Annotated in this window: 49 protein-coding genes and 2 pseudogenes (2 of these 51 running past the window's edge); 25 read left to right on the forward strand and 26 right to left on the reverse strand. The window is 61.8% G+C overall.

Going from position 1 to position 57,671, the window contains the following annotated elements; all coding sequences use genetic code 11:
* On the reverse strand, positions 1–1,353 hold the 5' portion of the coding sequence (locus I6F20_RS30735) for a DNA polymerase/3'-5' exonuclease PolX (protein WP_109143093.1). Its footprint begins 327 nt before the window's first position; only the first 1,353 of its 1,680 coding nucleotides appear in the window; its start codon is at positions 1,351–1,353; its stop codon lies off the left edge, out of view.
* 638 nt (positions 1,354–1,991) lie between these two features.
* Here I6F20_RS30735 and I6F20_RS30740 point away from each other — a divergent pair.
* Both I6F20_RS30740 and I6F20_RS30745 read left to right on the forward strand, forming a co-directional pair.
* Positions 1,992–2,213: a hypothetical protein gene (locus I6F20_RS30740; RefSeq protein ID WP_109143095.1), complete on the forward strand. Its 222-nt coding sequence runs from the start codon at positions 1,992–1,994 to the stop codon at positions 2,211–2,213.
* A 6-nt stretch (positions 2,214–2,219) separates the two neighbouring features.
* The gene (locus I6F20_RS30745; protein ID WP_518513081.1) at positions 2,220–2,678 is read left to right on the forward strand and encodes a hypothetical protein; all 459 of its coding nucleotides are present in this window, start codon (positions 2,220–2,222) and stop codon (positions 2,676–2,678) included.
* A gap of 1,563 nt (positions 2,679–4,241) precedes the next feature.
* Here I6F20_RS30745 and I6F20_RS30750 read toward each other — a convergent pair.
* Positions 4,242–4,538, reverse strand: coding sequence for a low affinity iron permease family protein (locus tag I6F20_RS30750; RefSeq protein WP_225129301.1), 297 nt, complete (start codon positions 4,536–4,538; stop codon positions 4,242–4,244).
* 181 nt (positions 4,539–4,719) lie between these two features.
* Here I6F20_RS30750 and I6F20_RS30755 point away from each other — a divergent pair, with 181 nt between their 5' ends.
* The gene (locus I6F20_RS30755; RefSeq protein ID WP_225129303.1) at positions 4,720–4,926 is read left to right on the forward strand and encodes a response regulator; all 207 of its coding nucleotides are present in this window, start codon (positions 4,720–4,722) and stop codon (positions 4,924–4,926) included.
* Between the two features lie 240 nt (positions 4,927–5,166).
* Here the strand turns inward: I6F20_RS30755 and I6F20_RS30760 are convergent, their stop codons facing one another.
* Positions 5,167–6,084: a PhnA-like protein gene (locus I6F20_RS30760; protein WP_109145710.1), complete on the reverse strand. Its 918-nt coding sequence runs from the start codon at positions 6,082–6,084 to the stop codon at positions 5,167–5,169.
* Positions 6,085–6,630: 546 nt separating this feature from the next.
* Positions 6,631–7,086 (reverse strand): carboxymuconolactone decarboxylase family protein, encoded by a 456-nt coding sequence (locus I6F20_RS30765; RefSeq protein ID WP_225129305.1) that lies wholly within the window; start codon positions 7,084–7,086, stop codon positions 6,631–6,633.
* 210 nt (positions 7,087–7,296) lie between these two features.
* Here I6F20_RS30765 and sigJ point away from each other — a divergent pair, with 210 nt between their 5' ends.
* Entirely contained in the window at positions 7,297–8,199 is a 903-nt protein-coding gene (sigJ, locus tag I6F20_RS30770; protein WP_225129442.1) for an RNA polymerase sigma factor SigJ, read from the forward strand.
* A gap of 254 nt (positions 8,200–8,453) precedes the next feature.
* On the opposite strand, the gene I6F20_RS30775 is transcribed toward sigJ, so the two are convergent.
* The 3 genes from I6F20_RS30775 to I6F20_RS30785 all read right to left on the reverse strand — a co-directional run bounded on the left by I6F20_RS30775 (position 8,454) and on the right by I6F20_RS30785 (position 11,390).
* A complete protein-coding gene (locus I6F20_RS30775) occupies positions 8,454–9,017 on the reverse strand; it encodes a methyltransferase (protein WP_249787957.1) in 564 nt (187 codons plus the stop codon).
* Positions 9,014–9,460 carry a methyltransferase family protein gene (locus I6F20_RS30780; RefSeq protein WP_225129309.1) on the reverse strand — a complete coding sequence of 149 codons (447 nt, stop codon included), beginning with the start codon at positions 9,458–9,460 and terminating at the stop codon, positions 9,014–9,016. The genes I6F20_RS30775 and I6F20_RS30780 overlap by 4 nt, the downstream gene beginning before the upstream one ends.
* A 358-nt stretch (positions 9,461–9,818) precedes the next feature.
* The gene (locus tag I6F20_RS30785) at positions 9,819–11,390 is read right to left on the reverse strand and encodes a hypothetical protein (protein ID WP_225129311.1); all 1,572 of its coding nucleotides are present in this window, start codon (positions 11,388–11,390) and stop codon (positions 9,819–9,821) included.
* 335 nt (positions 11,391–11,725) lie between these two features.
* Here I6F20_RS30785 and I6F20_RS30790 point away from each other — a divergent pair, with 335 nt between their 5' ends.
* The gene (locus I6F20_RS30790; protein ID WP_225129313.1) at positions 11,726–12,580 is read left to right on the forward strand and encodes an SDR family NAD(P)-dependent oxidoreductase; all 855 of its coding nucleotides are present in this window, start codon (positions 11,726–11,728) and stop codon (positions 12,578–12,580) included.
* A 1,074-nt stretch (positions 12,581–13,654) separates the two neighbouring features.
* On the opposite strand, the gene I6F20_RS30795 is transcribed toward I6F20_RS30790, so the two are convergent.
* Positions 13,655–13,876, reverse strand: coding sequence for a hypothetical protein (locus tag I6F20_RS30795; RefSeq protein ID WP_225129315.1), 222 nt, complete (start codon positions 13,874–13,876; stop codon positions 13,655–13,657).
* Between the two features lie 487 nt (positions 13,877–14,363).
* Between I6F20_RS30795 and I6F20_RS30800 the strand changes: the two genes are divergently transcribed.
* Both I6F20_RS30800 and I6F20_RS30805 read left to right on the forward strand, forming a co-directional pair.
* On the forward strand, positions 14,364–15,152 hold the full coding sequence (locus tag I6F20_RS30800) for a hypothetical protein (protein ID WP_146207708.1): 789 nt from the start codon (positions 14,364–14,366) through the stop codon (positions 15,150–15,152).
* A 228-nt stretch (positions 15,153–15,380) separates the two neighbouring features.
* Positions 15,381–15,650, forward strand: a complete 270-nt coding sequence (locus I6F20_RS30805) for a DUF1488 family protein (RefSeq protein WP_109143103.1) — start codon at positions 15,381–15,383, stop codon at positions 15,648–15,650.
* Positions 15,651–19,643: 3,993 nt separating this feature from the next.
* Here I6F20_RS30805 and I6F20_RS30810 read toward each other — a convergent pair.
* Positions 19,644–19,835 (reverse strand): hypothetical protein, encoded by a 192-nt coding sequence (locus I6F20_RS30810; RefSeq protein WP_109143106.1) that lies wholly within the window; start codon positions 19,833–19,835, stop codon positions 19,644–19,646.
* A gap of 2,117 nt (positions 19,836–21,952) precedes the next feature.
* The gene (locus I6F20_RS30820) at positions 21,953–22,729 is read right to left on the reverse strand and encodes an outer membrane protein (RefSeq protein WP_225129317.1); all 777 of its coding nucleotides are present in this window, start codon (positions 22,727–22,729) and stop codon (positions 21,953–21,955) included.
* A gap of 1,198 nt (positions 22,730–23,927) precedes the next feature.
* Here I6F20_RS30820 and I6F20_RS38030 point away from each other — a divergent pair.
* A complete protein-coding gene (locus I6F20_RS38030) occupies positions 23,928–24,059 on the forward strand; it encodes a hypothetical protein (RefSeq protein WP_275945413.1) in 132 nt (43 codons plus the stop codon).
* A gap of 319 nt (positions 24,060–24,378) precedes the next feature.
* Positions 24,379–24,540 (forward strand): hypothetical protein, encoded by a 162-nt coding sequence (locus tag I6F20_RS30825; RefSeq protein ID WP_158284381.1) that lies wholly within the window; start codon positions 24,379–24,381, stop codon positions 24,538–24,540.
* Here the strand turns inward: I6F20_RS30825 and I6F20_RS30830 are convergent.
* From I6F20_RS30830 to I6F20_RS30855, 6 genes and pseudogenes are all read right to left on the reverse strand, one after another.
* Positions 24,536–24,715 (reverse strand): annotated as a pseudogene (locus I6F20_RS30830) (heme-binding protein); the annotation flags it as partial. The gene I6F20_RS30825 and the pseudogene I6F20_RS30830 sit on opposite strands and share 5 nt — an antisense overlap.
* A pseudogene (locus tag I6F20_RS30835) lies at positions 24,705–24,937 on the reverse strand (hypothetical protein); the annotation flags it as partial. The pseudogenes I6F20_RS30830 and I6F20_RS30835, both read right to left, overlap by 11 nt.
* A 595-nt stretch (positions 24,938–25,532) precedes the next feature.
* On the reverse strand, positions 25,533–27,002 hold the full coding sequence (gene terL / locus I6F20_RS38235; protein WP_225129318.1) for a phage terminase large subunit: 1,470 nt from the start codon (positions 27,000–27,002) through the stop codon (positions 25,533–25,535).
* Positions 27,003–27,005: 3 nt separating this feature from the next.
* On the reverse strand, positions 27,006–27,380 hold the full coding sequence (locus I6F20_RS30845; protein WP_146207709.1) for a DUF5681 domain-containing protein: 375 nt from the start codon (positions 27,378–27,380) through the stop codon (positions 27,006–27,008).
* Positions 27,373–28,740 (reverse strand): site-specific DNA-methyltransferase, encoded by a 1,368-nt coding sequence (locus tag I6F20_RS30850; RefSeq protein WP_109143112.1) that lies wholly within the window; start codon positions 28,738–28,740, stop codon positions 27,373–27,375. Before I6F20_RS30850 ends, I6F20_RS30845 begins: the two co-directional genes overlap by 8 nt.
* A 623-nt stretch (positions 28,741–29,363) precedes the next feature.
* On the reverse strand, positions 29,364–30,587 hold the full coding sequence (locus I6F20_RS30855) for a phenylacetate--CoA ligase family protein (RefSeq protein WP_225129320.1): 1,224 nt from the start codon (positions 30,585–30,587) through the stop codon (positions 29,364–29,366).
* An 86-nt stretch (positions 30,588–30,673) separates the two neighbouring features.
* Here I6F20_RS30855 and I6F20_RS30860 point away from each other — a divergent pair, with 86 nt between their 5' ends.
* Positions 30,674–31,825 (forward strand): AGE family epimerase/isomerase, encoded by a 1,152-nt coding sequence (locus tag I6F20_RS30860; RefSeq protein ID WP_225129322.1) that lies wholly within the window; start codon positions 30,674–30,676, stop codon positions 31,823–31,825.
* A 12-nt stretch (positions 31,826–31,837) separates the two neighbouring features.
* On the opposite strand, the gene I6F20_RS30865 is transcribed toward I6F20_RS30860, so the two are convergent.
* The 6 genes from I6F20_RS30865 to I6F20_RS30890 form a co-directional block, all read right to left on the reverse strand.
* The gene (locus I6F20_RS30865) at positions 31,838–32,677 is read right to left on the reverse strand and encodes an ABC transporter ATP-binding protein (RefSeq protein WP_225111905.1); all 840 of its coding nucleotides are present in this window, start codon (positions 32,675–32,677) and stop codon (positions 31,838–31,840) included.
* A 160-nt stretch (positions 32,678–32,837) separates the two neighbouring features.
* Positions 32,838–34,121, reverse strand: a complete 1,284-nt coding sequence (locus tag I6F20_RS30870; protein WP_225129324.1) for an ABC transporter substrate-binding protein — start codon at positions 34,119–34,121, stop codon at positions 32,838–32,840.
* 42 nt (positions 34,122–34,163) lie between these two features.
* Positions 34,164–35,237 (reverse strand): branched-chain amino acid ABC transporter permease, encoded by a 1,074-nt coding sequence (locus I6F20_RS30875; RefSeq protein WP_036015700.1) that lies wholly within the window; start codon positions 35,235–35,237, stop codon positions 34,164–34,166.
* A gap of 3 nt (positions 35,238–35,240) precedes the next feature.
* A complete protein-coding gene (locus tag I6F20_RS30880; RefSeq protein ID WP_018643253.1) occupies positions 35,241–36,134 on the reverse strand; it encodes a branched-chain amino acid ABC transporter permease in 894 nt (297 codons plus the stop codon).
* A 118-nt stretch (positions 36,135–36,252) separates the two neighbouring features.
* Complete coding sequence (locus tag I6F20_RS30885; RefSeq protein WP_225129326.1) at positions 36,253–38,184, reverse strand: long-chain fatty acid--CoA ligase; 1,932 nt, start codon at positions 38,182–38,184, stop codon at positions 36,253–36,255.
* On the reverse strand, positions 38,181–39,002 hold the full coding sequence (locus tag I6F20_RS30890) for an ABC transporter ATP-binding protein (RefSeq protein WP_225129328.1): 822 nt from the start codon (positions 39,000–39,002) through the stop codon (positions 38,181–38,183). Before I6F20_RS30890 ends, I6F20_RS30885 begins: the two co-directional genes overlap by 4 nt.
* 333 nt (positions 39,003–39,335) lie before the next feature.
* Between I6F20_RS30890 and I6F20_RS30895 the strand changes: the two genes are divergently transcribed.
* The 4 genes from I6F20_RS30895 to I6F20_RS30910 all read left to right on the forward strand — a co-directional run bounded on the left by I6F20_RS30895 (position 39,336) and on the right by I6F20_RS30910 (position 41,437).
* Entirely contained in the window at positions 39,336–40,016 is a 681-nt protein-coding gene (locus tag I6F20_RS30895; protein WP_036015705.1) for a Crp/Fnr family transcriptional regulator, read from the forward strand.
* A gap of 115 nt (positions 40,017–40,131) precedes the next feature.
* Entirely contained in the window at positions 40,132–40,746 is a 615-nt protein-coding gene (locus I6F20_RS30900; protein WP_158644890.1) for a helix-turn-helix transcriptional regulator, read from the forward strand.
* Positions 40,747–40,807: 61 nt separating this feature from the next.
* Positions 40,808–41,026 carry a DUF4287 domain-containing protein gene (locus tag I6F20_RS30905; RefSeq protein ID WP_036015710.1) on the forward strand — a complete coding sequence of 73 codons (219 nt, stop codon included), beginning with the start codon at positions 40,808–40,810 and terminating at the stop codon, positions 41,024–41,026.
* Between the two features lie 3 nt (positions 41,027–41,029).
* Positions 41,030–41,437 carry a DoxX family protein gene (locus I6F20_RS30910; protein ID WP_036029880.1) on the forward strand — a complete coding sequence of 136 codons (408 nt, stop codon included), beginning with the start codon at positions 41,030–41,032 and terminating at the stop codon, positions 41,435–41,437.
* Positions 41,438–41,456: 19 nt separating this feature from the next.
* On the opposite strand, the gene I6F20_RS30915 is transcribed toward I6F20_RS30910, so the two are convergent.
* Together I6F20_RS30915 and I6F20_RS30920 are read right to left on the reverse strand one after the other, a co-directional pair.
* Positions 41,457–42,719, reverse strand: a complete 1,263-nt coding sequence (locus I6F20_RS30915) for an MFS transporter (protein ID WP_225129330.1) — start codon at positions 42,717–42,719, stop codon at positions 41,457–41,459.
* Positions 42,720–42,843: 124 nt separating this feature from the next.
* Entirely contained in the window at positions 42,844–43,686 is an 843-nt protein-coding gene (locus I6F20_RS30920) for a uroporphyrinogen-III synthase (protein WP_225129332.1), read from the reverse strand.
* A gap of 141 nt (positions 43,687–43,827) precedes the next feature.
* Here I6F20_RS30920 and purU point away from each other — a divergent pair, with 141 nt between their 5' ends.
* A complete protein-coding gene (gene purU / locus I6F20_RS30925) occupies positions 43,828–44,691 on the forward strand; it encodes a formyltetrahydrofolate deformylase (protein ID WP_036015720.1) in 864 nt (287 codons plus the stop codon).
* Positions 44,692–44,763: 72 nt separating this feature from the next.
* Here the strand turns inward: purU and I6F20_RS30930 are convergent, their stop codons facing one another.
* Positions 44,764–45,045: a hypothetical protein gene (locus I6F20_RS30930; protein ID WP_036015722.1), complete on the reverse strand. Its 282-nt coding sequence runs from the start codon at positions 45,043–45,045 to the stop codon at positions 44,764–44,766.
* A gap of 576 nt (positions 45,046–45,621) precedes the next feature.
* On the opposite strand from I6F20_RS30930, the gene I6F20_RS30935 reads away from it, so the two are divergent.
* The 6 genes from I6F20_RS30935 to I6F20_RS30960 all read left to right on the forward strand — a co-directional run bounded on the left by I6F20_RS30935 (position 45,622) and on the right by I6F20_RS30960 (position 51,508).
* On the forward strand, positions 45,622–46,800 hold the full coding sequence (locus tag I6F20_RS30935; RefSeq protein WP_036015725.1) for an ABC transporter substrate-binding protein: 1,179 nt from the start codon (positions 45,622–45,624) through the stop codon (positions 46,798–46,800).
* A gap of 202 nt (positions 46,801–47,002) precedes the next feature.
* Positions 47,003–47,872, forward strand: a complete 870-nt coding sequence (locus tag I6F20_RS30940; RefSeq protein ID WP_036015727.1) for a branched-chain amino acid ABC transporter permease — start codon at positions 47,003–47,005, stop codon at positions 47,870–47,872.
* An 8-nt stretch (positions 47,873–47,880) separates the two neighbouring features.
* The gene (locus I6F20_RS30945) at positions 47,881–48,909 is read left to right on the forward strand and encodes a branched-chain amino acid ABC transporter permease (protein ID WP_225129333.1); all 1,029 of its coding nucleotides are present in this window, start codon (positions 47,881–47,883) and stop codon (positions 48,907–48,909) included.
* Entirely contained in the window at positions 48,906–49,661 is a 756-nt protein-coding gene (locus I6F20_RS30950; RefSeq protein WP_225129335.1) for an ABC transporter ATP-binding protein, read from the forward strand. The genes I6F20_RS30945 and I6F20_RS30950 overlap by 4 nt, the downstream gene beginning before the upstream one ends.
* Complete coding sequence (locus tag I6F20_RS30955) at positions 49,654–50,370, forward strand: ABC transporter ATP-binding protein (protein WP_036029900.1); 717 nt, start codon at positions 49,654–49,656, stop codon at positions 50,368–50,370. The genes I6F20_RS30950 and I6F20_RS30955 overlap by 8 nt, the downstream gene beginning before the upstream one ends.
* Positions 50,371–50,389: 19 nt before the next feature.
* A complete protein-coding gene (locus tag I6F20_RS30960; protein ID WP_036015736.1) occupies positions 50,390–51,508 on the forward strand; it encodes a cobalamin-independent methionine synthase II family protein in 1,119 nt (372 codons plus the stop codon).
* A gap of 160 nt (positions 51,509–51,668) precedes the next feature.
* Here I6F20_RS30960 and I6F20_RS30965 read toward each other — a convergent pair whose 3' ends face one another.
* Positions 51,669–51,815 (reverse strand): hypothetical protein, encoded by a 147-nt coding sequence (locus I6F20_RS30965; RefSeq protein ID WP_157784118.1) that lies wholly within the window; start codon positions 51,813–51,815, stop codon positions 51,669–51,671.
* A 318-nt stretch (positions 51,816–52,133) separates the two neighbouring features.
* Between I6F20_RS30965 and I6F20_RS30970 the strand changes: the two genes are divergently transcribed.
* The 4 genes from I6F20_RS30970 to I6F20_RS30985 form a co-directional block, all read left to right on the forward strand.
* Complete coding sequence (locus I6F20_RS30970) at positions 52,134–53,489, forward strand: hypothetical protein (protein ID WP_225112032.1); 1,356 nt, start codon at positions 52,134–52,136, stop codon at positions 53,487–53,489.
* A gap of 60 nt (positions 53,490–53,549) precedes the next feature.
* Complete coding sequence (gene metK / locus I6F20_RS30975) at positions 53,550–54,746, forward strand: methionine adenosyltransferase (RefSeq protein WP_036015759.1); 1,197 nt, start codon at positions 53,550–53,552, stop codon at positions 54,744–54,746.
* Between the two features lie 119 nt (positions 54,747–54,865).
* Positions 54,866–56,287: an adenosylhomocysteinase gene (gene ahcY / locus I6F20_RS30980; protein WP_036015760.1), complete on the forward strand. Its 1,422-nt coding sequence runs from the start codon at positions 54,866–54,868 to the stop codon at positions 56,285–56,287.
* Between the two features lie 159 nt (positions 56,288–56,446).
* A protein-coding gene (locus tag I6F20_RS30985; RefSeq protein ID WP_225129337.1) for a flavin-containing monooxygenase crosses the window boundary here: on the forward strand, positions 56,447–57,671 show its 5' portion. The gene runs 236 nt beyond the window's last position; the window shows 1,225 of its 1,461 coding nt (coding positions 1–1,225); its start codon is at positions 56,447–56,449; its stop codon lies off the right edge, out of view.

Consider the following 57,671-nt stretch of genomic DNA (forward strand, 5'->3'; position numbering starts at 1 on the left):
TCGCCCTGTCATGTGGCCGATAATGGTCGTGTGGGGATCGGAAATGGCCCGAAGCAGGCGCTGCGTTTGTGCCTTGCGGTCCAGCTTGAAGCGGCCGTGGATGCTGGCGACTACGAAATCGAAGCGCTCCAGAACATCGTCGTCATAGTCGAGCGATCCGTCTGCCAGGACGTCGGACTCGATGCCCTTGAGGATCCGGAAATCCTTGCCGAAGCGCTTGTTCAGCCGGTCGGCTTCCAGGTGCTGCTGCGCGATCTCCTCATCCGAGAGCCCTCCGGCATAGTGTGCGGACTTGGAATGGTCGGCAACCCCGAAATACTCGAAGCCGCGCTGGCGCGTGGCCTTGGCCATCGTCTCCAGGGTCTCGGTGCCGTCTGAGGCATCGGTGTGGCAGTGAAGAATGCCGCGCAGGTCCTGGTCGGTGACAAGCTTCGGGAGCTTGCCTTTTAGAGCCGCCTCGATCTCCCCGCGACCGTCCCGGAGCTCAGGGTCGATGAAGGGCAGGCCGAGGGCGCGGTAGATCTCGGCCTCCTCGCCGGCGATCAGCGTGCGGCCCTTGTGCAAGCCGTCGGGCTCCAATTGCATCCCCCTCTCCGCCGCCAAAGCCTGGAGTTGTTCGATATGAGAGGCGGAGCCTGTCGCGAAGAGGAGAGCAGCGCCGAAGTGCTTGCGGTCGGATACTCGGATTTGCAGCCCGTCGGCCGACGGCGTCGATGTATTGTCCGGCTTGGCAGCCTCCGCAACGATGGCAAGATCACCGACCAGTTCGCAGCCGCGGCGAAAATCGCCGGCGATCGTCACACGCTTCAGTTCGGGGCGAGACTTGCGGATCGAGTCCTTCGCCTGCGCGAGCAGCGCGGCGGCGCGGTGCAGGTGGAGCCGGCCTTCTCCAATTTTGGCGATCGCAAGGTTCTGCAGGATCTTGGTCTGCAGCGCGGCGCCCAGTCCTTTCGCCTTCTTGATGCGGTCGTCCTGGGCGGCGGCCTCCAACTCCGAGAGCGAGCCTATGCCTAGGTTCTTGTACAGGCGCAGCACCTTCTCCGGACGAAGGCCAGGTACAGCGAGCATCTCGAGCACCCCCGCGGGAATTTCTTTCCGCAGCTTTTCGAGGCTGGGATGACTGCCCGTCTTGTGGAGCTTGGTGACGATGTCGGCGATCGCATCGCCGACGCCCGGGATCTCAGTAAGTCGATCTTCGGCGACGAGCACGTCCAGAGGAACGGCTAGGGCCGCCAGGCTGTCGGCGGCCCGAGAGTAGGCCTTCGCTCGGTAAGGATTGCCGCCTCGCAAGGCGGTGCGCTGGGCATACTCTCGCAGAAGGCTTGCCACACCGCGCGCGTCGAGCGAAGGCATTCAGCCAGCCTCCCTATGCGAGCTTTGCGGCGCCGCCGGAGCAGGGCGACCATCGGATCGGTCACTTGGCCGGCGATCGAGAGAGGCCTCCAGCTTCTGAGCTGCGCGAAAGTCCTCAAGGTGCTGGATGTTGGGGCCGTAGGCGGCCTCCTTCTTGAGGAGATTGTAGATCCGGCCCGCCGCCAGCTGCAGATGCTTCATCCTGCCCCTCGGCATGGATCTCGCTTTGCAGAGAGCTCGGACTGCGTAAGCACGGAAATAGTCGAACGCGTCTGACATGGTCGGTAAACGCCTGTTCTCGCCGATCGTTCGGCGGCAAACGACGTCCTAGTGCCGTTCAAGGTCCCCCCGTGTTCCCTCGAAAAGCGGGTACCGCACCTCCCTCGGCCGGCTTGCCATCGACTCGAACTCGGCGAGCAGCTTCGTTGTTCTGCTCATGCGGCTCCATTGGCGTCGCATTAAAGTGAAGGCTTGCTCGGTTGCTTACGTCGGCGGGCCGAAGGGCGTCGGACAGAGCCACTGCATCGTCTTGTGCTCATGATGCAGAGCGGTAGAAGGATTTCAGTGGCGATTAGGTGAGTTAGGAACGAGCGCTCGCATTCCACATTGCTTGTGAGATGTAATCGGGAGTTTGAGGCATGGCAGTGCAAATCGTTATGGATCACAGCGGCGACAGCCGGCACTTCTTCGACAACTCCAATGCAGAAGCATTGGTAGAGGCGGAGCGGCTTTTTCTGCAGTTTACGAGCAAAGGATACACCGCGGCCGTTCGGAAGGAGCCCGGTGAGGTAACCAGGATCACTGCGTTCGATCCTACCGCCGAGGAGACATTGTTCTTCCCGCGGCTTGTGGGCGGGTGAGCACCAGTGAGGAGAAGGTTCGGTCGCATCGGCCCTTGGACGCCTCGGAGCCTGGCTATCGGTACGCTTTATCGAGCAGCAAAGGAGGAGAAAACGGTTCAGGCTCGGGCGCTGCGACTGTTGTGTTCTTGGCTTTCGCCCCAGCAAAGGGTCGAGTTCACGAGAAAAGGGTACTTCGACGTCGTGGGATGCGATACCGGAAAGCGGTACCGCATCCGGCGGGGAACGTCGGGCAACGTCAACGAGATCGACGAATACGGCCGGCTCAGCACCGGGTGGTGCTTCGTCCCGGTGGGTGGCTTGGTCGAGGGCGATGTCATGCTAGCTCAAAAAATAGCTCTTGAGACCGAGGAGGAATGCGCCTTGAGCATCGCCAACAGCTTCCCCGGCCCGATCCGGTGGCGTCGACTCGGTAGCCGTCCGTCAGAGGGGAGAACTGCGCAGGTGCCCGGTCAACTCAGCTAGACCCGGCGGCGAGCGGCACGGCGACAGCCTGTAGCACGCTGGCGAAGCTCACCTTTGGGCTATTCGTGCTTCAACCGCACTCTGTATTGTTTGCCTGATCGTGCATTCGCGAATTTGGACATCGGCCACGTTTTCAGCCTCGCAGATCCTGCGAAGCGTGACTGCATCCGAATTTCCGGTCTTCCATACGCCGGATGTGATATAGCCGAGGACTAGAAGCACGAAAAGACCGGCACCAAACATTGGGAAATTGCCCATCTCCTCACCTCCTCAATGGCGGGGCGTGCGTTTCCCGCTGCTTTACAACGCTCGTGTCTCTGCCAAGTTTTCCCAGCTAAAAAATTTACCTCCCAGCGGCGTGGCACCTGCATTCGTCACAGGTAACGGGCGATTGCAGCTGACAAGTAGAGCGGGAAGGAGCGGCTATTCCGGCAAGGCTTAAAAGCGACCGTGTCCGCGGGCATTTCGGCGCGCGCTATCGCGTTCGCGGTGGCAGGACTTGGACGAGATCTGCGGCCCAAGGGCGAAGCGCCGCTAGATAAGTTCAAGCTCGTATGGTCGTTGCTTCTTTTTCCCTTGCCGGAACGCGGAGTCAGCTTGCGCTTTCGGTCAGCGCCGCAATAATCGGTGCCCCCTCCACGCAGGAAAAACCCGGTCAGGAGTGCTGGCCGGGTTAGTCAAGGAGGGACAATGTGTCATCGATGTCCGGCAACGAGGCGCACTCTGAACCGTTCCTGCGGAATCGATCCTTTCCATCCGTTCTTTAGGCCTTTCTGATGCAGGTTAAACTCGCAGAGGGCGAGGAACGGCCACTACGCCAGCGGCTTGGTTCTAGGAAGGCGCCCGGAGAACACCGCCAATTGGCTGAACGTGACGACTTAGGACGTTGAGCAAACGATCTGCTGGCCACCGTTGAGCAAAGAACGTCTCAAGTGGTCAACAAATGATCCTATGCTGCCGGGAGACAGGCAGATGATAGACGCTTTAATGCACTACCTTGAAAGAGCAATTGCGTTCGAGCGGCTCGCGGCCGATGAGATCGACCCGGGCTTGAAAGCCGATCTTGAACGCCAGGCAAGAGCTTACCGCAGGCTTGCTGCTATACAAGCGGAAGGCATGGGTCTACCCGCACCTAGCCAGCCTTCGCAACCGCCGCATCCCTGAGGGGCCAACCATCAATATATCAAAAGTGGCTCGTTCGTCCGCCTCGTATGACACGGAAGCGAGGAGCCGTCAGCTTGTCGGGTGGAACGCGAATGGGCGTGAACTTTGTGTCACTCCGCTGGGCGCGCTTGCAGTTGTGGCAGACGAAAAGGTAAGCGAGGTATCCTTGTAGTCTCGCAGCAGCTCTGAGCGGTTCATCCTAAAGTCCGGGAGCTTCGAGGTGTCCCAGCGCCTTGTTTTGCCGATCCATGCCCCCCTATGTTCAGCAACCAGCATCAAAGTAGCCTGGAGCACAGTGCATCACATGATATAATGCCGGCTGAACCTTTTCTGCGGTCACTGCTTCGGCGTGCGTATTTCCCGGAGGGCCTTTTCGACGTAATCCAGTGGCTCACTAGTTCACGACCTCCGGACCCGGTCTCGCTCCCGCTCGACTTCCTCGGCGTCCTTGTCGTCGATGGTCATTAGCGAGTTCTTCGCATCGCCATGAACTTTCAGCAGTTCGTCGAGCTTGGCATGGATGGCTTGAGTGTCGCGGTGTTCAGCGCGCTGGATCACGAGGGTCATTCCCCAGGTCGCGAGAGTGGCAAGCGAATGCCACTCCAGGCCATTGCCGAGGACGATCCAAAGCGCGGCATAGGCAAGAAACACGACGAACGCGGCTGGCCGCGCGGTCAGCACGCCGATATTGGTCAACCAGCTCCGGATTTCCTTAACGACCATTGGCAGTCAATGTGGCGCCGCTTTTGTTTGTTCCGCGAACTTCTACAGCTCGCGATCCATCGCTGGATGGCTTCGGTTCTTAAGCTCGAGAGCCAACCGGTTTAAGGGTTCACATCACCGCGCCTGTGGAGTCTTGAACCCCCGGGGACACATTGTGCACGACGCTCCTCGAATCCTGGTTGTCGAAGATGAGTACCTCATCGCATTGGAGCTCGACGGCCACTTGAGGGCTGCCGGATACCGCGTGATCGGCCCCGTCCCAGACATTGATGGCGCTTTGAAGCTGTTGAAGGCTGACCGGCCCGACGCCGCCATTCTCGACGTCAACCTCGCTGGAGAATGGGTCACCCCGTCGCGCTAGCGCTCCAGGCGATGTCCGTACCGTTCATTCTCGCCAGCGGCTACGTTGCCGCCGACCTCCAAGGCGCTCCAGTATTGCGCGACGCCGTCAATGTCGGAAAATCGTGGAGGTCCGATTATCTCCTCCACGCCCTGCGGAGCGCCTTGGAGCGAAAGTAGGGACCTTGTCCCGAAGCGACGACTTTCGGTGACCTGACGAACTTGGTTGTTCAAGAGAAGTCAATTTCTCGGGTTGCTGTTGTCAACGACGGGAGATTTGCGCCGACACTGTTGGATTCACCGCACCGGCTTGGCCTGCAAAGAACGCCGCCAAAGCGCCCAGTAACAATGCCACTGCCGCGAACAATGCACCTTGTGAGACGCGCTTAGCAGCTGTATCCGCCGCCTGCTTTGCCTGCTCCTTCGTCTTGGCTACCGCATCCTTATATTGCTGTTGGTACTGACTGATCTGCGCCTTCGCTTCGTCTTGTGATATATTCTGAGCCTTGGCTAGAGCCTCGGCGGCCTTGTCGTTAGCCGCTGCCTGCTGAGAAGCGTCACCCGTTAGCGCCGCGCGGACGGCTGTGGCCGCGGCATCACGAAGCGCGGCGGGATCTTGCCCAGAGGCACCTCTAACTTTGCTTTCGATGGCAGCCATCGGGTCGCTAACATTGTTCAGCGTGGGCGCTGCCGTTTGAACCGCCGTTTGGATCGACCCTCCGAGCGCTTTACCCGCTCCGCCCAAAGCGGAGGATGCTGTGCTGAGAGCACCGCCAGCCAAGCCGGAAGCGGCGGAAGAAAGTAGATATATTACTGCCAGCGTCGAGACGGCCCATGACATCAATCCATGATAAGCCGTCGTTGAAGCCGATGCCTTGCCAGAAAGCCGACCGGCTATGTAGCCTCCGAGCGCTGCAGCCACAATTCCGGAAAGTACGAACCAGATACCAGCACCAACCGACATCGAGGTCGCGCTCGGCGTATTACCCTCCCCAACGTCGACCGTCGATAAGCCCACGCCCAGACCGATCATGTTTAGGATCATCTGCATGACAAGCGCGATGGCTGCACCCGCGAAAACGGCGCCCCACGCCACCTGGTTCAACATGATTGTGCGAATTTCGTCAGCGGGAACGACCTCGCTCGTCTGAGGGGGCGTGCGGTGGCTTGAACGAACCATTTCGGGAGAGTTGGCCATGACGTTGATCCTTGAAGGGGGTTTGATGCCGCAACCTGCTTTTGCGTCCGACGTTCCTAAAATCGTGGACATCAACTGCAAGCCCGTTGGAGCCCGGCCACTCAAATGCCCTCTAGCGTGCACTTCCCGCCTCCGCCGAGTTCGAGCAGAGCGGCGGCTTCCGCGGCGGGTGAAGTGAAGGCACAAGACCGCCCCGTTCATTCACCTCCCGATGAGCGAAGCCGACCGTAGCACGCGGGCGCAAATGTCCGCTGTGGGTCAAAAGCTGACGATTGGCGGACGTCGCGGCAGGTCCAGCCACGAGCCACAACCGGACAAATCGACGGACATCGCGGAAGATCGGCTATGGGCCACAACGCGATCTGAACCCTATCGAATGATGCGGGCTTCTCCGATAACGCCAGCGGAGCGCGTGTGGACTGAAGGATTAGCACAATGTCTCGCAGCCCGACGCTCGCACCTATGCGTTGGATTTTGATGGTGGCGGAACGGCCCTGGGGCCATTCCGTGACGATGCGAAGAAGCGGATCAGGCCTTGGCCTTGACCGGGAGCCGAAAGGGCGCCCCCAGCCGGTTGAACGCGTTCATGGCCGCAATCGTGATCGTGAGGTCTACGAGATCCTTTGGCGCGAAAGCCGCGCTTGCGGCCGCATAGGCCTCGTCGGAGGCGTGCGTCTCGCTGACGAGCGTGACTTCCTCCGCCCACGCGAGGGCAGCGCGGTAATTGTCGGGAAACAGGTGGGGCACCTCGGCCCAGACTGGAACGAGGGCGACTTTTTCAAATGACATGGTGGCCAAGAGGTCCCGGGTGTGCAGGTCGATGCAGTGCGCACAGCCGTTGATCTGCGAAACCCGCAGGAAGACGAGGTGGATCAGTTCGTGGGGCAGGTCGGTACCCGTGGTGATGTAGTGGTGGATGCTGAAGAGCGCCTTTGCACCGTGGGGTGCCACTTCGTTCCAGACCAGCCGCTTGTTCTCGCTCATGACGTGCCTCGTTGTTCGGAACGCCGGAGATTCGACGCTCGGAGCCATGACGGGCCAAGCGGTCAGGGTGTGACATGGCACTCGGCGGTTCCATTCAAAGCGGCCGATGTCACATCCAGGCAGGTTCGATCGTCTTATTCTCGGGTTCGGGATGCGCGAGCGACGGTGACAGCGGATATGATCTGCGAGGAAACTGGGCGGATGGAGGCGATGGACGATCAGCGGACCACCGAGTTCGAAGCGGAGCGCAGGCGCCTGACACGCCTGGCCTACCGGATGATGGGCTCGCTCACCGAGGCGGAGGACGTCGTTCAGGACGCATGGCTACGGTGGGTCGGGGTGGAGGGTGGCGTCGATTCGCCTCCCGGCTATCTGACCCGCATTGTCACACGCCTGTGCCTCGACCGACGCCGCTCCGCGCGGGCGCGCCGGGAAACCTACGTCGGCCCCTGGCTGCCAGATCCTCTCGTGGGTTCCGTGGAGCCGAACGAGACGGTCGCCGACGACGTCACGGTCACGTTGATGCTGGCCCTTGAGCGCCTGTCGCCTCTCGAGCGGGCCGCTTTCCTTCTCCACGACGTCTTTGACGTGCCGCTGACCGAAGTGGCCATCACCATCGGCCGCGAGCCGGCAGCTGTTCGTCAGCTCGCGGCGCGCGCCCGCAAGCACGTGCAGGCCGCACGTCCCCGCTTTGACGTCGAACCCGCGGATGCGGATCGGATCACCCGAGCTTTCTTCGCCGCAGCACGCGACGGGGACGTGGCGGCGCTTTCGGCGCTGCTGGCAAGGAACGTCGAGATCCATACCGATGGCGGCGGCAAGGTCCTCGCTTTCCGCAATGTCATTCGGGGGGTCGAGCGGGCCCTGCGCCTTTTTGCGAGGCAGCGGCGCAAATACGTCGTAACGCCGAAGCTGCTTCGTGTCGTCACCATCGACGGCCTGCCAGGCTACGTTAGCCTCGATGGAAGCGGCGTACTGCAGACGACTGCGCTCGACATCCGCGAGGACGGGATCACCGCGATCTACATCGTCAAAAACCCGGACAAGCTGTCGCACTTAGCGACAGAAATGGACTTTCCAGCTCGCATCTCGCCGATACCGCCAGCTTCATGAACTGCCCGAGTGACTGCGGCAACGTGGAGAATCGTTCGATGGGCTGCATATGAGGCTCGCCCACGGTCGACGTCCGCTCCGGGTCAAGCGGGACGGTTTTGCTCGGTTGAGTTAGGTCCGGTCTACCTCTGACAGCCGACGCATCCCCGGCCGTGGGACGCGGCAGCGATGGGCCCATAACCAGACCTCAGGTTGTGAAAGCGTATCGGATGCAGACCCTGCGGCCGTGAAGAGAGGCCCCGCCCTGGCTCAGTCTAAGTTGGAACTGCCTCGATGACCTGGAAATGCAAGCCTGCGCGAGCTATGCCGCGCATCTCAAATCCGGCCGTTCGACATAGAGCGGAATACTCGTCGTAGCTCCGTTCAAGCGCTCCAAGCATCACTAGCATATTGAGGTCACTGAACTTCGAGATCGGCCCCTCGTTCGGCGGCTCTACCACACGTTCAATGAGGAGTAATCTGGCATCAGCGGTCATAGCGCGGCGGCAGGTCTTCAGGATGGAAATCGCTTCCTTATCGTCCCAATCGTGGATAATCGCCCGCATCACATAGGCGTCAGCCCCCTCCGGGATGGATTCAAAGAAGCTGCCTCCGACGATTTCGCATCTGTCGACGACACCATGTTGGTCCAGAACTTCGGTCGCCTTGCCAACCACGTGCGGCTGATCGAACAGCGTTCCGCGCAGGCCCTTATTTGCTCCGAGAATTCCCGCCAGCAATTGGCCTTCACCACCCCCGATATCCGCGACGTGACGAAAGCTGCTGAAATCGTAGGCGGCGATAATAGCTTCGATCGCGCCGCGTGAATTGGCCGTCATGGCTCGGTTGAAGATCGCGTTCTCATCGGACGGGTGCCGCGATACTCCCATACGCTCTGACCATTGAGATGCCGAAAGGCACTCTCGCCGGTGCGGACGCTGTGTTCAAGATGCCCCCAGGCCTGCCAGGCATAAGGTCGGCCGACATATGCGGCCCAGCCGTCGAGTGGAGTCGGCGAGTCGGAACGAAGACACTCGCTCATCGGGGTGAGCGAGAACGTCTTGTTCTCGGCCTCATGGAAAACACCGACTGAAGCCAGCGCCCGCAAGAGCCGATAAAGTGTCCTCGGATGCGATCCGCTGAGCTGAGCAAGTTCGTTGCTGCCTAGGGGCCCGCGACCAAGGTGGTCGGCTATGCCAAGCCGGGCCGCCACGTGAATGGCCTGCGAAATCTGATAACCGTTAATCAGTCGCGTAAGGTCCGACAAAGCATTGGCGGCCATGGTGTCACCTCCTGCTGCTCCGCACACAGTAAAGATGCATCGAGTACCAGACTCCCGCAAACGGATGATATCTCAGATATTGCGGTGCGCACCATCTAACACAAGTCGATTTGAGGACCGCTTAGGGTCAAAGGCCGCCGATTTGCCCTGCGGTCGGGCGCTTCCGGTTTACCCCGTTTCCGGACAACTCGTCGCTACGCCCCAATGGAAGCGATGGGCCACAAGCAGACCTCCGCTCCGACCACAACGAGATTCGCTAAGTGCTTCAAGCGGAAGCGACATTCGTTTGCGCACCGAGCATTTGCGCACAAGGCCGACGTCGGACGGAATATGAGAAGACCGTGCGAGCGAGACGCGCTTAAGGCTTGCGGCGGATCTGATAGAGAACGAAGCGCCCGGACCTGTCTGATTCCTTCAACATCTCCGGCAGCGGATTGGCCGTGCCAGTGCCGAGCAGATAAAGGTAGTCGTAATCTCGATACCAGGTGCGGACGAGGGCACGGTCATCAAGCGCCGTCTTCTGGCCTGTGGCGATTGCGCTCAGTACGCGTATCGGCACGGGCGCGCCATTGGGAATCGAGAGACGGCGGACCCCGGCACGTGTCTGAATCGGCTGCTTGCCGGTCTCGGTGAATACGTGCGGCACGAAGGCATTCGCGTAATGCACCGCAAGCGTCGGCGCATAATACATTGGATACTGGGTAAGGTCCTCGAATGGTGGATCCTCGGTCTCTCCGGTAATCCCAATCAGTACCTTCGAACCAGGATTGATCTTTTGAAACGACGCGATCATGGCCGAATATTCCGAACGGTAGGACAGCCAGACCTCCAGCACGATGGCCAGATTGGCCAGCGTGATGCCTCCGACAATGGCGAGCGCAGTCATCCTCCATCGTCGGTTCGGCAGTGACAGCGAGCAGAACGCGGGCAGGATCAAAGCTGCCGCGGGAAGAATACGAATGTCTGCGAACGCCGTGCCAAATAGCCTTGGCGGAATCGCAAGATAAAGGAGTCCGAAGCCACTTGCGATCCAGATCCCGGCCGGCTGCAGCTTTAGCATGCCGCAGCTGATGGCGAGATATAACGCCGTCATGAGCACGATCGCGCTGGCGCCAGAGACGGCCATGTTGTAGCCGTTCATGATGAAAAATAGCCAGGGCAGCTTGTGGTCAAAGTTCCAAAAGGTGCCCTCGCTTCCGACAGAGCCCGCGGTCAGTCGCATGACCACCAACAGCGCGGCAGCAGGGAGTGCAAGCGTCGCGAGCCGGAGCGCGACGTCGTTGTAAGGCACCTTCCGATCGAAGGCGCGCCACAATTCATAGAGTCCAAGCGTCGCACCATAGATTCCCAATGCAAAGAAATGCGCGGTGAACAGCACCACCACGAAAACCGTGTTGACAGCGCAACGTACCGAGGCTGGCCGCTCGGCGGCCAACAGATAGGCGGCGATGCCCCAGAGCGCGATGGCCAGCGCAGATTCGAAGTTGACGAACCCCCACGTGAACGGCAGGCAATAGAGAAACAAGAGCGCCGCGAAACCGGCGAGGTGAACGCGCCGCTTCACAGCCCATTCGAGCGCAAGCGCGCCGCCAACGATCAGCATCTGGGTGAAAAGAAGAAACAGCCGGGTTGCGTTCTCGGCGCCGATCAGCCGCGCCATAGAGGGGACCACCAAGTCCATTGCCAAGTTGGGATAGAAGGCCCAGGCCGCCTCATAATATGGATTGGCGTTGGGGGTGCCCATCTGACTCAGAAGTTGCATGCGGACGACGTGGTTGACGTAGTCGCCCATCGCCGGAATAGGAGTCAGAAGGGTGGGAAGAAGCGAGGCGACGGCCAGCAGAGCGAACGCAGCGGTCGCAACCGATCGATCGGAGCGAGCGCTGCGATCAATGAGATTTTCTACGATCAGGAGAGCTGGTACATTCACGCGCTAATTCCGGGTATTTGAACCCGGACTGGTTGTTATTTTGATATACACTCAGCTATGGTAGAATCTCTTAACAATCGGTTAAATGGTTGAGTGATGGGTTTATTGCTACTATCCAAAGAGCTTGAGTTCCGCTTTGGGTCAAAGGCTGCCCTCGGGAGCCCGCATGCCCTTGGTCGGATCATCTCTTGGGAGCGGATGTCGCCGCGGCCTGGGCTGAGGTCAGTCACGTTCCAAAACGGACATCCCGCATACTTCCGAATCGTTTGAAAGTGCGGTGAGCGTCAGGTAAAACTTGGCGTTGTGGAACTGTCGTGTCCGCTCGCACGGGGAGAATGCGCGTGAAGGAACTGGCAGGAAAGACGGCATTCGTGACCGGTGCGGCGTCCGGCATTGGATTGGGGATAGCGACCGCTTTCGCCCAGGCTGGCGCGAAAGTGATGCTTTGCGATATTGAAGAGGCCGCGCTGTCCGCAGCGCTCGAGCAACTGCGGCTCACCAACGTCGATGTCGACGGCGTGAAGGCAGACGTCTCGCTTAAAGCCGAACTCGCGGCGGCCGCAGAAGCCACCACCGTCCGCTACGGCAAGGTCCATATTCTCGTCAACAACGCGGGCGTCGGCGGTGGTGGGCCCTACGGCAGCTGGACCGATGCGGCGTGGAATTGGACGTTGGGCGTCAACCTGATGGCGACCATTTGGGGGATCGAGATCTTCGGGCCGTTGATCGAGCAGCATGGCGAGGGTGGACATATCGTCTCCACAGCCTCGATCGCAGGCGTCATTTCAGGAGCGAGCACTGCATACAACGTTTCAAAGTATGGCGTTGTCGCGCTGTCCGAGGGATTGCGGCAAGAGCTCGCGCCCCGCGGAATTGGCGTATCGGTATTGTGTCCCGGGTACATCCGCACTCAAATCATGAACTCGAGCCGCAACCTCCCCAAGCGCTTCGAGGGGGCAGTCCGAGCCCCGCCGACTTCGGGCCCGATTGCCGAACGCATTAATCAGATCCGGGAACGCGTCACTCAAGGTATCGACCCCCTCTATGTCGGCGAACTCGTCCGCGAAGGCGTCGAAAACGACTGGCCCTATATCTTCACCGACCTCGAATTTGAGCCGATAGTCGAAGCGCGCTTCGCCGGAATCAAGCAAGGCTTTGACCATATCCGCGGGCGCTCCCCGAAGCGTTGAGTGCGCAAACTTTCTCCTACCTGATCGGTGTGTTCATGGGGTGATGGCGCTGAGACGATTCTGTGAGTCATCACGCCATGTCCGCTCCGGGTCAAAAGCTGCCCAGGCCGGGGGGCGCCGAAGGTCCGCTATTGAGGCAGAACCAGTCCCATCCACTTTCTCAGGGAGGCGCTAGCGGACTGCGGCTGCAGGATGGTCACCACTCGGAACGACCCAGTCGATCGCCAGGAGGCAGGCTTCGACTATGACAAACGAGAGTAGGCCCCCAATCCATCCGAAAAAGACGACCGCGAAAGTTGCAATCAAAATCGCGCAGAATACATCGGCCAGCACCTTAGCTGCGCGTTCGCCTTTGTCCTGTTTGGATGTGAAATAGGGGCATGGTCTCCTCCGGGCGCTTCACTGGTCCGGACTTAGCCACACCTGCGAGCGGCCGTCCACTCCCTCAGGGGTACCGCATTACCGAGCGTCCTATCTCCCGCTATGGGTCGCAAGCGGCGGCAGCCGTACGCCCGGTTAAAGGCAATAGCCGACAAGCATCGGAATTGCCGTTCTACGGCGAGGGCGGGCCGCAGGCAGGAAGCCCACCCGTAAATTTCCCCAGTGTCGGATTTTCGCTCGCTGGTTAACTGGTGCGGATCGAGCGCCGCATTATGAAAACACCGAAGCCGAAACAATGGGCCGAGCAGGAGGTCCGACGATTGATCGCGCTGGCTCGGCAGGGAGTCGGCGCAGCGAGGATAGCCGCCGAACTCGGCCGCCACACCGGATCGGTGAGGCGCATGGCGCGAACGTTGGGACTGCTGTTGAAGAAGTAGCCCCCGAGCAATCTTGAGCGCAGCGCGGCAGACCTGCAGACCAAAGCCCCCGACCTCCCGCTGCGAGCGGGCCTGCAATTCGCGCAGAGCTGGAACTTAGATTGCAACAATATCATTCCGACGACGGTCACAAAGACTCGCCCGTTCACTCCATTCAGGGGCGTGCAACAGCTGAGGTCCGCTGTCAGAACGGAGTCGGACGAGCTTGCGCACCTGGAAGGTTAGGCCAGAGGCGGACAGGCCTTGCCGAGCACTGTCAGTTGAAGCCCTCGATGTAGGCGCGAACTCCGGACGCGTCGTCCGCCGCAGCGGCGCAGATGCCTATTGCGTGGATTTCGGGAGGTACGCCAAAGTTCGCGCTAATCCGCATATCCACCATCATCGAGGCAACCGCCTCACGTGCCCGACCAACGTTCAGCAGCGAGAGCGCATGTTCCTTGCTTTGCTCTACGTATTCTTTTCGAGTCATTGCCAACACACTAGTCTTCAGGCCGAAAGTTCGTTCAATTGGGCGTCAGCATCGCATGCTTTCCTTGGAATGACTACCTCGCGTAGGTTGCCGGCCCATTCCATCTCGGCCCGTCAGAGGCGAGTTGCAACAAATCGCCCCCTCAAGGGGAGCGCCCGCCCTCTTCAAGGAAGATTCGAAAAGGCAGACTGAACGTCCGCTGAGGGTCAGAAGCGTCGGTCTGTCGTTCCACTGCAAACGTCCGCTCTGCACTGTAAAGTGACATCTAGCGGTAGCGCCTCAAGGGAAGCCGCGGCTTACAGTTGCCGCCAAACCCCCACTTCCGTTGGCAAGACGCTCCCGCCCGTTGATCGGGTTTACCAGAGTGATCGAGGGCGCGCGGCGGTCGCAATCAGTCCAATTCCGAGCGAATCTCGGTCATCAACCCGAAGTAGCTTTGACCGTTGAAGCGATCCTCACATCTTCACGTCCTCTCCGCCTTGAAATTGGAGTTGCCATGTGCCGTTTGCCCAACGACACGATCACGCTGACACTCCCGCAAGTTAGCTTCGAAGCCTTATTCGGCGACCCTGAGTTCCCGGCCAATGCGCATGGCGGCAACGACACCATTACGATCAACATCGAGGCCATGACGTTCGTCAACCTGGTGGGCGATACTGCGACCTTGCTGGATCATTCCCAAGGCGGCAACGACACACTCAGGGTGAACATCGACGGCTCGCTCAACACCGTCATCATCGACGGCGATGCACAATCCATGTCAGGCCATGCCAGGGGCGGCAACGACACGGTGATCGGCGACAGCACGGGCTCGGTTCGCAGCGGCTTCACACTCTATGGGGACGCCGAGGGTGCCATGTCTGACCACGTGCAGGGCGGCAACGACATCGTCATCGGCGCGTTCGGCGGCCGATCATTGAACACTCTGGTGGGCGATGGCACAACCATGTCCGGGCACGTCCATGGCGGCAACGACACGCTGATCGCTCTCCAGACCGGCCAGACCGGCTCGGCAATTCTGTACGGCGATGCCTTCGGCATGGCCGATCACGCGCACGGTGGCAATGATAACCTCACCTTCACGATCGGGGACGAAGCCCAGCCCGGAGGCGGGAGATTATACGGCGATGGGGGTGGGCTCTCGGGTGATGCACGTGGCGGGAACGATACCCTCACCGTGGTCGATCTCCATGGCAATCTTCACTTCTATTCCTTCCTGCTGATTGGCGATGTCGATTCCATGTTCGGCAATGCGCAGGGGCGTAAGGGATTGTACAAGAAATAGCTCATCTGCCTGCGGGCCTCCGTTTGCGGACGCACAACCGCGCCGGCGTCGGCACCTTCAGCACCCCCGCGGCGATCAGAGCAATTTACGTGATCTGGATGCGCTCGTTTCCAGTAACGCCGTCTGCCGCATGCGCACCAATTTGGCCTGCCGTAGGCCACCGTTCCACCCCTTGTGAGGAACGACAGAACCCACCAAAATCGAGGGATTGCCTATTGGAGATTTCAAATGCCCCTTACTACCGATCCGTCTCGCGATATCGAGTTCCGACTTTTCGAAGGTATCGCGTTTGCGATGTTGGACAGCGAACAGCGCGTCCTTTGCTTCGTCACTTGGGCTGCCTTGCTCGATCGCGCCGCAAAGGATGGGACCCGTCAAACGGACCTCAGAGGCACGTTTGAGCAGTACCGTTGGAAAATCGAAGCGATCGCGAGCGGGAATTACGACCAGGGGGAAACCAGGCCCGTGGTCCGTACCGAGCAGCTCACCCCGCCCTAACGGCTCCTGCGGATTTATGGCCCGCAGCTCCGACGCTGGCGGCGAGCCGCGCTGCGGCTTCCGGGGTCGGCCCAAAGGGCGAGCTTCAACGTGCTTCACGCTGCGGCCTTAAGGCCTCATTCCTTGATTCAGGAATAAATCATGACACGTGGTGCGAGCGGGAGGGAGCAAAATCGCGCCTTTTCACAGCCGGTAGATAATTCGTGGTCGGCTCTTTGACCCGCCGCGACTCAGGCGTGCCCCCCAATCGAAAGCTACTACGCTGGTATGGCAAGATAGCCCTCGCAACGCGGGCGAAGGAAAAGGGGCGCCTACGCAAAACCTCGAAGGTGAATGTCGGCCGGGCGATCTACCTTTCGGGTGACAGCCATCTCCCACGGGTGATGGGATCAATCCATGTCCCGGTTATCTCAAACTTCGGATTTGTTGGGCGAGGGGCGCGAAGTCCCATTGCGCTGCGCGTTCGACAGTTTGCTAGCCATCGACGAGCGTGCAGTTGGCATTCCGGAGAATCCTGGAAGTCGCGGTTGGTCAGAGCTAGCTTGCTCCATTGCCCGCTCAGGGACAGACCATAGTGCGCGCCCTCCGAGGTGCAACGAGAGGGCCAAAGTTGAGATCGTAAGATCTGAGGGGCAACCCTCTCGACTAATTCCCTGGTGAAGATTTCACCGGATTCCTCCGAGGCGTAATAGTGAGCGCGATAGCCGGACGGTCCATTGAATATCCAATCGTAAAGTGAGGCCGAACAAGGGAAGGCTATCCGCACCCGAATATAACCAGGCTTCTCATCGGCAGCCTCCGGCCAAAGCTCTCCTTTGTTGATGCGCGAGCGCGCCTCGACAGCGATTAGATCAAGCAATCTCTCGCCGTCCGGTGAAGCATCCAGATGCGAACGGCGATCTTGCGGAAGATCGTACATCCAATCTGTTGCTGGAATCCGAACTCTCATGACTTGCCGGAAGAGCATCGATGGACAGATGCTCCCGGAACCGGAGAGCGGGCGCAAGAGAAAGCTGCTGGGGATTACCGACAGCTTTCGTCTTAGTCGAGATATTTGGCGATCTGCTCCAGCGAAGCGTTATAGCGCTCGCCGAGCACACAGAAATTCTGACCGGAATCGACGAGCATGTATTCGCCGAAATCGTCCGCGTGAACCGATCGGCTCCGGGATTTTCAGATAGTGTACCCCGCCCGGTGAGATCGAGCTCGCAGAGCGCTTTCGTTTCATTGACGGCATGTGAGCGCTCCGGCTTGGTTGAAAAGGAGGCCGGTTGAAACCCCAATCACGCTCGCTTCAACATGGCCCTAGGGCCATACCTTTCCGCGCCACAAGACCGACCTGGTTGGGATTGGCACGCCGGATCAGTTCGCGAATCATATCGCGGTCGAATGCGCCGGCAATGCGCGCGGATTTCCCCAATCGGCCAAGCGTTCAGCGGCCAGACCTGAGACCAGCCTGCGCCTACTAGTGCAACACGCGGCCGGCCTCCGCGAGCCGGCCCCTTTCTCTCAGCTCCTCGAGCTCCTCGATCGCCTCCAGCAAACGCACCAGCTCACGGGCAGTATGTGTCAAACGGGGCTTCGGTTGCTTTGAAATCCGGACTCGCTGTCCCATCGGTGCACGCCTCTGCGCTGGGGACGTGCAATTCGCAAGGAGTGTGCCACCCCATGAAAGGGGGTGGATTTTTAACGCGCCGAGGCCGTTGCTTGGGAGATAGCCGTCCAGGATCAGAACCTGCCGGTGGCGCAGCTCGCGACGCCACTGCGGGGGCCTATCGTGACTGTTGTGGGCTGGCCATGCAATGGTCAGCACGACACCAGCTGATCCGAAGGCTCTCTCGTGGACCCTCTGCTCTACTGAAGAACTTCACCAGTCTTCCGCAGGAGGTGGTCGGCCGATCACTGGCGCTAGACCTGCTTCACACCGTGAGGATGTCCCTGACGAAGATCACCAAGTACGGGAAGGATAAATGAAGCGCCGGCGCAGGACACACAGAAGCGCGACTGGCAGGGGCCTATGACGCACCGCCGAAGGCTGAAATCCGCAACCAGGTATCAACCGGCACCGCTTTACGATCGGTCATCGCGGATTGGTGACGAGTACCGCGGTATGCATGGGAAAAGAGACCCGCCGGCTCCCAGGTCGGCGTTTTTTTTTATTGGGTTAGCCGTCCTGGCAGCTAATGCCGAGTCTGTCGCAAGTGAGGGCGAATGAATCTTTCGACTTGGAATCTTCAAAGCAAAACCTAGTGCCGATCTCAGCTCGATCGGTCCACCAACTGACGTTAGCAGCTTTCGCGATGCGGGAAGCTTCGCCTCGTAGCAAGTCGAGCTGTTTCCCGGCTGCACGAACAATCAGGCAATTCTCTTCGGGCATAAAAGGGCCTCCAATAGCAATTTGGACACGGCAAAACTGTCGAGACAAAACCAAAACTTGCGGCGGGATACAAAGCTAGCTGGGGACGGAGCCCCGTCAGCAAAGGCCGCAGCAGGCCGCTTCCTCGATCCAGGGATAGTGCTTGGTTGTCGGTCAGATCCGACGTTTGAAAAGCTCGTTGCTCAAGTGTTGCTTAATATTTTTCCGGCCGACGCTCGCCCCGGGAAGCGAGCTTGAGAATGCGCTCAGCGACCTCTACTGCCGACCGCTTCTGCTGGAGCGCGAATGGCGGGCTCGAAAGAACCTCATCAAGAAACGTCGCAAAGCATTTGCAAGGTGGCGGCATCGTAGCCGAGCCTCCAAATTAAGAGAAACCAGAAAAACAGCGGTGCCGAGCTCGAATACGCGTCTCGGCAGCGCCTGTTTTCAAACTGAGCACTGAAATCCCGTTGGCGTTTATCAAGCAACGGCCATGCCACAATCATATGACAGGCTGGGCCGACCCCAACATCCGCTCTTCGACCCGCTGCAGTTGTCCAGCGAACTCAATTCAGGCGAGGCAGGCAACGATCGCAAGCACCACATCGGTGCCGAGCTCGGGTGAATAAATCCAGCAGAACAATCCGGCACCAAGGACGGCCGCAATTCCTTGAAGTGCAATCATCTGAAGTCTCCCCATGAAAAGGTCCAAATGGAAGACTGGCCCCCGTCTGTTTCCGGGATGCTTCGATCGGAGGGGGAAGGTGTTTCGTTCACCAACGTGTTATCGAGCACGGCGGTACCGCTCTGGTCCGCGCCCCCCCAGCTCACGTTGGCGGGCTTCTCTCTTGCGGCTCTCCCCGTTTAAATGGGTTCGATAACTGGGAGGATCGCAATGCACAAAATGATCACCGTGGGAGTTATGACTGCCGCGCTCATCCTTGCGGCCTGTGGCAGAGAGCCTGGACCTAAAGGTGATCCAGGGCCGCAGGGGCCGGCCGGCCGGCAGGGTGCCCAAGGGATTCAGGGGGTACCGGGACCACAGGGCCCAGCGGGTGCGCAAGGACCACAAGGGCCGCAGGGGCCGAAAGGTGAGAAGGGAGACAAGGGCGATCCGGGGACGGTCAATATCCGCTCAGTGCAAGCTGATGGCGCCGTCAATTGCGACAACAGCGAAACGCTAGTGTCGGTGTTCTGTCCAAGCGGGGGCTCAGTCGACGGAGCGAAATGCGGGACGTCGCCGACAGTCGGGCTTTGTTTGAAGAAGTGAGTGCTCGGGCCCGCCGGTTCACGCTGGCGGGCCTGCTCCATTAAGCAAACATTAACCATAAGCGCTCACCTTGCCGGGCAACGGCTAAGGAGCGCTGACATGAAAGTACTCTTTGCCTGCTTTCAAACCGTGCTCGCAATCGTCGTTCTGGTAGACGCAGGAGTGTTGCACCTGCTTTGACTGCGGGGTGCCTTCGCAGGTTCATGCAGCCTCTGGCTCGGGCGGAGCTTGCTTCTTCATGCTGGAAGCCATTCTCATCCTGCTGGTGATCGGAGCCGTGGCCCTTCTCCTTACGGCCTTTTGGGGCCTGCATAGGCACGTATGAGCGGCACGGCCCCGCCAGGGTGAAACCGGCGGGGCTCGAAGCTTAGGGAGGCCAGATTTGATAGCCCTGCTTATTGAAGGTCTCGGGATCGAAGCCGATCAAGCCTGGCACCGTGACATCCTTCACCTCCTTGATCCGCTCCCAAGAGCCGACCTTGGGCGGCGGCAGGTTGCTTCCGTCAGGTTCTTTTGTAATGGCCGTTTGAGCGCCAGCCTTAAACACATAACCCTTCACGCTTTACTCCTTAAGAAAATGCCCCCGAGGACCGGGGCAAATTTCTGCGGACAAAGCTGATGGCGCCGCTGCCCGGTCAGAGCTCTCACGGCGCCGCGCTGATAGAGCGACGAATGCTCAGAGGCGCTTCGGACTCATAAATTGCGGTGGCTTGCCGCTCTCGAGATCCCGCCTAACGTCAGATCCCCGACTGCCGCATTCGCCGCAGACGAAGCGCGGCTCGATATCAGACAGGCGAACATCGTCGCGCCAGCGATCTGCGCTCAGAGCGATGTGGTGGCCGCAATGGCAGTAGACCAGGACTCCGTGAAGGCCCATCTGCGCATCTGGCCGAAGGTGATCTTGAGCGGCCGGCCGGCGTGGTAGGCGTGTGGTGGCGTGCAGGGCGAGGAATGCCCCCCTCAAGGCGGCAATGTAAGTACCTCGCAAATTATCGATCCCTTGGAGCTCATCCGTCGCGCGATCTACCGCGCGTCGTGGGCGTGGAAAACGACCTGCCGTGGTCCGGCCGGTTTAGGCTGGCGGCTCTCTATTGCGGTACTTTCCCGCGACTGCCAGAGTGGTCCGCAGGTTTCGAGACGATTGTCGTACCAATGGCCAGCAGACATCACATGCCAAGCGACAGGACTGAGTAGCCTTTGAAGCAACCGGCGCCCAGAACGGTTCAGGAGGCTCGCGCGAACGCGCGGGCAGCCGAGCTAGCCCCTCTTATCGAAGCTCTCCAGAAGTCCGGTGCCACGTCCTTGGGGGCGCTTGCAAAGAAACTCAATGAGACCTGCGTTCCTACGCCAGCCGGGCAAGGCAGATGGTCCGCCACGCAAGTCTGGCGAATCCTCAAGCGCTTGCGTCAGATCTCACATGGCCCTTGAGGAATTGTTGAAATCCGGGCGGCGACGGGACATCAGCCGTGCCGGCCACAAATGCAATCCCCCTCAGGCATGCCTGTTAACGCTATGGCTGCATCGGTAATCGGCGCAATAGACCGCGACGCTTCGCACGGCCATCACGCGCATCTGGCCGAAAGTGATCTTGAGAGGTCGGCCGTCAGCATTTGTGGGTGTGTGGCGTCTGGCGGGGCACACAGAAATCAAAGCAGCACCGCTGCCACTGGCAAGTTACCGAGTCGTATTTCAAAGGGGCCAGGCCGCGCTACGTCTGAACGGCCACCTACCAACCAACGGAGGATTTTCCCGGCCCCCAACTCCACTTTCTAGGCAAGTAGAGATCAAGAGGACCATCCGCAGACGCCGCGGACACCGAGAGGTCAACACTAACTTCTGCACTTATCGTTTGAGCGTGGACTGGAGCAACCTTCGTGCGTTGTTCGCCCCCGTCAGTGCTCTGAGCGACTTCCGTTGACATGGCTAGGGCCTCCACTGAGCGTAGAAGCCTAGCAACGACGGTTGGCGAATGCTGTAGCGGAAATGCGACAACTTCTGCGGAAGCGCGCCGCCCGGTCCTTTGTTTCACACCCGTAGTATATCGTGAATTGCTGTCTTGATGCCCGCAGGAATTAATGGTCGGGCTATGGTGGCAGGCTTTTTGATTGCTGGCGGCGTTGCCGTGTTGGCTCTGGGCGTCACATTCGCCGCCGTGAAGTATATGGACGGTCGGACGGAGCGAAAGCGCCACTAGAAGCATCGGTACCTATGCGGCGCTACGGGGCTTGAACCACTTCGTTGGCAATCCAATGTGGTAACCGCGCAGGCGAAGCTCTTGCTCGGTTCGGTTCAGCGTTTCGGAAATGAACTCGACGGGCGCGCCGAGATGAACAAGCACTCACGCAGCATCTCGTCTTCTTGTCTGGTCCAGGAGGAGCGGGCCTGCTTCATATTGGAGATTGGATGTATGTTGGAAGTAAACGGCTATCGTACCTCTCGTTGCCGAACGCTCGATAAATGCTTTGTGCGCGGCAGCCCGGTCTTTTCGAGATCTCTGAAACGTTGAAATTTTGAGGGTCTGCCCGATCGCCCAGCAGATTGCATGAGGTTCTGGGAACACGAAAGCTTAGCTCATCTGCGAGCTTCGACGTGGGGACTTGTCGGTAAGGCTTCGCCTAAGCCTCAAAGCAGAAGGCCGGCTCAAAAAGCCGGCCTTTGTTTCTTTAGTGGAGATAATCAGTACCTGGCAGCGACCGGAGCGCCAAAACCACCAAAACGGTAGTTCACCCGAACCAGAGCCAGATCTACATCCTGTCCGATACGAGCGGTGCCGAAAGTAGCCCCAGCTGGCGTGGTGAAAATCGTGTCATGGTCGTCCAGGAAGATATGGTTATACTCGAAACCGACCGACCAGTTCGGAGCGAAGCCAAATTCGACGCCAGCGCCCACGGTGGCACCCCAGCGCGTGTCGCGTGCTGACGCCAGGAGCGTACCGGCACCAATGAAGCCAGGCGGAATATAGGTGTCGTAGCGATTGCCAACCACCGCTGCACCGCCCTTGACGTAGAGCAGGACGTTGTTCCAGGCGTAGCCCACTTGGCCGGTAATCAACCCAAACGCATCGATCCGGGTGTGATTGTCGAAACCCGTGGCAAGGCCAATGTTGCTGCCGCTGAAGTCCGCCCAGTTGCCCTGGCCTTCAACGCCGAAGACCCAGTTGGCTGATTGCCAGCGGTATCCGATCTGGCCACCAACCGTTCCGCCGCTGGCGTCATGGCAACCATCGGCCACAGCCGGCACGACCGGAACAACGCCAACCGCCACGATATCGGCGCAAGTACGCGAAGAGCCCCAACCGCCGTTGACGCCGATGTAGAAGCCGCTCCAGTCGTAGATAGTGGCCACCATTGGCGGAGCCTTGGTCATCGGACGAGCGGCCAAGTCCGCCGCACTGGCGGGAGCCGCTAGACCAAGTGCCAGAGCACCGGCCGCAGCCGCGAAAAGTTTTCTCATTCGAGTGTCTCCCCAATAATAACAAGTTCAATGAATCAGTGCATTCGCCCACCTGCCAAACTGAGCGTACTCACCTCAGGCAGAATTGCTGTAGCTCCGGCGCAACACCCGTGCTCTTAAAGAAGCCTAATTCTACAGGTACTTAGGGAACTAAATGCACTCTATCGTGCACACAACGGCAGGTTTGATACCGCAGCTCTTAAGGGCGGAACGAGAAAAACGTATCTCGGGCTGGAGTTCACCAGCGGCGCCGGCTTGGACAACGGGTGTTGCTTTCCCATCACATCGCGGCTCGTGATTTAGAAGTTGGAACCGCTGCAGGATCGCGGGAAGGGCGTCGGGTGAGTGCTACCTGCGCGAGGCTTTCTGGCGAGTATGACGTCGGCTGTCGAAGCCGCTGACCAAAGTGTACCGCTTTTCACCAAGGCGCCCACGGCTGCTAGGCATCAAACCTGGACAGGATTGCATGTAGGCGGGAACGTCGGCGGCGCTTGAGCAAATCGCACTGTGAATCTCGCAGGTGATCCGCTTCCGCTTTCCTCTTCAATCTGGAGTTCCGGTCTTAGCTCCCTTGCAGGGCAGGTTGCTTTCACAGCCTAAGACCTCTCAATGAGTAGTGTTAGCGGAGGCTGGCAAGCTAGCTGGCGTTGAAGGTGACTTGAGCGCGGCGAGCTTGCGCGGAAGAGCCGCTAAACGCTCGATCATTTGTTCGGGAGAGGCCGCGGCGAGCATCGTCTTCTTGATCTCAGGAGTGGTTCGTGAGGTACATCCGGTCGCGCCGGCGGATGCTAAGGCTGGTGGTCGGCGGCGGCCGACGGATGCGGCGGGAGTTGATGGTCGTCGGCGAACAGAGTTGCGGTGTCCAGGCCTTCCGTTTCGTCGCACATGGCTTGCTCTCCGTGAGCCCCAGCAAGCGCTTGGGACCCACCGAAAACTGAGCTCGGTCAACCGCGAGAGTTTGTTGGCTTTTTCGACAGTGCACGAAGTGTCTGAGATTTAGCGGTCCGTCGGCGTTCTCGATGGCATTGTCGAGCAACGAATCGATCCCGAGTGAATCAAGGCAAACTCCAGACAAAACCAACATCACGAGGACATCATTGCGATCGCTTCATTTTTCAAGTCGCGAGGACTCACAACTCCCACAATTTGACAGACAAACCTCGGACGTGGCCGGCTTCCCCTCTCGGAGGGAGCCACCATGGTCGAACCGCCGCTCTATTACGAACATCAGGTACTGAAACGCTTGAAGCTCAGGGCCTCCGAGCTCGAGGAGCTTCTGAATATCGGCATCGTCTCGCCGGTCGGGCGCAGGGGGAGCGACCCGCTTTAGTGCGTGGAAGCGATCGTCTCGCGACAGAATACCACAACACGAGGATGAGCGGCAAACACATAAATCATGTCCAGGGGCCGCGCGCGTATGTCCAAGGCGCACGCCCAAAGGTGCGCGGGGCCGTCTAACGTCGATCATTTCGCCCCTGGGCTTTAGCTCTTGCTCGAAAGGCAAAACGTTATGTGCTCATCTCTCGCCCCCCGTACAAACGTCATTCTTCTGAAAGTGAAATCGGCCGCGCTCTCGCGCGCACGAAAACCAACGTCATCCTGATCATTGAAGAGGGGGCGCCCTCGTTCAGTGCCAAGTGAGCTCGGGAGTGGCCGCCGCGATGTTGGCGCCGCTCAAGGGGAAAGCTGCCGGCCAGTTCCGCGCGCTCGCTGGCAACCTAGTTGAGATTGACGCCCTGGTGACGCTGCCGATGGCAATGCGGATGCTCAAGGCGAAAGACGGCGCGCAGGCTCGGTTGCAGCTCAACTGACGCCGACCGCGCCGAGCAAGGTCGCGCCGTCCATGATCAGCACGCCGCCGGGGACAGGCACCAGCGCGCCCTTGGCAATCGTGTTAACGGCATGCATTAAATGGGCCTGCTCCTGCGCGCGCTGGAACAAAGCGCGCGAGCCCATGCCCATGGCGAGCGCGCCGGGGGAGCGCCCGGCGTGCGCTGATGAAGGCAAAGTACTCGAACAGCTTCCGCAACAGCGGGCTGCCGTTGCGCAAATTGCCAGCGGCGCGAAACGCGACGCAAGGCCGGCATAGCGCGGCAGATATCCGACCAGCCGGTCGCAGCGTCAGGCTGTGCGAGGCGGCGCGCGCGGCCAGCACCTCGATCTCATCTTGGCCACGTCGACATCAACAGCACATTCATGCCGGTAGGCCAGGCGATGTTGGCCGATTTGTTGGAGCGTTTTGCGCCGGCAAAAGTGCGGCGGCTCAACGGGCTTGAGCGCTATGAGCGGGCCGCTCTGGTGAGCAGAGGCGGGCGCATCGCGTTCCCAAAGCAGAGGATAGTTGAGCAACGGCCACTCAGCTTCGTTCTGGAAATCTGCGTTTTGCCGCACGATGGTCTGCAAAGCTCAAGACGGCCCGGAAGCTCGGATTGTGCGGGCTCGACAATTTCAACTGGGATACGCCAGTGTGCTGATCTGCGTGCTGGACCTCGGGTTTCTTCAATTTAGGCCAGAGCGTCGAGGTTGCTCATTCAATAGTGCCACAGCATCGGCGTAGATGGTCCGAGACGGCAGCGTTCTTGGGGGCGATCTGCGAGAATCATCAGCTTGCGTTGGCTCGGCGGCTGGCCAGCGATCGAAAACGATCCATCTGATGCACGAAAAAGAGCCGATGAGTTCAGACAAGATTTGTTGATGCCGAGTAGGAAAGTTGGCCCAGGTCCTGGGCCGCATCTTGACAACCTCTAGGACAGCGCTGGCGAGTATGCCTGGCGCGCCGGTGATTTCGACGAGAGGATGTGCGTTATCTCAAAAGATGGAGCATTTCGCTTGCCGAAGGAGCCCCAAGCCTTGCCACCGATCCACTCAATCCATTCGACGCGCCCCAGTCTGCCTTGAAGGTGACCCGTCGCTCGGCTTCGGTGCGCCAGGTTAGAAACTGGGACAACGCATCCATCATGTCATCGGTCTTGCCGAACGGAAACGAGACGTACTCCAACATAAAATCGTCGAGCCAGGGTGCCGTTCGCGGCAAGATGAGCGAGCCGGCCTGCAGCTTTGCGGTCTCGCCGCTCATACGCGTCCGCTTGTCTTTGGTCGGTTTGATCGCAACAATGCCTTGCAGCCCAACCCGCATGAGCTCACCAGCCAGCGGAGAGCCCATAGCTGTATCTTCGATGAGCACGGCATTAGGCGCGTGTTTGGCTACTTGCGTCTGCATGAGTTGGCAAAGCTCGTGGAAGGCAACCTTTCCTCGCCAAACGTCAATAAGATGATACTGGTTCCGATTGCGGACAAGAAAGGCCAAACAAGTCGAGTAGTTGCTGTTCTCGCTAGCTTTCGCGGCCATATCGCAGGAGAGTACGACTTCGTCCCCCGACTGACGGGTCGGAACGACATCATACGACTGGAGCCATTCCCGCTTGAGGTCATTCCCCTGATCCGGAGCGGGATCTTGAAGATATTGTGTTTGAAATACCAGCGATCCCACTTGGCTCTTGAGGTCGTCCAATACTTGGAGGGGTTCTCTCGCTTGTAGAGGGTGTCCTTGTTTCCAAACAAAGGATCGATTCTGCAGCCGGATCTTCGTGTCCTGCGCCGCAATAGCCGGAAGCACCAGATGATCCCAGCCTCCTCTTTCGATGAGGTGGCCGGTTAGGTCTTGCTGGTGCAGGCGCTGCATCAGGACGATGATGCCGCCTTTGGACTTGTCATTGAGGCGCGACATGAGCGAACGATCAAACCACTCGTTGCAGTGCTTGCGCGTCACATCGGAAGCCGCCCCGGCTGCGTTGAGCGGGTCATCAACGATGATGGTGTCGGCGCCAAAGCCGGTTAAAGTGCCGCCGACGGACATTGCTAACCGACAGCCCCCATTCGTTGTCGCGAGCTGATTCTCAGTGCTCTTGTCCAGACGTGTTGAAAATAGCGCGCGGTACCAGGGCGATTCCATAATTCGTCGGCAATCGGCCGAATGCTTGTTTGCTAAGTCTTGGGAATAGCTGACGCATATGAACTTGTGAGTGGGATCTTGGCCCAGTCTGAATGCGGTCCACGCCACCGAAACGAGATAGGATTTGAGCGCGCGGGGCGGCGCGTTGATGATCTGTCTTGTTGCGCGTCCAATGCTGCCATTTAGTCTTTGGGCGACCGATTCATGAAACCATTCGTGCGAATACGTGTCGCTGGAAAAGACGTAGAAGGCCTTCATGGCGAAGGCAAGAAAGTCGCTGCGATAGATCGCATCGCGTTGGGCTGGGGTGGAGATCGGCACGGATCACTCCTCATGTTTGGAATGGCGGCGTAGAAAATCTGCAATAATCTCTTGATCATGCTCGGTGACGATTGTGGTCTCGCTGTGGGATTGCTCCCCGGGCTCGAACTTCATGATCATGTTGAACAGTTGCGTGCAGGCCTTGGTATCGCCCTTTGCGGCCCGCTCGAACAGTCTGAGGAGCACGAGCTCCTGCCGGCTCACCAAGCGCGGTTCGCCATCCTCGCGAATCTGGACGCGCCTTTTCATCATGCTGCTCAGGTCCGTCCTGAGATTGCGCGATCCCTTTGGCCGACCCTTGGGATTACCTGACTGCCCCTTCGTAAAGCGCCCTGAAATGGGCGGGCGGCCGTAGCCCGCCCCTTGATCGTCAGTCACGAGCGTCTCCCTTGCGAGAGGGGCCAGGCAGCAGAAGCGGCCGCGCGTAAGTCAGGGCGGCGGCCGCCGCTTCTCGGTCGGCAAAGCTACGGCCAGTCCTGACGCAGATTGCGGTCTGACCGGTGTGATTTTGCCAACGGCGTACGATGACGTCGCAATATAGCGGGTCGATTTCTAACAGAGCGGCGCGCCGGCCGGTCTTCTCTGCGGCGATCACGGTGGTTCCGGATCCTGCGAAAGGATCCAAAACAAGGTCGCCGCGCCGTGTGCAGTCCTTGATCACGTCGCTAATCAAGGCAACAGGCTTCACGGTGGGATGCAAAGCCAGCAGCTCGTCGCGCTGCCGGCCAAAGCTGTTGATGCCCTGGTAGGTCCACAGATTGGTTCGAGTGCGGCCGTGGACGCCGAGCTCAATGTTGTTGATGTGCGGCGCGGTGCCGTTCTTGAACACATGAACGAGTTCGTGCTGGGAGCGGTAGAACGAACCCATGCCGGCATTGGTCTTGGCCCAGACGCAGGTGTTCTTATGCTCGGCGTAAACACGTCGTGCCGCGGTCAACAGCTCGAACGAATGCCGCCAGTCCATAGATATGTAGTGCAGCGAGCCATCGACGCTGTATCTGGCGGAGAGCACGCAGGCCGTGGTCAAAAATTCGGTGAACTGTTGCGGCGTCATTTCGCCGGAGGCCATGGCGAACTCGCGGTGCTTGATGCTGCCGCGGCCGCTGACATGGCCGTCGACGGCAACGTTGTAGGGCGGATCGGCGATCACCGCGCGTGCCCGCTGATCGTGCAGGAGGGTCTTGTAGGCTTGCTCGTCCAAGGCATCGCCGCAGATCAGCCGGCTGCTGCCAAGCCGCCAGACGTCGTCTCGCCTGGTGACCGCCGGCACGGCAGGTCCAAGCTCGGGCAGGCGGTCATCGTCCCCGGAGGGCTGATCCAGGATCAAATCGATCTCTGGCGTGTCAAATCCGATCGCGTCGAAATCGAAGTTCAGATCGACAAGGACCTGCAGTTCCTCTCTGAGAAGTTGCAGATCCCAGGTGCCGTTGGCGGCGATTTTGTTGTCGGCGAGGGCGAAAGCCCGTTTCTCGGCCGGCGACAAGTGTCGAATAATGACGACCGGTAATTCCGATATCCCGAGTTGCTCGGCAGCGGTGACGACCGCGTTGCCGTAGATGATCTTGAGATTTTCGTCGGCGCCGATTGGTCTGTTCACTCCAAACGTATTGATGCTCTTGGCAATTTGATCGATCTGCTGCTGCGGATGGCGGCGCGGATTGCGGGCATTTTTCGTCAGAATCTGTACAGGAAGATAGTCGAGCCACAGTCTAGGGGAGTTCGACTTTTCGATGGGCATGACTGCTCCGGCGCAAATAAAGGCCCTCTAAGCACCGGAATATCGGCTCTGTAACAGAAGGACGGGCGCTCTCATCGATGAAATGAGCCGGAGGACGGCTCAAAGCCGAAAGGCACGCGTGGTCGTGGCCCGTGATAGGCCAATCCAGCGGCAACGAGATCACCTCAAGGTTGGGGTGGGCGAGCCGGTTGGTTTTCCAACCGACCCAGCGCCGTCCCCTTGGCCCGCCTAAAGCGGAATTGGGTTGGGCCGGCTCGGGAATTTCAGGCTTGCACGCCATGCTCGCCGCTGAAGTTCCGGTCGCCCCACACCCGCGAAGACCAACCGGAACCAGCCGGGGGAAATGACTGACGATCGACCTAGATCGCTTCGCCGCTCCGATTTTGAAATCGGCGAAGTGATGAACTTGTCAGCCTGCCTTGAGCGCCTTGGCGGGTCCCTGTTTCGGACGGGTGCATTGCCTGTTCTACACCGGACATTTCCCTGTTCCAGTTTTGTCGCTCCGCGGCCGAGATGCCCAAGATTTCAAGGCACTTCCCACGTGTTCATGCGTCGCGGTCCGGCACGCTGGAATGATTTTCCCTGCAGAATTCCCTGTTCGCAGGGAATGGAATTTTGGAGTTTTAGCGCTCGTCCACGATGATCTTGCCGTCATTCGGCAGCGTGCCGGGACCGACCAGCTCGACGGCTCCTCCGAGCTTCGTTATCGCGCGCAAGCTGGCCGCGATGTCGTCGCGTAGCGAGTCGCTAGGGGGCGCAGCTTCCGCTCTCAACGTCATGGCGTCGGTCTCGCCTTGGCGCGTGACGATGAGGCGAAGTCTTCCGAGCCCCGCGTGGCGCTTGCCGATCTCGGCGATCTGCTCGGGACGGACGAACATGCCCTTGATCTTGGTGGTCTGGTCGGCGCGGCCCATCCAGCCCTTGATGCGCATGTTGGTGCGCCCGCACGGGCTCGTGCCGGGCAGGGCCGCGGTGAGGTCGCCGAGCGCGAGCCGGATCCAGGGATGGTGCGGGTCGAGCGAAGTCACGACAATCTCGCCGACGTCACCTGGTGCGACCGGATCGCCAGTGCCGGGCTTGACGATCTCCAGGATCAGGTCCTCGTTCACCACCATGCCGTCGCGGGCCTCGGTCTCGAAGGCGATGAGGCCGAGATCGGCGGTACCGAAGGCCTGGTAGGCATCGATGCCGCGCCCCTTGATCTCGGCCTGGAGCGAGGGCGGAAACGCTGCGCCCGAGACCAGCGCGCGCTTGATCGAGGAAACGTCACGCCCCGAGCTTGCGGCGGCATCGAGCAGGATCTTCAAGAAGTCCGGCGTGCCGCTGTAGCCGACCGGCCGGTAGGCCTCGATCAGCTCGAACTGCTGCTCTGTGTTGCCGGGGCCGGCGGGGATCACCGCGCACCCTAGCGCCCGCGCCGACGCATCGAAGATGAATCCCCCGGGGGTGAGATGGTAGCTGAAGGTATTGAGGACGATGTCGTCGGGGCGGAACCCGGCTGCGAACAGCGCCCTTGCGCCGCGCCAGGGATCGGCTTGTCGCCCTTCCGGCTCGAAGATCGGGCCTGGGGAGGTAAAGAGGCGGGCGAACGAGCCAGGCGCCGCCGCCACGAAGCCTCCGAAGGGCGCGGAGGCCTTGTGCAGGGCGGGCAGTTCCGACTTGCGCAACACCGGCAAATCCGCCAGAGCCGCCCTGGAGGTCACGGCGGCGGGATCGAAGCCTTTCAGCCGCTCGGCATAGGCCGGGGCGGCCATCGCGGCTCGCAGCACCTCCGGGAGGCGGGCGAACAGGTCGGCCTCGCGCGCGGCTTGCTCACGCGTCTCGCGGGCGTCGTAATGGGCGGTCATGGCTGTTCTTTCCGTGTTGGCATCCGTTGCGCGCCGCCACCGGCATGGCTATCAGACCGCCAGTGGCGAGGCTTGAAAGGGACCCGATGGCGGACGAAGGAATCATTGCGGCGGACGAGGCGTCGAACGTCGTTGCGCGCCTGAAGCGCCGTATGATCGACGAGGCGCTGCCGCTGTGGTCGACGGTCGGCTGGGATCACGCCGCAGGCGGCTTCATCGACCGGCTGCACCGCGACGGTGCGGCGGATGCCGCCGCGCCCCGGCGCGTGTTCGTGCAGGCCCGCCAGATCTGGTGCTACGCCAAGGCGGCACAGATGGGCTGGTATCCCGAGGGGCGCGCGATTGCGCTGAAGGGGCTGGAGCACCTGCTGGCCAAAGCGAAGGCGCCCGATGGCCGGCCCGGCTATGTGCACCGGCTGACGCCGGACGGATCGGTGCTGGATGCCCGGCGTGATGCCTATGACCACGCCTTCATCCTGTTTGCGCTCGCCAGCGTCTATGCGCTCGACCAGGATGCGCAGGTCCGCGCCGAGATCGATGCGCTGCTCGCCTTCCTCGACGGCCACCTGCGCTCGCCGCATGGCGGCGTTCACGAAGGCCTTCCGGTCTCGCTGCCGCGCCGGCAGAACCCGCATATGCATCTGTTCGAGGCGATGATCGCGTGCTTCGAGGCGACCCACGATCTGTCGTTCCAGAACCGTGCCGGAGAATTCTTCGCATTGTTCCTCGCCAACCTCTACGACAAGCAGAGGCACGTATTGTCGGAATATTTCGAGGAGGACTGGTCGAAGATCGAGCCGGTCAGCGTCGAGCCGGGTCACCAGGCGGAATGGGTCTGGCTGCTGAAGAGTTTTGAACGCATCACGGGATGCCCGACCAGCCAGCGGCGTGCGGAATTGCTGGAGACCTCGCTGCGCTATCGCGACGAGGCGACGGGCTGCCTCGTCGACGAGGGCGACGCAAGCGGCAACATCCGCCGCAGCACGCGCCGGCTGTGGCCGCAAACCGAGATCGCGAAGGCGTGGATCGCGCAGGCCGAATCCGGCGAGGCGGGTGCGGCGGACGAGGCGCGCGCGGCGCTGGTGCGGCTCGAACGGCATTATCTCAGCCATCCCGTCAAGGGCGGCTGGTACGACCAGTTCGATCGCGACGGCAAATCGCTGATCGACACCATTCCTGCGTCGTCGTTCTATCATGTTCTCTGCGCGGTCACGGAAGCCGAGCAGGTGCTCGGCTAGGCTCCTTGTGGATCACAGCCAGCGCTTGCGCCGCTTGAAGCTCTTGAGGTTCTTGAAGCTCTTGCGCTGGTCGCCGGCGCCGCCGAGGTAGAATTCCTTGACGTCCTCGTTGTCGCGCAATGCGTCGGCGCTGCCGTCGAGCACGACCTTGCCCTGCTCCATGATGTAGCCGTGGCTCGCCACGGAGAGCGCCGCGCGCGCATTCTGCTCGACCAGGAGGATGGTGACGCCGAGATCGCGGTTGATCTTCTGGATGATCGAGAACACCTCTTTCACCAGCAGCGGCGAGAGGCCCATCGAAGGCTCGTCCATCAGGATCATTTTCGGGCGCGCCATCAGCGCGCGGCCGATTGCGAGCATCTGCTGCTCTCCGCCGGAGAGATAACCGGCAAGGCCGGTGCGTTCCTTCAAGCGCGGGAAATAGCTGAAGACCATGTCGAGGTCGGCGTCGACCTCGCGGTCCCGGCGCGTGAAGGCGCCGAGCTTGAGATTCTCGAGCGAGGTCATGTCGGCGACGATGCGCCGGCCCTCCATCACCTGGAAGATGCCGCGGCGGACGATCTTGTCGGGATCGATGCCGTTGATCCGCTCGCCCTCGAACAGGATCTCGCCGCGCGTCACCTCGCCGTCCTCGGTCTTGAGCAGCCCCGAGATCGCCTTGAGCGTCGTGGACTTGCCGGCGCCGTTGGCCCCGAGCAGCGCCACGATCGCGCCCTTGGGCACGTCGAGGCTGAGGCCGCGCAGCACCAGGATCACATCGTCATAGACGACCTCGATGTTGCGCACGGCGAGGAGGGGAGCGGACTCCACGGCGGTTGGCTTGGCGCGGGATGCTTCGAGGGTGTCGGTCATGCTTCAAAACTCCGCTGTCATCGCCCGGCTTGACCGGGCGACCAGTAGTCCAGAGGCGCCTGAGATTCATCGAGAAGCCGCAGCGTACTGGATCCCCCGCCCGGGTGCGCAATTGCGCACAACGCGAGGGATGACAGTGTTCGCGTGGTGAAAGCCGGGCTCACCACCCCAGCCATTCCGGCTTGCGCGGCAGCTCGACGGTCTTGACCTTCTCGAGCTTGATCGTGCCGTTGGCCATCAGGTCGTTCAGGTCGGCATTGGTCGAACCGGAGACCTTGGTGCGATAGAGATCGACCTTGAGGGTGCCGCGATGGTCCTTGTTGGTCCAGGTCGAGGGATTGCAGACGCCGTCCATGCCGGCCGGCACCCAGTCCTTCTTCTGGTAGAAGCCCTTGGCGACGTTCTCACCGGTGGCACCTCCGTTCTTGGCGGCCCAGTCGAGCGCTTCCCTGGCGTAGAGAGCGCTACAGACGCCTGCGATATAGTGCACCGGGCGATAGGCCTTGCCGCTTGCATCCGATATTTTCGAGATTTCCATCACCGTCTTCATGCCTGGCGCGTTGCCGCCCCAGGTTACGGCCGTGCGTAGCGGGAAGACGACGCCGTCGGCGGCGTCAGCCGCGGTCTTGGCGGCGTTCTCGTCCATGCCCCAGACATTGCCGAGGAACTGCACGTCTACGCCGGCGGTCTTGCAGGCCTTGAGCACGGAGATGTTCGAGGCTGCGGTGTTGCCGAGATAGGCGTAGTTGGCGCCGGAGCTCTTCAGGCTGAGGCATTGCGCGGAGTAATCGCCGGGCGTCAGCGCGAACACGATCGGCGGCAGCACTTCGAAGCCGAGCTCATTGGCGATCGCCTCGCCGGCGGCCTTCGGCGCGTTCGGGTACGGATGATTGCCGCCCATATGGACGAATTTCGGCTTACCGCTCTTGCCCTTGGCCTTCCAGTCTTCCGCCGCCCAGGTCACCAATGCCCGCATCGCGTCCGAATAGCTCGGGCCGTAGAAGAAGTTGTAGGGCGCGGGTTTGGCCTTGCCGCTCACGCCTTCCGGATCGGTCAGCGCCGCCGCGTAGGAGGCGGAGATATAGGGAATCTTGTCCTGCGCAACAAAGCCGGTCAGCGCTTCGGTATCTGCGGTACCCCAGCCCATGATCGTTGCAACCTTGCCATCCGGCGCCGACCACTTCTTGTAGAGCGCGATCGCGCGCGGCACCTGATAGCCGTAGTCGTTGGTATCGAGGTTGACCTGCTTGCCGCCGATACCGCCGTTCTTGTTGATCCAGGCAAAGGTGTCGGCGACGGCCTGGCCGTAGGGCGTGCCAACGTCCGACGTCGCACCGGAGTAGTCGGCGAGATGGCCGACGGCGATCTGGGCCTGCGCACCGGCCGCAAAACCAGCGATCGCAAACGCGAGCGACGCGGTGCTTAAAAGCGATTTGGTCTTCATGGGTTGGTTCCTCCTGTTATCGTTTAAGTGAAGTAGCCGTGCTCAATGCGAGAACGGGTAGAGTTTCCAATACGCCTTGATCTGTCGCCAGCGATGCGCGAGCCCATCGGGCTCGAACATCAGGAATGCGATGATGATCACCCCGATCGCGATCTCGCGCAGAAAGGTGATGTTGGTGTTAAGCGAGAGCGCCTTGTCGATCGCGCCGCCCTTCAAATGATGGCTGATGAACTCCATCGCCTCGGGCAGCAGCACCACGAAGGCGGTGCCCATCAGCGTGCCCATGATCGAGCCGGTGCCGCCGATGATGATCATGGCCAGGAACAGTATTGAGCGCTCGATGCCGAAGCCTTCCTGGGAGACCACGAGCTGATAGTGCGCGTAGAGCGCGCCCGCGATGCCGGCGAAGAAGGCGGCGAGACCGAACGACAGCGTGCGGTACCTGGTGAGGTTGATGCCCATGATCTCGGCGGAGAGATAATGGTCGCGGATCGCCACCAGCGCGCGGCCATCGCGCGTGCGCATCAGGTTGGTGACGAGGATGTAGCTCAAGAGCACATAGGCCAGCACGACGTAGAAATATTGCCTGTCGCCCCGCAGCGTGTAGCCGAAGATCGAGAACGGCTCGGCGCTCGCCGGCACCGAGCCGCCGGAGAACCACTCGGCGCGCGAGAAGAAGTCGAGCAGGATGTATTGAGCGGCCAGCGTTGCAATGACGAGGTAGAGTCCCTTCAGCCGCGCCGCGGGGATGCCGAAGATCAACCCAACCAGCGCCGTCACGAGTCCCGCGAGCGGGATCGCGAAGAACACCGGGATCGGCGCATTATTGGAGATGTAGGCCGAGGTGAAGGCGCCGAGCAGGAAGAAGGCCGCGTGTCCGATCGAGATCTGGCCGGTGAAGCCGACCAGGATATTGAGGCCGAGCGCCGCGATCGAGAAGATGCCGATCTGGATCAGAATGCTGAGCCAGTAGCCGCTGAAGAGTTGCGGCGCGAGGCAGAGCAGCGCGACGCCCAGAATCGCGAAGTTGCGGCTGGTGGTGGTCGGGAAGATCGTGGTGTCCGCGGCGTAAGTGGTGCGGAAATCACCAGCGGGAATGAGGGCAGGGCCGGCCATGGATCAGATCCGCTCGATGTCGTGGGTGCCGAACAGGCCGTAGGGCTTGATCATCAGCACGATGATGAGAACGTAGAACGGCGCGATCTCGTAGAGATTGCCCCAGTGCAGATACTCGCTGTCGACATATTGGGCGACGTTCTCCAAAAGCCCGATGATGATGCCGCCGAGCACCGCGCCGCCGACGGAATCGAGCCCGCCGAGGATCGCCGCCGGAAACACCTTGATGCCGTAGGCAGCAAGGCCCGAGGACACGCCATTGACGACGGCGACGACGACGCCGGCGACCGCCGAGACGGTCGCCGAGATCGCCCAGGCCATCGCGAACACGCTCTTGACGGAAATGCCGAGCGACTGCGCCACCTGCTGGTTGAACGCGGTGGCGCGCATCGCAAGGCCGTACTTCGACGCGCGGAAGAACCAGGCCATGCCGATCATCATCGCGACCGACACCACGAGGCTCATGACGTAGACGGTCTGGATCTGCAGTCCGAACAGGCTGACCGACTGGCTCTCGAACACGCGCGGGAACGGCTGCGGATTGACGCCGAACATCCATTTCAGCGTCGCCTGCAGCACGGTGGAGAGGCCGATCGTCACCATGATCACCGAGATGATGGGCTCGCCGATCATCGGCCGCAGGATCAGCACCTGCACCGCGATGCCGAACACGAACATGAACACCAGCGTGATCGGCATGCCGATCCAGAACGGCACCTGGTATTTCGCCAGCAAGGCCCAGCACACCCAGGCGCCGACCAGCAGCAATTCACCTTGCGCGAAGTTGACGACCTGCGTCGCCTTGTAGATCAGCACGAACGACATCGCGACTACGCCATAGAGCGTGCCGACCACGAGGCCGTTGACCAGGAGCTGGATGAGGAAGGCGGTGTTCATGTTGGGTGACTCAGCCCGTCATTGCCGGGCTTGACCCGGCAATCCATCGATGAGGAAGGAAGACTGTTCGGAAGAGGATGGTTGTGCGGGTCAAGCCCGCGCATGACGAGGATCTGTATCACTCCGCAGCCTCCGCCATGTGCCCGTGCCCGCCGAGGTCCACCACGCGCAGCGTCGTTCGCACCCGCTGTGTGGTGCCGTCCTGGAAGCGGATCACGGTGTCGACGGGGATGTCGGAATCGCCGCGGTAGATGGCATCGATGATGCCGGCGTATTTCTCGTTGATGACGCCGCGGCGCACCTTTCGCGTCCGGGTGAGCTCGCCGTCGTCGGCGTCGAGCTCCTTGTAGAGCAGCAGGAAGCGCGAGATGCGCTGGGCCGGCGGCAGCGTGGCGTTGACGGTCTCGACCTCCTTCTGCAGCAGCGCGTAGACCTCCGGCCGTGAGGCGAGGTCGCTGTAGGTCGTGAAGGAGAGGCGGTTCTTTTCCGCCCATTTCGAGATGATGGAGTAGCGGATGCAGATCATTGCCGCGAGCGCGTCGCGGCCGGCCCCAAGCACCACAGCTTCGGCGATATAGGGCGAGAATTTCAGCTTGTTCTCGATGAATTGCGGCGAGAAGCGCTCGCCGCGGGAGGTCTCGGCGAGATCCTTGATGCGGTCGATCACGACGAGCTGGTGGTTGGCGTTGAAATAGCCGGCGTCGCCCGAGCACATCCAGCCGTCCTTGATGTCGGCGACGCTGGCCTCGGGGTTCTTGTAGTAGCCGAGGAACATGTTGGGGTGCCGCACGACGATCTCGCCGACGCCGTGGACGTCGGCATTGTCGATACGGATCTCGACATTGTCGGCCATCGGTACGCCGGTGGTATCAGGATCGACCTTGCCCTCGGGATGCAGCGTGTAGGCCCCGAGCAGCTCGGTCTGACCGTAGAGCGTGCGCAGCGGCACGCCCATGGCCTGGAAGAACTTGAAGGTGTCAGGCCCGAGCGCCGCGCCGCCGGTCGCGGCCGAACGCAACCGGGTGAAGCCGAGGCGATCGCGCAGTGCGCGGAACAGGATCGCGTCGGCAAAGCCCGAGCGCTTGCCCTGTTCGAGCGCGGCAAGGCCCGACTTCATGCCGATGTCGAACAGGCGCTGCTTGAAGGGCGTTGCGTCCATCACCTTGGCACGGACGTCGGCGGCAATCGATTCCCAGACGCGGGGCGCGAACAGAACGAAGGTCGGTGCGATCTCGCGCAGATCGTTCATCATCGTGTCCGGCTCTTCGACGAAGTTGATCTTCATCCGGCAGAGCAGACCTTTGCCGAGCACGTAGACCTGTTCCATGATCCAGGGCAGCGGCAGCACCGACACGTATTCGTCATCGGGACCCTTGGGGTCGAAGGCGAGATAGGTGGCGCAATGGCCGAGCACGCGTCCGGCGGCGAGCATCGCGAGCTTCGGATGCGAGGTGGTGCCCGACGTCGTGCAGAGAATCGCGACGTCCTCGCCCTCGGTGGCATCGACCAATCTGTCGTAGAGTTCCGGCTCGCGTGCTGCCCGCGCGCGGCCGAGCTCGGCGAACTTCTCCGCCGGCATCAGGCGCGGGTCGTCGTATTTCCGCATCCCACGCGGATCGGAATAGATGATGTGCTTCAGCTTCGGCACGCGCTCTGCAAGGATGAGCAGCTTGTCGACCTGCTCCTCGTCCTCGGCAAAGACCAGCTGCGCCTCGCCGTAGTTGAGGAGATAGGAAGCTTCCTCGTCCAGGACGTCGCGATAGAGCCCGAGGCTGAGGCCGCCAATGGCATGCGTCGCAACTTCTGCCGCGACCCAGTCGGGCCGGTTGTCGCCGATGATGGCGATGACATCACCGCGGCCCAGGCCGAGCTCGATGAGGCCGAGCGCGAAATCGCGCACGCGGGCCTGATAGTCGTTCCAGGTGAAGATGCGCCAGAGCCCGAGATCCTTCTCGCGCATCGCGATCTCGTTGCCGTGCTCCCTGGCATTGAGCCGGAGCATCTTCGGATAGGTGTCGGCCTGCGCGACGCGGCCTGCATAATCCATCATGCCGCGCTCTCCTGCGCCGGAGACGCATCATCGGGATCGACCAGCACCTCGTCCTCCTCGCCGAGATAGGCGCGCCTGACGTGCGGATCGGCGAGCACGGTCGCCGGATCGCCTTCGGCGATCTTCTTGCCGAAATCCAGCACCATGACGCGATGGGAGATATCCATCACCACGCCCATGTCGTGCTCGATCATCACCACCGTCATCCCGAACTCCTCGTTGAGATCGACGATGTAGCGGGCCATGTCTTCCTTCTCCTCGAAATTCATGCCGGCCATCGGTTCGTCGAGGAGGATCAGGCGCGGCTCCAGCGCCATAGCGCGGGCGAGCTCCACGCGCTTGCGCAGGCCGTAGGGGAGGGTGCCGGCGGTGGCCTTGCGCACCGGCTGCAGATCGAGGAAGTCGATGATCTCTTCCACCTTGCGACGGTGCTCGAGCTCCTCCTTGCGCGCGCCGGTGAGCCAGTACAGCGAGCCCGTGAGGAAATTGTTCCTCAGCAGGTGATGGCGGCCGACCATGATGTTGTCGAGCACGCTCATATGGTGGAATAGCGCGAGATTCTGGAAGGTGCGGCCGATGCCGAGTGAGGCGCGGGCATTCGGCGTCAAGCCGGTGATGTCGCGGTCCTGATAGAACAGCTGGCCTTCGGTCGGCTTGTAGCGGCCGGAAATACAGTTCACGATCGAGGTCTTGCCGGCGCCGTTGGGGCCGATGATCGAGAACAGCTCGCCTTCCCTGATAGCGAAGCTGACGTCGGTCAGCGCGCGGACGCCGCCGAATCGTAAGGACACGCCGCGCACTTCGAGACTGGTAGCCACCAAACGAATCCCTCCCGGTGATGGCGCTTGATTGGCGCTCTTCCGTTCCTGTCAGGCGATCCTAGTACGGTCGTGCCGGCCAGACCATGCAGCTATTGGTCTCGACCGGACCGGCGCCACCTTCGTTCCCGTGAGGGATCAAAAGCCGCATCGCCCGAGGTGGTCCTCAATAGGGGAAAGCGCTATTTTGAAATGTCGCCGGCCTGACAATTCTGCGACAAAGTTGTCGGGCCGAGCGGGTCTTCATCTTTCGTCGGATGGATGGCCGAAGCGATTCTGTTGCAGTGCAACAGGAGCATGGGGTGACAGAACGGTGCGGCTGGCTTCGAGATCATGATTTCAGAGGATCATCTGAAGCGCATTGCCGCCTGGTCGCGTGAGCTCACACCAGCCGAGATCGAGGTCGCGCGCGCCGGAATTACGGAACGGTCCTACGGCACCGGCGAGAGCGTGTTCATGCGCGGTGATATTTTTGCCTATTGGGCCGGCATGGTGGGCGGCCTTGCCCGTATGGGCGGGGTCTCGCGCGACGGCAAGGAGACCAGCCTTGCCGGGCTGACGGCAGGGGCCTGGTTCGGCGAGGGCAGCGTGCTCAAGAACGAGCCGCGCCGCTACGACGTGGTCGCGCTGCGCGACAGCCGCATCGCGCTGATGGAACGCAGCGCCTTCATGTGGCTGTTCGAGAACAGCGTCGGCTTCAACCGCTTCCTGGTGCGCCAACTCAACGAGCGGCTGGGCCAGTTCATCGGCATGCTCGAGGTCAACCGCACGCTCGATGCCACCGCGCGCCTCGCCCGCAGCATCGCCTCGCTGTTCAACCCGATCCTCTATCCGGAATCGACTGCGCATCTGGAGATCACCCAGGAGGAGATCGGCGCGCTCTCCGGCATGTCCCGGCAGAACGCCAACCGCGCGCTGAACCGGCTGGAGAAGGAGGGGCTGCTGCGGCTGGAATATGGCGGGGTCACGATCCTCGATATCGCGCGGCTCGGGAGCTACGGGGAGGAACGATGATCTGCGCATTCCCGGTGCTTCAGTGCTCATAGAGTTCGACCATCGCGCGTCGGACTCGCCTTACGTCGAGCGGGTATGGCGCAGCCGGAGCCGGCGTGGCGGCTCGTTCCTGTCGATGGCCGAGGGAAATATCGAGCTTGTGGTCACCAGGCTCCCGGAGCTTCTGGCGGTGACGCTCCGAGGGCCGGTCACCCGCGGGACACTCGTCGAATGTCCCGCGAGCGGCGAATGGCTGGCGATCCGGTTTCGGCTGGGAACCTACCTGCCGGAGATACCGACGAGCGCACTGATCGACCATCAAAACATGCAGTTGCCGGTGCTGCCCAACGGCCGTTTTCTGTTTTCGGGTCTGAGCTGGGACATTCCAGGCTATGACGATGCGGAAAGTCTCGTCGCTCGCATGGCGCGCGCGGGTGTCATCGCACGCAGCCACGCGACCGATGCGGCGATCGACGGCGACGTCGACTGGATGAGCCGGCGTTCGGTTCAGCGCCACTTTCGCCGCGTTACGGGCATGACGTTCAGCAGCCATCAGCAGATCGAGCGGGCGCGTCGCGCCGCGGCCTTGCTGGTGAGCGGCAGCTCCGTTCTGGACGCGACATCGGGCGCTGGCTATTTCGATCAGGCCCATCTTACCCGCTCGGTCAGGCAACTGATCGGCATGACGCCTGCGCGCCTCTCGCGCGAGCGGCCGCAATTGTCGTTTTCATACAAGACGACTACGTCCTGATCGCAATATGCCTGGATCGCTCCGGCCGCGCTGGTGGAGCAAACATCGGAGGAGCGCTGCGGTGAGTTTTAAGGCCTATCTCGACAATATCCAGGCCAAGACCGGCAAGAGCCCGGACCAGTTTCGCAAATGGGGCAAGGACCGGGGTTTTTCGACCGGGGCGGGATTGGCCGCCGGCGTGAAAGCGGGTGCCATCGTGGCCGCGCTCAAGGACGAGTTCGGCCTTGGCCACGGCCATGCGATGGCCATCGTCGCCCTTCTCAAGGGGAAGGCGTCGTAGGTGATGACGATTTCCAAGTCGAGACATGTGGCCGGCTGGGTCATGAGCGGGCTCGTGATTGCCTTCATGCTGTTTGATGCCGGGATGAAGCTCGTCCCGCTGGACGTCGTGATCAACGCGACCGCCGAGCTCGGCTATCCCCCCTCGGCCGATCTGGCGCGCGCGCTGGGCGTGGTGGCGCTGGCCTGCACCGCGCTCTACGGCTTCCCGCGAACAGCCGTGCTCGGTGCGATCCTGCTGACCGCCTATATGGGCGGCACGGTGGCGGTTCACTTGCGGGTCGGCAACCCGCTCTTCAGCCATATGCTGTTCGGCGTCTATCTTGCTGGTCTTGCCTGGGGCGGTCTCTATTTGCGCGATTCGCGGGTGGCGGCGTTGCTTCCTCTGAGATCGCCGCCGGTGGAGGTCTGACGTCGTTACGGGGACGCCGTCATCGCGCATTGGCCGGCGCGTGCGCCGGCCACAGATCGGCGCGCCAGCGGATCGCGATTGCCACCATCGCGACGAATCCTGCGCCGGCATAAAGCGAGCCCGTCGCGGAATAGCCGATGACGTCGATCAGGCTGCCGGCCGCGAGCAGTCCGATCGGCAAGCCATAGATCACCATCATGCGCACGCCCATGACACGGCCGCGCAGATGTGCGCTCGCGGTGCGCATCAGGATGACGGCAGCCGAGATCATCGACATGCTCTGGGCGATACCGGCGAGGACGAGGCAGGCCATCGCCACCGGCATCGTCCTGACCTCGACGAACACCAGCAGCATGGCGTACCAGGCCAGCGTTGCGCCGATCAGAAGCCGGGCAATGCGCACGCCACTGACCAGGCTGAGCGTGATGGAGCCGATCAGCGAGCCGACGGCGAAGCTCGCCGAGAGATATCCGAGGCCGGTCTGATCAGTGTGAAAGATCTCTCGCGCGATGTAGGGCAACAATCCGCCCGTGAAAGGAAATGCGGTGAGATTCGCCAGAAAAGCGACGCACAGCGCCGCGCGCATTGCCGGCCCGTTCCAGGCATAGACGATCCCCTCTTTGAGGTCGCCAAGCAGCCGCGAAACGGTGTGGCTGCTTGCGGGAAGATCGCTCGTGGTGACGGTCCTTTTCGGCTGGGTCAGGCAGAGCATGAGAAGCGCTGCCGCGAAGTAAAGGCAGGCGATCGCCACATAAACGAGGCCGATACCGAGCACGGCGAACAGCCCGGCCCCCGTCAACGCTCCGGCAATGCGCGCGCTGTCCTGGGTCGTGCGCGCAACACTGATGGCGCCCACCAGCTGCTCGGCCGGCATGATATCGGCGAGCAGCGCGCCGCGAACGCCGAGATCGGAGGGGCGGATCAAGCCCATGATCGTGACGATGATCATGACGCTCAGCGGCGACAGATGACCGCTCAGCGCGAGGACCATGATGGTCGACGACAGCGCCGTATAGGCAAGGCGCATGACGACCAGGAGATCGCGATGGCCGATCCGGTCGCCGATCATGCCGAACACGGGCGCGACCAATGTTCCGACGAACTGGAGTGAAGCCAGCAGCGTGAGCAGCAGCACCGAGCCGGTCTCGACGATGACGTACCAGCCGAGCACCAGCGTCTCGACCTCGAAGGCCCAGGAGGTGAGCAGATCGGACGGCCACTGGAAGCGGTAGTTGCGGATGCGGAATGGCGCGAGCGCCGAAGGTCGTGCAGTGGCGCTCACGACGCGATGACGCGTGTCACGGCGATTTCCTTAACCTTGTTGTTTCTTCTTGCTGTGGTGCAACCTAACGCTGGCGATGCCGGTGTCAATCGCAATCGCCGCAGGCCGCCCCCGCGCTCGGCTCTTACCTCGCCGCGCTGGCCGCTTTCCTGTCGGCGAACGCACTTGCCATGGCCGAGATCAGAGGACGCATGAAATAGGCTTCGTCGGCGGGCGAGACGTCCGTGCGCAAGCCATGCGCTGCGAGCTCGCCGGAAACGGCCGGGCCGACCGATGCGATCAGCGTGCGTTCGAGACCTGCGCGCAGCTTCGTCTCGCTGCCGCGCGCCTTGGCAACCTCGATCAGCCGGCGGACCTGGCCGAGATTGGTCAGGGCGATCGAGTCGATGCGTCCCTCTGCCATGTCGTCAATGGCGGCGACGATGTTGGCATCGGCAGCCTTGGAATCGTAGACGTAGGGCAGCACCGTATCGACGTCGGCGCCTTGCGCGGCCAGCGCGCCGGTCAGCGCGCTATGATCCTTGTCGGGATAGAGCTGCAGACCGAGGCGCCGCCCCTTAAGGTCGAGTCTGGCCAGCATCTCGATCACGCCTTCGGTGGTCGGCTTCTCCGTGGTCTGCTGCGTCTCGAGGCCGATCTCGCGCAGCGCCTTGCCCGGCTTCGGGCCTCGGGTGAACTTGCGCGCCTGGGCGAGCACCGCGACAAGGGCGGCGTCGAGGCCGCGGGCACGGGCGAGCTTCATGATGCGGCGCAGGCCTTCGCCGGTCATCAGCACGAGATCGTCGAAGGGCTTGTCGATGGCGCGGCGGATCCAGGCCTCGACTGGAGCCGGGTCCGGCGCATCATGGATGGTGAACATCGGGCATTGCACGACCTCGGCGCCTTGCTCGGCCAGAAGCTTGGAAAACTGCGCCTCCTCGCGCGTTTCCAGGATCAGGATGCGGTAGCCGTTCAAGCGGTCGGCCATGGGTATGCTCCGTTGAGAATTCGCAATTGTCCGTTCATCCTGACTCCGCGGTTGGGATTGGCGCAAGGGCGGGTCGGTGCTAGAGCAGGGCGCAATCCGCTGGATCGTTCCGCTGCACAAACCTTCATCAAGAGCCGAGCCTTGCCCGACCATCAATACGTCCTGACCCTGTCCTGTCCGGATCGCCCAGGCATCGTCTCGGCGGTCTCGACGTTTCTCGCTCATAACGGACAGAACATCCTCGACGCCCAGCAGTTCGACGACGTCGAGACCAAGAAGTTCTTCATGCGGGTGGTGTTCACAGCGGCCGATCTTGCCGTGGAACTCGCGGCACTGCAGACCGGCTTCGCCGCGATCGCCGAGCGTTTCGGCATGGAATGGCAGATGCGCGACCGCGCTGCGCATCGCAAGGTGATGCTGCTGGTCTCGAAGTCCGATCACTGCCTGGTCGACATCCTCTATCGCTGGCGAACCGGCGAATTGCCGATGATTCCGACCGCGATCGTCTCCAATCACCCGCGCGAGGTCTATGCCGGGCTCGATTTCGGCGGCATCCCCTTCCACCATTTGCCCGTCACCAAGGAGACCAAGCGAGAGCAGGAGACACAGATCATGGACCTCGTCGGCAAGACGAAGACCGATCTGGTGGTGCTCGCCCGTTACATGCAGATCCTGTCCGACGATCTCTCGGCAAAGCTGTCGGGGCGCTGCATCAACATCCACCACTCATTCCTGCCGGGCTTCAAGGGTGCCAAGCCCTATCACCAGGCCCATGAGCGCGGGGTCAAGCTGATCGGCGCCACCGCGCATTACGTCACGCGCGACCTCGACGAGGGCCCGATCATCGACCAGGACGTCGAGCGCATCAGCCATCGCGACACGCCGGAAGATCTGGTCCGCAAAGGCCGTGACATCGAGCGCCGCGTGTTGGCCCGGGCCATCCGCTACCATCTCGACGACCGCGTCATCCTCAACGGCCGCAAGACCGTGGTGTTCGTGGATTAGCGAATGGGGGACGAATGGTGAGTGCAGGGGGAGCGCGCCCTATTCGCTACTCCCTGTTCGCCATTCGCTTCCTCAGCGCCCCGCGCCAGCCGACGTCGTCCCCGTCGCGCCCTTCTGGGCCTGTTCTTCCTTCTCGCGATCGGTCGCCGGCATCAGCCGCTTGCGCTCGCGCTCCTTCATGTAGGCATCGTATTGCGGCGTGCCGGGCCGCGGCGGCGCATCAGCGGGCAGGCCGCCGGCCCATTGCGGGACGTAGTCGCCCATCCCGGCGGAGAGCTTCTCGTTGACCGTCCCGCAGCCTGCGAGATTGAGCAGGGCGAGTGCGGCGGCGATCGAAAGCGAGCGAGAACGCATGAATATCTCTGGTCGTGCCCCCGACGGGGCGCGGATGGTGGAGCGCCATAGGCGTTAGCGGCAACCATATCTCTCAATAGGTAAAATTGGCCTATTCGAGGGAGGGCAAAGCTGTATACAGAGAAGGTATTATAATAGGCAAATTTTGCACTTGATGAGGTCGCCGCTGCTGGTACGGTATACACCAGGTATTTGTCATTGGACGGATCGTAGGACGGGGCATGCCACGGACGCACTTAAGATGTCCGGATTCTGCAAATGAGAGACTGAATCCTCCATCCCCGGTGTGGTGCGGCCCTCGTAGGGTGGCAAGGCCATCGCCCTCCGGCCCAGTGTCACAGGGCTTTTTCGTTGACAGGACCATTTCATTTGTACAATCGTACAAATAGCTCTCCGCCGTTGTTGAGGCAGATTGCGCGGCTTGCGCCTAATGGTCGCCCAACGTTCGATTGACAACGGGGTTACAGAGGACGCCATGTGGCCGCACGGCATGGCTTGTCCGTGAGTGAAGCGCGGCAAGGACCGGGTACTCGGTCCGCCGCACAAGAGGTGAGGAATGAAGGGGAGGGACATCTGATGTTCGAACGCAGGATTTTTTTACGCACCGCAGCGGTCGTTGCGATCGCGGGCCTCGCGGCCGTCGCGCCTGCCAAGGCGCAAGACACGGTCAAGATCGGGCTGATCCTGCCGATGACCGGCGGCCAGGCCTCGACCGGCAAGCAGATCGAGAACGCGATCAAGCTCTACATGCAGCAGAAGGGCGACACCGTCGCCGGCAAGAAGATCGAAATCATCGTCAAGGACGACGCGGCGATCCCGGATAAGACCAAGACTGCCGCGCAGGAGCTGATCGTCAACGACAAGGTCAACTTCATCGCCGGCTTCGGCGTGACGCCGGCCGCGCTCGCCGCCGCGCCGCTGGCCACTCAGGCCAAGATTCCTGAAGTCGTGATGGCGGCCGGCACCTCCATTATCACCGAACGTTCGCCCTATATCGTGCGCACCAGCTTCACGCTGGCGCAGTCCTCGACCATCATCGGCGATTGGGCGGTGAAGAACGGCATCAAGAAGGTCGCGACGCTGACCTCGGACTACGCGCCGGGCAATGACGCCCTCAACTTCTTCAAGCAGCATTTCACGGCCGGCGGCGGTGAGGTGGTCGAAGAAGTCAAGGTGCCGCTGCAGAACCCCGACTTCGCTCCGTTCCTGCAGCGCATGAAGGACGCAAAGCCGGACGCGATCTTCGTGTTCGTGCCGGCGGGCCAGGGCGGCAACTTCATGAAGCAATATGCCGAGCGTGGCCTCGACAAGGCCGGCATCAAGGTGATCGGGCCGGGCGACGTCACCGACGACGATCTGCTCAACAACATGGGCGACGCCGTGCTCGGCACGGTCACCGCGCATCTCTATTCCGCGGCGCACCCCTCGCAGATGAACAAGGATTTCGTCGCGGCCTACAAGAAGGCCTTCGGCAACCGTCCGGGCTTCATGGCCGTGGGCGGCTATGACGGCATCCACCTGATCTACGAGGCGCTGAAGAAGACAGGTGGCGACACCAACGGCGACAAGCTGATCGAGGCCATGAAGGGCCAGAAGTGGGAGAGCCCGCGCGGTCCGATCTCGATCGACCCCGAGACCCGCGACATCGTGCAGAACATCTACATCCGCAAGGTCGAGAAAGTGGATGGCGAACTCTACAATGTCGAGTTCGCGACCTTCGAGGCGGTCAAGGATCTCGGCAAGACCAAGAAGTGACGCGCGAAAGCGCGTCATCCGGGGCTCTCCTCACCTCTCCCGCCTGCCCTGCGGGAGAGGTCGACGCGGAGCGCCGGGTGAGGGTTCTCTCGTCGTCGGGAATCCTCCAAGTGGAAAGACCCTCTCCCCAACCCTCTCCCGCAAGCGGGAGAGGGAGTGCAGCACGGCCCTTGGCCACACTTGAGATGACCCTCGACTGCTGATGACCGCAATCCTCACCAACCTGTTCGATGGCGTCGCTTACGGCATGCTGCTGTTCGTGCTCGCCTGCGGGCTCGCGGTCACGCTGGGCCTGATGAACTTCGTCAATCTCGCCCACGGCGCCTTCGCGATGGCGGGGGGCTATATCTGCATGGTGCTGGTCAACCGGATGGGTTGGCCGTTCTTCGCCGCTTTGCCGCTCGCTTTCGTCTCCTCGGCTGCAATCGGCATCGCGCTCGAACGGACGCTGTACCGTCATCTCTACGCCCGCAGCCATCTCGACCAGGTGCTGTTCACGATCGGCCTGACCTTCATGTCGGTGGCAGCCGTCGATTACATCCAGGGATCCTCGCGGGTCTTCATCAATTTGCCCGCCGCGCTCCAAGGCCAGTTCGATCTGTTCGGCGTCGGCATCGGCCGCTACCGGCTGATGATCATCGTGATCTGCGGCCTGCTGACCATCGCGCTTCAAATGGTTCTGGCGAAGACGCGTTTCGGCAGCCGCCTGCGGGCGGCGGTCGATGACCCCCGCGCCGCGAGCGGTCTCGGCATCAACGTGCCGCAGGTGTTCGCTTTCACCTTTGCCTTCGGTTGCGGGCTCGCCGGCCTCGGCGGCGCGCTCAGCGCCGAGATCCTCGGCCTCGATCCGTATTTCCCGCTGAAGTTCATGATTTACTTCCTGATCGTGGTCACCGTCGGCGGCTCCTCCTCGATAACGGGCCCGTTCCTCGCCTCGCTGCTGCTCGGCATCGGCGACGTCGCCGGCAAATATTACGTGCCGAAGATGGGCCCCTTCGTGATCTACACCATCATGATCGTGATCCTGATCTGGCGCCCGAACGGCCTGTTCGGCCGCACGGCCGCGCGTTGAGTTCGCCGATGAGCGCTGCTTCCGACGTCGGCTTTCATGCCCAGCGCCAGGCGCGCTGGCACTACGGCGAAATCGCCTTCTGGCTGATCGTGCTGGCCTTCGGTTTCGCATTTCCGTCGCGCTATCTGATCATGACCGACATCCTGCGCCTCGCGCTGTTCGCGATGTCGCTCGATCTCATCCTCGGCTATGCCGGCATCGTTTCGCTGGGCCATGCCGCCTTCTTCGGCGTCGGCGCCTATGCTGCGGGGCTGCTGGCGCTTCACGGCATCGTCAAGGAGCCCGTGCTGGCGCTGATCGTCGCCGGCCTTGCCGCCATGGTGCTCGGCTTTGCCACCAGCTTCCTGGTGATCCGCGGCGTCGACCTGACGCGCCTGATGGTGACGCTCGGCATTGCGCTGCTGCTGGAAGCGCTCGCCGAGCGCTTCTCCAATATCACCGGCGGGACCGACGGCCTGCAGGGCATCGAGATGCAGCCGATCTTCGGCCAGATCCCGTTCGACATGTTCGGCAAGGCCGGCTTCTTCTATTCGCTCGCCGTGTTGTTCCTGCTGTTCCTGTTCGCCCGCCGCGTCGTGCATTCCCCGTTCGGCCTGTCGCTGCGCGCCATCAAGAACAATCCGCTCCGTGCCGCCGCCATTGGCATTCCGGTCAACCGTCGCCTGATCGCGATCTATACGCTGGCTGCGTTCTATGCCGGCATTGCCGGGGCGCTGTTCACTCAGACGACCGCGATCGCCTCGCTGGACGTGTTCGCCTTCGAGCGCTCCGCGGACCTGATGCTGGTGCTGGTGATCGGCGGTACCGGCTATCTCTACGGCGGGCTGGTCGGCGCGGTGATCTTCCGCATGCTCCAGGAATTGTTCTCGACCATCACGCCGCAATATTGGCAGTTCTGGATCGGGCTCGTGCTGGTCGTGATCGTGCTGGTCGGCCGCCAGCGCCTGCATCGCTGGGTGCTGTATGTGCCGAACCTGATCATCAGGCGGATTGCGGGGCGCAAGGCGATTGTTGCCGTGCCGGAGAGCGATTCATGACCATCGCGCTCGAAACCCAGAATCTCGAAAAGCAGTTCGGCGGCCTGCGCGTCACCCGCGATCTGTCCTTGAAGGTCGAGCAGGGCGCCCGCCACGCGCTGATCGGTCCGAACGGTGCCGGCAAGACCACGGTCATCAACCAGCTCACGGGCGTGCTGAAGCCGAACTCGGGCCGCATCCTGCTCGAAGGCCGGGACATCACCGATCTGCCGGTGCACAAGCGCGTGCTGCGCGGGTTGTCGCGCACGTTCCAGATCAACCAGCTCTACCCGGACCTGACTCCCCTGGAGACCATCGGGCTCGCGGTCTCCGAGCGCCTCGGCCATGGCGGCGACTGGTGGCGACGGATGGGCACGCGCAGTGACGTCAATGGCGAGACCGCCGATCTGCTCTCCCGCTTCCATCTGCTCGACGTCATGAACGAAGAGACCGTGACGCTGCCCTACGGTAAGCAGCGCCTGCTCGAGATCGCGGTGGCCATTGCGGCCAAGCCGCGCGTGCTGCTGCTCGACGAGCCCGCCGCCGGCGTGCCCGAGAGCGAGCGCCACGACATTCTCGCCGTCGTGGGCAGCCTGCCGCGGGACGTCACCGTGCTCCTGATCGAGCACGACATGGACCTCGTGTTCTCCTTTGCTGATCGCATCTCGGTGCTGGTCTCGGGCGCGCTGCTGACCGAAGGCCCGCCCGAAGAGGTCGCGCGCGATCCGCAGGTGAAGGCGGTCTATCTCGGCGAGGAGGCGGTCGATGTCTGACCTGCTCGCGATCGATTCGCTTCGCGCCGGCTACGGCGAGGCGGTGGTGCTGCCGAAGATGACGCTCCGCCTCGCCGAAGGACAGGTGCTGGCGCTGCTCGGGCGCAACGGCACCGGCAAGACCACGCTGATCAACTCCATCGTCGGCGTCACGCGCCGCTTCGCAGGCTCCATTGCGCTGGCCGGCACCGATGTGACGGCGATGCGGCCCGACCAGCGGGCGCGCGCCGGCATCGGCTGGGTGCCGCAGGAGCGCAACATCTTCCGCTCGCTGACGGTGGAAGAGAACATGACCGCCGTAGCGCAGCCCGGTCCCTGGACGGTCGAGAAGGTGTACGAGATGTTCCCGCGGCTGAAGGAGCGGCGGAGCAATTTCGGCAACCAGCTCTCCGGCGGCGAGCAGCAGATGCTGGCGATCGGTCGCGCACTTACCCTCAATCCGAAAGTCCTGCTGCTGGACGAGCCGATGGAGGGCCTTGCGCCCATCATCGTCGAGGAACTCTTGAAGGCGATCGGGACCATCACCCGGTCCGGAGGTATCTGCTCGATCATCGTAGAGCAGAATGCCCAAAAGATTCTGGGGCTCGCCGATCGCGTTGTGATATTGGAGCGCGGAACGATCGTCCACGACGCTCCGAGCGCCGCGCTGAAGACCGACCCCTCTGTCCTGGAGCGCCATCTCGGCGTCGCCGGGGCGGCGGCCCACTAAGATGTCCAGGGAGTAACACATGCAGCGAACCACAGCCCCCTTCCGCGCCGACGAGGTCGGCAGCCTCCTGCGTCCGCTCAAGATCAAGGAAGCCCGTAGCCGGCTGGAGAAGGGCGAGATCTCGGCCGACGATCTGCGCAAGATCGAGGACATGGAGATCGAGAAGGTCGTGCACAAGCAGGCCTCGATCGGGCTGAAGCTCGCGACCGACGGCGAATTCCGCCGCTCCTGGTGGCATTTCGACTTCCTGGCCAAGCTCACGGGCTGCGAGCTGTTTCACCCCGACACCGGCATCCAGTTCACGGGCGTGCAGACCCGTCACGATGCGGTCCGCGTCATCGGCAAGCTCGACTTTCCAGACAGCCACCCGATGCTGGACCACTTCCGCTTCCTGAAGAAGGTCGCCGACCAGGCTCACGTCACCGCCAAGATGACGATCCCTTCGCCGGCAGTGCTCCACTTCCGCGGCGGACGCAAGTCGATCTCCAAGGACGTCTATCCCGATCTCGACGCCTTCTACGAAGATCTCGGCAAGACCTACCGCAAGGCCGTGAAGGCGTTCTACGACGCCGGCTGCCGCTATCTCCAGTTCGACGACACCGTCTGGGCCTATCTCTGCTCGCAGGACGAATTGCAGAAGGCACGCGAGCGCGGCGATAATCCGGATGGGCTGCAACAGATCTATGCGCGCATCATCAACTACGCGCTGGCGGAGAAGCCGGCCGACATGGTGGTGACGACCCACGTCTGCCGCGGTAATTTCCGCTCGACCTGGATTTCCTCGGGTGGCTACGAGCCGGTGGCCGAGACCATGCTCGCCGGCACCAATTACGACGGCTACTTCCTGGAGTACGACAGTGACCGCGCCGGCGGCTTCGAGCCGCTGCGGTTCCTGCCCAAGGGCAACAAGGTCGTCGTGGTCGGCGTCATCACCTCGAAGTTCGGCGAGCTCGAGAAGAAGGACGATATCAAGCGACGCCTGGAAGAAGCCGCCAAGTTCGCGCCCTTGGAGCAGCTCGCGCTGTCGCCGCAATGTGGCTTTGCCTCGACGGAAGAGGGCAACATCCTCTCCGAGGAGGAGCAGTGGGCCAAGCTCAGCCTCGCGGTCGAGATCGCGAAGGAAGTGTGGGGGCAGTAAGGCTCCGCCGTTAAGGCTCACCCGTGTCCCGGACGCGCAGCAACGCTCCAGCGTTGCTGCGCAGAGCCGGGACCCATGCTGCTCGACTTGCTGCGCGGAGCTATAGGCCTCAGCTCTGCAGAGCACCGCTGAGAAGCGCTGCGCTGCGTCCGGGCACGAGTCACTTCTCCGCCAGATAGACCCCCACAGAGAGGAGTTCGACCATGGGCACATGCTTGTTCTTCGGGGTCGAGATCACCTTGCCGCGCCTGGCCTTGCCGCGATTGAGCTCGTGCCGCTCGGCGGGCCGTGCCCCTGCACCTCCCACGCGATGATTCCTTCGCAGGCATTGATCATCTTGTCTGCGGCGTCGTGTCCGCCGTGCAGCTCGGCTCGAGCTGATTGCGCGTGCCTGCGCGACCGCGGGCGGACCACAGGAGCGCGGCGAGCAGGGCGACCGGGCAGGCGCGCACGGTAAGGAGGCGATCAGAGGAGAAGCGCCAGTTGTTGCTCGGCGGGGCCAGAGTGGGGCGCGGCTCGCGGCCGGAGCAAACTGTGAAGGAGGCGCTTGGATCCGCTATTCCCTCAGTGGGCAGATTTTGCTAGGAGATTGGTCCCAATCCGTCTGCCCACCGATTTCCCACTCATGAAGAACGACGAAATCCTGAGCCAGATCACCGACTTCTGCCGCAAGGCGGACATGGCGGAATCGACGTTCGGCCGGCGCGCAGTGAACGATGGGAAGCTGGTGCATCGCCTGCGCGAGGGAAAGCGCATCACCATCGACACGCTGGAGCGGATCCAGGCCTATATGGCGGCCTCGATGGCCGGCGGCGTGCCGCCGCCGCGGGGACTTCAGGTGCCCCCCGAGAAGCGCGATCCGCGCGGCAATTTCCGCTTCTTCGAGAACCGCCAGAAATATCTGCTGTTCGTCCACACCTGCAGCGAAAAGCGGGTGATCGCAGACAGGGTTGCCTTGGAGCTGAGCTCCATCCATCCGCGCCCGCCGGCGCTGCGTCTGTTCGACGCCGGCGTCGGCGACGGCACGGTGCTGGCGCGGGTGCTGCGCGCCACGCACCAGCGCTTTCCGCACATGCCGTTCTACGTCGCGGGCAAGGAGCTCAGCCTGGAGGATTTGCGCCTGACGCTGGAGAAGGTGCCGGACCGCATTTTCGAGCACCCGGCATCGGTGTTCGTGTTCACCAACATGTTCTACGCCGAGGCGCCCTGGCTGACGCCAGCGTCGCCCGCCGCGGCGGCCGCCACCGTCTGGCACGAGGTGCCGCTCCGCGGCGCTTCGTCGGGCGAGTTCGAGCAGCAGATCGCGGAGCTGAGGCCGTTTCTGGAGCAGAACTGGCGCGCTGCGATCAGCCCACGCACGGCCATGCCGCTCTACGAGCGGCCGGTGGTCCTCGTGCTCTATCGCGAGGACCACAGGTTCTTGCTGGATTCGACCATTCCGCGGCCAGGCCAGACTGAGGCCAATTTCGACCTCGTCATCGCATCCCAGCCGTACCGGGCCCTGTCATCGGTCAATTTCCGGGCCAAGCGGATCATTGCACCTCTGGCGCGGGCGCTGCGGCCGGGCGGCAGGCTGATCGGTATCCACTCCCATGGGCAGGATCCGGGCATGGAAATGATCCAGGCGATCTGGCCGGGAGAAAATCCTTTCTCAGTCAGCCGTCATGAGCTACTGCGTGCCGTTAAGTATGAACTTGGATCGGTGGGCCGCGACTTAAATTTTAATGCATACGCGGACAATCGTTCGATCTTCAGGTATGATATGGAAGCTCTGCCCAACGAGGTCACCGGCACCATCGGAACCTCGACGGCCTTTGCAGCGTGGAATGCGGCGGTGTATGTGGCTCAGATTGAGGACGACCGATTGACAGAAATGACTCAAAACGGCCGCACTCTGGATGCCGCCAGGGATGTGCTGCGGAAGTACAACGGGCTCTGGTTTCTCGACGAATCCTACGTCATCTCGCGCCGGCGTGATTGACATCATCAAAAGTAAACATCGCAAACGCCCGCCAGCTAGCGGCGGAACAAGGGGTTACTGATGCGCGCGTCCTATCTCTTCACCAGCGAGTCCGTGTCCGAGGGCCATCCGGACAAGGTCTGTGACCGGATCTCCGATGAGATCGTCGACCTGTTCTACCGTGAAGGGCCTAAGGCGGGCATCGACCCCTGGCAGATCCGCGCCGCCTGCGAAACGCTCGCGACCACCAACAAGGTGGTGATCGCCGGCGAGACCCGCGGCCCGAAGTCGGTGACCAACGAGCAGATCGAGGGCGTCGTCCGCGGCGCGATCAAGGACATCGGCTACGAGCAGGAAGGCTTCCACTGGAAGACCTGCGACATCGAGATCCTCCTGCATCCGCAATCGGCCGACATCGCCCAGGGCGTCGATGCGCTGCAGCCGGGCGAGGTCAAGGAAGAAGGCGCGGGCGACCAGGGCATCATGTTCGGCTACGCCACCAACGAGACGCCCGATCTGATGCCGGCGCCGATCTTCTACGCCCACAAGATCCTGCGCCTGATCTCGGAAGCCCGGCACTCCGGCAAGGAGAAGGTGCTGGGTCCGGACTCCAAGAGCCAGGTCACCGTGCAGTACGAGAACGGCAAGCCGGTCGGCGTGCGCGAGATCGTCGTGTCGCACCAGCATCTGGTTCCCGACCTCAGCTCGAACCAGGTTCGCGAGATCGTCGAACCCTATGTGCGCGAGGCGCTGCCGAAGGACTGGATCACCGCGAAGACGATCTGGCACATCAACCCCACCGGCAAGTTCTACATCGGCGGTCCCGACGGCGATTCCGGCCTGACCGGCCGCAAGATCATCGTCGACACCTATGGCGGCGCGGCCCCGCATGGCGGCGGCGCGTTCTCCGGCAAGGATCCGACCAAGGTCGACCGCTCCGCGGCCTATGCTGCGCGCTACGTCGCCAAGAACATCGTCGCCGCCGGTCTTGCCGACCGCTGCACCCTGCAGCTCGCCTACGCCATCGGCGTGGCGCGCCCGCTGTCGATCTACATTGACACCCACGGCACCGGTAAGGTTTCGGAAGACCAGCTCGAGAAGGCCGCCGCCAAGGCGATGGACCTCACCCCGCGCGGCATCCGCACTCATCTCGATCTCAACCGGCCGATCTACGCGCGCACCTCGGCCTACGGCCATTTCGGCCGCACGCCCGACAACGAGGGCGGCTTCTCCTGGGAGAAGACCGACCTCGTCGAGCAGCTCAAGCGCGCGCTCTAATAAACGCGACATCCCGGGGCGCGTACGCGACCCCGGGATCCTCATCTATCACGTCGAGATTCCGGGTTCGCCTCTTGGAAGTGCCCCGGAATGACGAGTTCAACAACAGGACACTCGCCATGAACGCGAAGCCCGGCTTCACCGATTACATCGTCAAGGACATTTCGCTCGCCGATTTCGGCCGCAAGGAGCTCTCGCTGGCCGAGACCGAGATGCCTGGCCTGATGGCCACCCGCGAGGAGTACGGCCCGAAGCAGCCGCTGAAGGGCGCGCGCATCGCCGGCTCGCTGCACATGACGATCCAGACCGGCGTGTTGATCGAGACGCTCGCCGCGCTCGGCGCCGACATCCGCTGGGTCTCCTGCAACATCTATTCGACGCAGGATCACGCTGCCGCTGCGATCGCCGCCGCCGGCATTCCCGTCTTCGCCGTCAAGGGCGAGACGCTGACCGAGTACTGGGACTACACCGCCAAGCTGTTCGACTGGCACGGCGGCGGTCACCCGAACATGATCCTCGATGACGGCGGTGACGCCACCATGTATGTCCATCTCGGTCTGCGCGCGGAGAACGGCGACACCGCCTTCCTCGACAAGCCCGGCTCCGAGGAGGAGGAAGTATTCTTCGCGCTTCTGAAGAAGCAGCTCAAGGAAAAGCCGAAGGGCTACTTCGCGGGGATCGCCAACAGCATCAAGGGCGTCTCCGAAGAGACCACCACCGGCGTGCATCGTCTCTATGACATGCAGAAAGCGGGCACGCTGCTGTGGCCGGCCATCAACGTCAACGACAGCGTCACCAAGTCGAAGTTCGACAACCTCTATGGCTGCCGTGAATCGCTGGTCGACGGCATCCGCCGCGGCACCGACGTGATGCTGTCGGGCAAGGTAGCGATGGTCGCCGGCTTCGGCGACGTCGGCAAGGGCTCGGCCGCCTCGCTGCGCCAGGCCGGCTGCCGCGTCATGGTCTCCGAGGTCGATCCGATCTGCGCGCTGCAGGCGGCGATGGAAGGCTACGAGGTTGTGACCATGGAAGACGCCGCGCCGCGGGCCGACATCTTCGTCACCGCCACCGGCAACAAGGACATCATCACCATCGAACACATGCGCGCGATGAAGGATCGCGCCATCGTCTGCAACATCGGCCACTTCGACAACGAAATTCAGATCGCGTCTCTGCGCAATCTGAAGTGGACCAACATCAAGCCGCAGGTCGACGAGATCGAGTTCCCCGACAAGCACCGCATCATCCTGCTGTCGGAGGGCCGCCTCGTGAACCTCGGCAATGCGATGGGCCATCCGTCCTTCGTGATGTCGGCGTCCTTCACCAACCAGACGCTGGCGCAGATCGAGCTGTTCGCCAACAACAAGGACGGCAAGTACGAGAAGAAGGTCTACGTGCTGCCCAAGACGCTCGACGAGAAGGTCGCCCGCCTGCACCTCTCCAAGATCGGCGTCAAGCTCACCGAGCTCCGCAAGGACCAGGCCGACTATATCGGCGTGAAGCAGGAAGGCCCGTACAAATCGGACCACTACCGCTACTGAGCCACCGGTTCGACCAACCATCGACGCAAAGCCCCGGAGCGATCCGGGGCTTTGTTGTTTCGGGGCATGGAATTCAACTCGCTTTGCAGTTGCGGCACGTTGATTGCCGATTGACGGCCAGCAGCGGCAGGCGGACAATCCGCCCCGGCGGAGGAAACCATGCAACAAGAACATTTCGACGTGCTGATCGTCGGCGCCGGGCTATCAGGCATCGGCGCCGGCTATCATCTGCAGACCAAGTGTCCGGCCAAGAGCTACGTCATCCTCGAGGGACGCGATTGCATCGGCGGCACCTGGGACCTCTTCCGCTATCCCGGCATCCGCTCCGACAGCGACATGTTCACCCTCGGCTATTCGTTCAAACCGTGGACTGATCCGAAGGCGATCGCCGACGGGCCGCAGATCCTGAACTACGTGCGCGAGACTGCTAGCGAGAACGGCATCGACAAGCACATCCGCTTCCACCACCGCGTCAAGCGCGCGGCGTGGTCGACGCCGGATGCGCGCTGGACCGTCGAGGCCGAGCGCATCACGGGCGAGGGCGCGACCGAGCTGGTGCGCTTCACCTGCAACTTTCTATTCATGTGCTCAGGCTATTACAAATACGAAGCGGGCTATACGCCGGAGTTCAAGGGCGCCGCTGATTTCGCCGGCCGCATCGTGCATCCGCAGAAATGGACCGAGGACATCGACTACGCGGGCAAGCGTGTCGTCGTGATCGGCTCGGGCGCGACAGCAGTAACGCTGGTGCCGGAGCTCGCCAAGCAGGCGGAGCAGGTCACCATGCTGCAGCGCTCGCCGACCTATGTGGTGTCGCGGCCGGCGCAGGATATCCTCGCCAACAAGCTGCGCCGCAACCTGCCGGCGAAGTTCGCCTATCACCTGATCCGCTGGCGCAACGTGATGTGGGGGATGTTCTTCTTCCAGCTCAGCCGGCGCAGGCCGGCGAAGGTGAAGGATCTGATCCTCAAGGGCGTGCAGATGGCGCTCGGCCCGGACTACGACGTCGCGACCCACTTCACGCCGCGCTACAATCCCTGGGACCAGCGGCTGTGCCTCGTGCCCGACGGCGACCTCTTCAATGCGATCCGCGAGCAGCGCGCCAGCGTCGTCACCAGCGAGATCGACACCTTCACGCATGACGGCATCCGCCTGAAGGACGGCCGCGAGCTGGCGGCCGACATCATCGTGACGGCGACCGGGCTGGTGCTCCAGGTCGCCGGTGGCCTCGAGGTCAGCGTCGACGGCCGCTCCGTCGATTTCGCCAACACGCTGACCTACAAGGGCATGATGTATGCCGACGTGCCGAACATGGCCTCGGCCTTCGGCTACACCAACGCGTCCTGGACGCTGAAATGCGACCTAACCTGCGAGTATGTCTGCC

Source organism: Bradyrhizobium sp. IC3123 (assembly GCF_020193625.1).
Classification (GTDB): Bacteria; Pseudomonadota; Alphaproteobacteria; order Rhizobiales; family Xanthobacteraceae; genus Bradyrhizobium; species Bradyrhizobium yuanmingense.

Bases quoted from the DNA above. Each gene is read 5' to 3' on its own strand.
- I6F20_RS30740 (WP_109143095.1), top strand. From the start codon at position 1,992: ATGGCAGTGCAAATCGTTATGGATCACAGCGGCGACAGCCGGCACTTC.
- I6F20_RS30760 (WP_109145710.1), bottom strand. From the start codon at position 6,084: ATGGTTCGTTCAAGCCACCGCACGCCCCCTCAGACGAGCGAGGTCGTT.
- I6F20_RS30765 (WP_225129305.1), bottom strand. From the start codon at position 7,086: ATGAGCGAGAACAAGCGGCTGGTCTGGAACGAAGTGGCACCCCACGGT.
- sigJ (WP_225129442.1), top strand. From the start codon at position 7,297: ATGGACGATCAGCGGACCACCGAGTTCGAAGCGGAGCGCAGGCGCCTG.
- I6F20_RS30775 (WP_249787957.1), bottom strand. From the start codon at position 9,017: ATGACGGCCAATTCACGCGGCGCGATCGAAGCTATTATCGCCGCCTAC.
- I6F20_RS30780 (WP_225129309.1), bottom strand. From the start codon at position 9,460: ATGGCCGCCAATGCTTTGTCGGACCTTACGCGACTGATTAACGGTTAT.
- I6F20_RS30790 (WP_225129313.1), top strand. From the start codon at position 11,726: ATGCGCGTGAAGGAACTGGCAGGAAAGACGGCATTCGTGACCGGTGCG.
- I6F20_RS30800 (WP_146207708.1), top strand. From the start codon at position 14,364: ATGTGCCGTTTGCCCAACGACACGATCACGCTGACACTCCCGCAAGTT.
- I6F20_RS30805 (WP_109143103.1), top strand. From the start codon at position 15,381: ATGCCCCTTACTACCGATCCGTCTCGCGATATCGAGTTCCGACTTTTC.
- I6F20_RS30820 (WP_225129317.1), bottom strand. From the start codon at position 22,729: ATGAGAAAACTTTTCGCGGCTGCGGCCGGTGCTCTGGCACTTGGTCTA.
- I6F20_RS38030 (WP_275945413.1), top strand. From the start codon at position 23,928: ATGGTCGAACCGCCGCTCTATTACGAACATCAGGTACTGAAACGCTTG.
- I6F20_RS30850 (WP_109143112.1), bottom strand. From the start codon at position 28,740: ATGCCCATCGAAAAGTCGAACTCCCCTAGACTGTGGCTCGACTATCTT.
- I6F20_RS30855 (WP_225129320.1), bottom strand. From the start codon at position 30,587: ATGACCGCCCATTACGACGCCCGCGAGACGCGTGAGCAAGCCGCGCGC.
- I6F20_RS30860 (WP_225129322.1), top strand. From the start codon at position 30,674: ATGGCGGACGAAGGAATCATTGCGGCGGACGAGGCGTCGAACGTCGTT.
- I6F20_RS30865 (WP_225111905.1), bottom strand. From the start codon at position 32,677: ATGACCGACACCCTCGAAGCATCCCGCGCCAAGCCAACCGCCGTGGAG.
- I6F20_RS30870 (WP_225129324.1), bottom strand. From the start codon at position 34,121: ATGAAGACCAAATCGCTTTTAAGCACCGCGTCGCTCGCGTTTGCGATC.
- I6F20_RS30875 (WP_036015700.1), bottom strand. From the start codon at position 35,237: ATGGCCGGCCCTGCCCTCATTCCCGCTGGTGATTTCCGCACCACTTAC.
- I6F20_RS30880 (WP_018643253.1), bottom strand. From the start codon at position 36,134: ATGAACACCGCCTTCCTCATCCAGCTCCTGGTCAACGGCCTCGTGGTC.
- I6F20_RS30885 (WP_225129326.1), bottom strand. From the start codon at position 38,184: ATGATGGATTATGCAGGCCGCGTCGCGCAGGCCGACACCTATCCGAAG.
- I6F20_RS30895 (WP_036015705.1), top strand. From the start codon at position 39,336: ATGATTTCAGAGGATCATCTGAAGCGCATTGCCGCCTGGTCGCGTGAG.
- I6F20_RS30900 (WP_158644890.1), top strand. From the start codon at position 40,132: ATGGCCGAGGGAAATATCGAGCTTGTGGTCACCAGGCTCCCGGAGCTT.
- I6F20_RS30910 (WP_036029880.1), top strand. From the start codon at position 41,030: ATGACGATTTCCAAGTCGAGACATGTGGCCGGCTGGGTCATGAGCGGG.
- I6F20_RS30920 (WP_225129332.1), bottom strand. From the start codon at position 43,686: ATGGCCGACCGCTTGAACGGCTACCGCATCCTGATCCTGGAAACGCGC.
- I6F20_RS30930 (WP_036015722.1), bottom strand. From the start codon at position 45,045: ATGCGTTCTCGCTCGCTTTCGATCGCCGCCGCACTCGCCCTGCTCAAT.
- I6F20_RS30935 (WP_036015725.1), top strand. From the start codon at position 45,622: ATGTTCGAACGCAGGATTTTTTTACGCACCGCAGCGGTCGTTGCGATC.
- I6F20_RS30940 (WP_036015727.1), top strand. From the start codon at position 47,003: ATGACCGCAATCCTCACCAACCTGTTCGATGGCGTCGCTTACGGCATG.
- I6F20_RS30945 (WP_225129333.1), top strand. From the start codon at position 47,881: ATGAGCGCTGCTTCCGACGTCGGCTTTCATGCCCAGCGCCAGGCGCGC.
- I6F20_RS30950 (WP_225129335.1), top strand. From the start codon at position 48,906: ATGACCATCGCGCTCGAAACCCAGAATCTCGAAAAGCAGTTCGGCGGC.
- I6F20_RS30955 (WP_036029900.1), top strand. From the start codon at position 49,654: ATGTCTGACCTGCTCGCGATCGATTCGCTTCGCGCCGGCTACGGCGAG.
- I6F20_RS30960 (WP_036015736.1), top strand. From the start codon at position 50,390: ATGCAGCGAACCACAGCCCCCTTCCGCGCCGACGAGGTCGGCAGCCTC.
- I6F20_RS30970 (WP_225112032.1), top strand. From the start codon at position 52,134: ATGAAGAACGACGAAATCCTGAGCCAGATCACCGACTTCTGCCGCAAG.
- metK (WP_036015759.1), top strand. From the start codon at position 53,550: ATGCGCGCGTCCTATCTCTTCACCAGCGAGTCCGTGTCCGAGGGCCAT.
- ahcY (WP_036015760.1), top strand. From the start codon at position 54,866: ATGAACGCGAAGCCCGGCTTCACCGATTACATCGTCAAGGACATTTCG.